55 protein-coding genes (2 of these 55 cut by a window edge) are annotated in these 55826 nt (G+C 70.9%); 34 read left to right on the top strand and 21 right to left on the bottom strand.

What is annotated here, in order from left to right:
- The 15 genes from WMF44_RS47975 to WMF44_RS47905 form a co-directional block, all read left to right on the top strand.
- Positions 1 to 614, top strand: the 3' portion of a protein-coding gene (locus tag WMF44_RS47975; protein WP_437296749.1) for a DUF4291 domain-containing protein. 31 nt of this gene lie to the left of the window's left edge; the window shows 614 of its 645 coding nt (coding positions 32–645); the start codon falls outside the window, past its left edge; the stop codon is at positions 612 to 614.
- Positions 615 to 675: 61 nt separating this feature from the next.
- Entirely contained in the window at positions 676 to 1740 is a 1065-nt protein-coding gene (locus tag WMF44_RS47970) for a DMT family transporter (protein ID WP_437296748.1), read from the top strand.
- A gap of 144 nt (positions 1741 to 1884) precedes the next feature.
- Positions 1885 to 2610: a hypothetical protein gene (locus tag WMF44_RS47965; RefSeq protein ID WP_437296747.1), complete on the top strand. Its 726-nt coding sequence runs from the start codon at positions 1885 to 1887 to the stop codon at positions 2608 to 2610.
- Between the two features lie 16 nt (positions 2611 to 2626).
- Positions 2627 to 3142, top strand: a complete 516-nt coding sequence (locus WMF44_RS47960; protein WP_437296746.1) for a hypothetical protein — start codon at positions 2627 to 2629, stop codon at positions 3140 to 3142.
- A gap of 4 nt (positions 3143 to 3146) precedes the next feature.
- A complete protein-coding gene (locus tag WMF44_RS47955; RefSeq protein ID WP_437296745.1) occupies positions 3147 to 3644 on the top strand; it encodes a hypothetical protein in 498 nt (165 codons plus the stop codon).
- A 185-nt stretch (positions 3645 to 3829) separates the two neighbouring features.
- The gene (locus WMF44_RS47950; protein WP_437296744.1) at positions 3830 to 5668 is read left to right on the top strand and encodes a DUF459 domain-containing protein; all 1839 of its coding nucleotides are present in this window, start codon (positions 3830 to 3832) and stop codon (positions 5666 to 5668) included.
- A 105-nt stretch (positions 5669 to 5773) separates the two neighbouring features.
- Complete coding sequence (locus tag WMF44_RS47945) at positions 5774 to 5965, top strand: hypothetical protein (RefSeq protein WP_437296743.1); 192 nt, start codon at positions 5774 to 5776, stop codon at positions 5963 to 5965.
- 489 nt (positions 5966 to 6454) lie between these two features.
- The gene (locus tag WMF44_RS47940) at positions 6455 to 7636 is read left to right on the top strand and encodes a hypothetical protein (protein ID WP_437296742.1); all 1182 of its coding nucleotides are present in this window, start codon (positions 6455 to 6457) and stop codon (positions 7634 to 7636) included.
- Positions 7637 to 7879: 243 nt separating this feature from the next.
- Complete coding sequence (locus WMF44_RS47935) at positions 7880 to 8683, top strand: hypothetical protein (RefSeq protein WP_437296741.1); 804 nt, start codon at positions 7880 to 7882, stop codon at positions 8681 to 8683.
- Entirely contained in the window at positions 8683 to 9390 is a 708-nt protein-coding gene (locus tag WMF44_RS47930) for a class I SAM-dependent methyltransferase (RefSeq protein WP_437296740.1), read from the top strand. Before WMF44_RS47935 ends, WMF44_RS47930 begins: the two co-directional genes overlap by 1 nt.
- A gap of 112 nt (positions 9391 to 9502) precedes the next feature.
- Positions 9503 to 10252 carry an iron-containing redox enzyme family protein gene (locus WMF44_RS47925; RefSeq protein ID WP_437296739.1) on the top strand — a complete coding sequence of 250 codons (750 nt, stop codon included), beginning with the start codon at positions 9503 to 9505 and terminating at the stop codon, positions 10250 to 10252.
- Positions 10245 to 11132, top strand: coding sequence for an NmrA/HSCARG family protein (locus WMF44_RS47920; RefSeq protein WP_437296738.1), 888 nt, complete (start codon positions 10245 to 10247; stop codon positions 11130 to 11132). The genes WMF44_RS47925 and WMF44_RS47920 overlap by 8 nt, the downstream gene beginning before the upstream one ends.
- A gap of 108 nt (positions 11133 to 11240) precedes the next feature.
- Complete coding sequence (locus WMF44_RS47915; RefSeq protein ID WP_437296737.1) at positions 11241 to 11390, top strand: hypothetical protein; 150 nt, start codon at positions 11241 to 11243, stop codon at positions 11388 to 11390.
- Between the two features lie 8 nt (positions 11391 to 11398).
- Positions 11399 to 12013: an RNA polymerase sigma factor gene (locus tag WMF44_RS47910; protein WP_437296736.1), complete on the top strand. Its 615-nt coding sequence runs from the start codon at positions 11399 to 11401 to the stop codon at positions 12011 to 12013.
- Positions 12000 to 12737: a hypothetical protein gene (locus WMF44_RS47905; protein WP_437296735.1), complete on the top strand. Its 738-nt coding sequence runs from the start codon at positions 12000 to 12002 to the stop codon at positions 12735 to 12737. Before WMF44_RS47910 ends, WMF44_RS47905 begins: the two co-directional genes overlap by 14 nt.
- Before the next feature lie 96 nt (positions 12738 to 12833).
- Here WMF44_RS47905 and WMF44_RS47900 read toward each other — a convergent pair whose 3' ends face one another.
- Positions 12834 to 13334 carry a VOC family protein gene (locus tag WMF44_RS47900; RefSeq protein ID WP_437296734.1) on the bottom strand — a complete coding sequence of 167 codons (501 nt, stop codon included), beginning with the start codon at positions 13332 to 13334 and terminating at the stop codon, positions 12834 to 12836.
- Positions 13335 to 13528: 194 nt separating this feature from the next.
- Here WMF44_RS47900 and WMF44_RS47895 point away from each other — a divergent pair, with 194 nt between their 5' ends.
- Positions 13529 to 14533: a PA4780 family RIO1-like protein kinase gene (locus WMF44_RS47895; protein WP_437296733.1), complete on the top strand. Its 1005-nt coding sequence runs from the start codon at positions 13529 to 13531 to the stop codon at positions 14531 to 14533.
- On the opposite strand, the gene WMF44_RS47890 is transcribed toward WMF44_RS47895, so the two are convergent.
- The 4 genes from WMF44_RS47890 to WMF44_RS47875 all read right to left on the bottom strand — a co-directional run bounded on the left by WMF44_RS47890 (position 14517) and on the right by WMF44_RS47875 (position 17809).
- Positions 14517 to 14867, bottom strand: a complete 351-nt coding sequence (locus tag WMF44_RS47890) for a hypothetical protein (protein WP_437296732.1) — start codon at positions 14865 to 14867, stop codon at positions 14517 to 14519. The genes WMF44_RS47895 and WMF44_RS47890 overlap by 17 nt on opposite strands.
- The gene (locus tag WMF44_RS47885) at positions 14867 to 15820 is read right to left on the bottom strand and encodes an alpha/beta fold hydrolase (RefSeq protein WP_437296731.1); all 954 of its coding nucleotides are present in this window, start codon (positions 15818 to 15820) and stop codon (positions 14867 to 14869) included. Before WMF44_RS47885 ends, WMF44_RS47890 begins: the two co-directional genes overlap by 1 nt.
- Before the next feature lie 170 nt (positions 15821 to 15990).
- On the bottom strand, positions 15991 to 16836 hold the full coding sequence (locus WMF44_RS47880) for an alpha/beta fold hydrolase (protein ID WP_437296730.1): 846 nt from the start codon (positions 16834 to 16836) through the stop codon (positions 15991 to 15993).
- 184 nt (positions 16837 to 17020) lie between these two features.
- Positions 17021 to 17809 carry an SDR family oxidoreductase gene (locus WMF44_RS47875; RefSeq protein ID WP_437296729.1) on the bottom strand — a complete coding sequence of 263 codons (789 nt, stop codon included), beginning with the start codon at positions 17807 to 17809 and terminating at the stop codon, positions 17021 to 17023.
- Positions 17810 to 17927: 118 nt separating this feature from the next.
- On the opposite strand from WMF44_RS47875, the gene WMF44_RS47870 reads away from it, so the two are divergent.
- The gene (locus tag WMF44_RS47870) at positions 17928 to 18914 is read left to right on the top strand and encodes a LysR family transcriptional regulator (RefSeq protein WP_437296728.1); all 987 of its coding nucleotides are present in this window, start codon (positions 17928 to 17930) and stop codon (positions 18912 to 18914) included.
- A gap of 276 nt (positions 18915 to 19190) precedes the next feature.
- On the opposite strand, the gene WMF44_RS47865 is transcribed toward WMF44_RS47870, so the two are convergent.
- On the bottom strand, positions 19191 to 20399 hold the full coding sequence (locus WMF44_RS47865) for a winged helix-turn-helix domain-containing protein (RefSeq protein ID WP_437296727.1): 1209 nt from the start codon (positions 20397 to 20399) through the stop codon (positions 19191 to 19193).
- A 188-nt stretch (positions 20400 to 20587) separates the two neighbouring features.
- On the opposite strand from WMF44_RS47865, the gene WMF44_RS47860 reads away from it, so the two are divergent.
- Both WMF44_RS47860 and WMF44_RS47855 read left to right on the top strand, forming a co-directional pair.
- Entirely contained in the window at positions 20588 to 20782 is a 195-nt protein-coding gene (locus tag WMF44_RS47860; protein WP_437296726.1) for a DNA-binding protein, read from the top strand.
- A gap of 2 nt (positions 20783 to 20784) precedes the next feature.
- Positions 20785 to 21180: a type II toxin-antitoxin system death-on-curing family toxin gene (locus tag WMF44_RS47855; RefSeq protein ID WP_437296725.1), complete on the top strand. Its 396-nt coding sequence runs from the start codon at positions 20785 to 20787 to the stop codon at positions 21178 to 21180.
- Between the two features lie 244 nt (positions 21181 to 21424).
- Here the strand turns inward: WMF44_RS47855 and WMF44_RS47850 are convergent, their stop codons facing one another.
- Positions 21425 to 22621 (bottom strand): glycosyltransferase, encoded by a 1197-nt coding sequence (locus tag WMF44_RS47850; RefSeq protein ID WP_437301691.1) that lies wholly within the window; start codon positions 22619 to 22621, stop codon positions 21425 to 21427.
- A gap of 350 nt (positions 22622 to 22971) precedes the next feature.
- Here WMF44_RS47850 and WMF44_RS47845 point away from each other — a divergent pair, with 350 nt between their 5' ends.
- Complete coding sequence (locus tag WMF44_RS47845; RefSeq protein ID WP_437296724.1) at positions 22972 to 24084, top strand: hypothetical protein; 1113 nt, start codon at positions 22972 to 22974, stop codon at positions 24082 to 24084.
- A gap of 27 nt (positions 24085 to 24111) precedes the next feature.
- Here the strand turns inward: WMF44_RS47845 and WMF44_RS47840 are convergent, their stop codons facing one another.
- Complete coding sequence (locus WMF44_RS47840; protein ID WP_437296723.1) at positions 24112 to 24609, bottom strand: hypothetical protein; 498 nt, start codon at positions 24607 to 24609, stop codon at positions 24112 to 24114.
- 214 nt (positions 24610 to 24823) lie between these two features.
- Between WMF44_RS47840 and WMF44_RS47835 the strand changes: the two genes are divergently transcribed.
- The 5 genes from WMF44_RS47835 (at position 24824) to WMF44_RS47815 (ending at position 31285) form a co-directional block, all read left to right on the top strand.
- Positions 24824 to 25705: an SDR family oxidoreductase gene (locus WMF44_RS47835; RefSeq protein WP_437296722.1), complete on the top strand. Its 882-nt coding sequence runs from the start codon at positions 24824 to 24826 to the stop codon at positions 25703 to 25705.
- A 33-nt stretch (positions 25706 to 25738) separates the two neighbouring features.
- The gene (locus WMF44_RS47830) at positions 25739 to 26317 is read left to right on the top strand and encodes a hypothetical protein (protein WP_437296721.1); all 579 of its coding nucleotides are present in this window, start codon (positions 25739 to 25741) and stop codon (positions 26315 to 26317) included.
- Positions 26318 to 26627: 310 nt separating this feature from the next.
- Positions 26628 to 27785, top strand: a complete 1158-nt coding sequence (locus WMF44_RS47825) for a hypothetical protein (protein ID WP_437296720.1) — start codon at positions 26628 to 26630, stop codon at positions 27783 to 27785.
- A 284-nt stretch (positions 27786 to 28069) separates the two neighbouring features.
- Entirely contained in the window at positions 28070 to 29752 is a 1683-nt protein-coding gene (locus tag WMF44_RS47820; RefSeq protein WP_437296719.1) for a DEAD/DEAH box helicase, read from the top strand.
- Between the two features lie 156 nt (positions 29753 to 29908).
- The gene (locus WMF44_RS47815; protein ID WP_437296718.1) at positions 29909 to 31285 is read left to right on the top strand and encodes an AAA family ATPase; all 1377 of its coding nucleotides are present in this window, start codon (positions 29909 to 29911) and stop codon (positions 31283 to 31285) included.
- A gap of 94 nt (positions 31286 to 31379) precedes the next feature.
- Here the strand turns inward: WMF44_RS47815 and WMF44_RS47810 are convergent, their stop codons facing one another.
- Positions 31380 to 31961, bottom strand: coding sequence for a hypothetical protein (locus WMF44_RS47810; protein ID WP_437296717.1), 582 nt, complete (start codon positions 31959 to 31961; stop codon positions 31380 to 31382).
- Positions 31962 to 32156: 195 nt separating this feature from the next.
- Between WMF44_RS47810 and WMF44_RS47805 the strand changes: the two genes are divergently transcribed.
- The gene (locus WMF44_RS47805; RefSeq protein ID WP_437296716.1) at positions 32157 to 33353 is read left to right on the top strand and encodes an FAD-dependent monooxygenase; all 1197 of its coding nucleotides are present in this window, start codon (positions 32157 to 32159) and stop codon (positions 33351 to 33353) included.
- 30 nt (positions 33354 to 33383) lie between these two features.
- On the opposite strand, the gene WMF44_RS47800 is transcribed toward WMF44_RS47805, so the two are convergent.
- On the bottom strand, positions 33384 to 35828 hold the full coding sequence (locus WMF44_RS47800; RefSeq protein ID WP_437296715.1) for a cellulose binding domain-containing protein: 2445 nt from the start codon (positions 35826 to 35828) through the stop codon (positions 33384 to 33386).
- Between the two features lie 643 nt (positions 35829 to 36471).
- On the opposite strand from WMF44_RS47800, the gene WMF44_RS47795 reads away from it, so the two are divergent.
- Positions 36472 to 36906 carry a fosfomycin resistance glutathione transferase gene (locus WMF44_RS47795; RefSeq protein WP_437296714.1) on the top strand — a complete coding sequence of 145 codons (435 nt, stop codon included), beginning with the start codon at positions 36472 to 36474 and terminating at the stop codon, positions 36904 to 36906.
- A 111-nt stretch (positions 36907 to 37017) separates the two neighbouring features.
- On the opposite strand, the gene WMF44_RS47790 is transcribed toward WMF44_RS47795, so the two are convergent.
- On the bottom strand, positions 37018 to 38265 hold the full coding sequence (locus WMF44_RS47790) for an MFS transporter (protein WP_437296713.1): 1248 nt from the start codon (positions 38263 to 38265) through the stop codon (positions 37018 to 37020).
- Here WMF44_RS47790 and WMF44_RS47785 point away from each other — a divergent pair.
- The 6 genes from WMF44_RS47785 (at position 38238) to WMF44_RS47760 (ending at position 42810) form a co-directional block, all read left to right on the top strand.
- Positions 38238 to 39290: a LysR family transcriptional regulator gene (locus WMF44_RS47785; RefSeq protein WP_437296712.1), complete on the top strand. Its 1053-nt coding sequence runs from the start codon at positions 38238 to 38240 to the stop codon at positions 39288 to 39290. The genes WMF44_RS47790 and WMF44_RS47785 overlap by 28 nt on opposite strands.
- Positions 39291 to 39440: 150 nt before the next feature.
- Positions 39441 to 39779, top strand: coding sequence for a hypothetical protein (locus WMF44_RS47780; protein ID WP_437296711.1), 339 nt, complete (start codon positions 39441 to 39443; stop codon positions 39777 to 39779).
- Positions 39780 to 39910: 131 nt separating this feature from the next.
- Entirely contained in the window at positions 39911 to 40756 is an 846-nt protein-coding gene (locus WMF44_RS47775; protein ID WP_437296710.1) for an N-acetyltransferase, read from the top strand.
- Positions 40757 to 40812: 56 nt separating this feature from the next.
- Positions 40813 to 41409, top strand: coding sequence for a DUF4291 domain-containing protein (locus WMF44_RS47770; protein ID WP_437296709.1), 597 nt, complete (start codon positions 40813 to 40815; stop codon positions 41407 to 41409).
- Positions 41410 to 41480: 71 nt separating this feature from the next.
- Positions 41481 to 42011 (top strand): SMI1/KNR4 family protein, encoded by a 531-nt coding sequence (locus WMF44_RS47765; protein WP_437296708.1) that lies wholly within the window; start codon positions 41481 to 41483, stop codon positions 42009 to 42011.
- Between the two features lie 115 nt (positions 42012 to 42126).
- The gene (locus tag WMF44_RS47760; protein ID WP_437296707.1) at positions 42127 to 42810 is read left to right on the top strand and encodes an aspartate/glutamate racemase family protein; all 684 of its coding nucleotides are present in this window, start codon (positions 42127 to 42129) and stop codon (positions 42808 to 42810) included.
- A gap of 7 nt (positions 42811 to 42817) precedes the next feature.
- On the opposite strand, the gene WMF44_RS47755 is transcribed toward WMF44_RS47760, so the two are convergent.
- From WMF44_RS47755 to WMF44_RS47725, 7 genes are all read right to left on the bottom strand, one after another.
- The gene (locus tag WMF44_RS47755; protein ID WP_437296706.1) at positions 42818 to 43549 is read right to left on the bottom strand and encodes a hypothetical protein; all 732 of its coding nucleotides are present in this window, start codon (positions 43547 to 43549) and stop codon (positions 42818 to 42820) included.
- Between the two features lie 182 nt (positions 43550 to 43731).
- Complete coding sequence (locus WMF44_RS47750) at positions 43732 to 44562, bottom strand: DUF4328 domain-containing protein (RefSeq protein ID WP_437296705.1); 831 nt, start codon at positions 44560 to 44562, stop codon at positions 43732 to 43734.
- A 126-nt stretch (positions 44563 to 44688) separates the two neighbouring features.
- A complete protein-coding gene (locus WMF44_RS47745) occupies positions 44689 to 45699 on the bottom strand; it encodes a UDP-glucuronic acid decarboxylase family protein (protein WP_437296704.1) in 1011 nt (336 codons plus the stop codon).
- A 69-nt stretch (positions 45700 to 45768) separates the two neighbouring features.
- Entirely contained in the window at positions 45769 to 46968 is a 1200-nt protein-coding gene (locus WMF44_RS47740; protein WP_437296703.1) for a CgeB family protein, read from the bottom strand.
- Positions 46959 to 48149, bottom strand: a complete 1191-nt coding sequence (locus WMF44_RS47735; RefSeq protein WP_437296702.1) for a glycosyltransferase family 4 protein — start codon at positions 48147 to 48149, stop codon at positions 46959 to 46961. The genes WMF44_RS47740 and WMF44_RS47735 overlap by 10 nt, the downstream gene beginning before the upstream one ends.
- Complete coding sequence (locus tag WMF44_RS47730; RefSeq protein ID WP_437296701.1) at positions 48136 to 49428, bottom strand: TIGR04295 family B12-binding domain-containing radical SAM protein; 1293 nt, start codon at positions 49426 to 49428, stop codon at positions 48136 to 48138. Before WMF44_RS47730 ends, WMF44_RS47735 begins: the two co-directional genes overlap by 14 nt.
- Positions 49425 to 50513, bottom strand: a complete 1089-nt coding sequence (locus WMF44_RS47725) for an SDR family NAD(P)-dependent oxidoreductase (RefSeq protein WP_437296700.1) — start codon at positions 50511 to 50513, stop codon at positions 49425 to 49427. Before WMF44_RS47725 ends, WMF44_RS47730 begins: the two co-directional genes overlap by 4 nt.
- A gap of 416 nt (positions 50514 to 50929) precedes the next feature.
- Between WMF44_RS47725 and WMF44_RS47720 the strand changes: the two genes are divergently transcribed.
- A complete protein-coding gene (locus WMF44_RS47720; RefSeq protein WP_437296699.1) occupies positions 50930 to 51079 on the top strand; it encodes a hypothetical protein in 150 nt (49 codons plus the stop codon).
- 346 nt (positions 51080 to 51425) lie between these two features.
- Here WMF44_RS47720 and WMF44_RS47715 read toward each other — a convergent pair whose 3' ends face one another.
- From WMF44_RS47715 to WMF44_RS47705, 3 genes are all read right to left on the bottom strand, one after another.
- On the bottom strand, positions 51426 to 52757 hold the full coding sequence (locus WMF44_RS47715) for a YciC family protein (protein ID WP_437296698.1): 1332 nt from the start codon (positions 52755 to 52757) through the stop codon (positions 51426 to 51428).
- A 281-nt stretch (positions 52758 to 53038) separates the two neighbouring features.
- On the bottom strand, positions 53039 to 54139 hold the full coding sequence (locus tag WMF44_RS47710) for a hypothetical protein (protein ID WP_437296697.1): 1101 nt from the start codon (positions 54137 to 54139) through the stop codon (positions 53039 to 53041).
- A 43-nt stretch (positions 54140 to 54182) separates the two neighbouring features.
- Positions 54183 to 55826, bottom strand: partial view of a substrate-binding domain-containing protein gene (locus WMF44_RS47705; RefSeq protein ID WP_437296696.1) — the 3' portion only. The gene runs 678 nt beyond the window's last position; the window shows 1644 of its 2322 coding nt (coding positions 679–2322); the start codon falls outside the window, past its right edge; the stop codon is at positions 54183 to 54185.

Here is a 55826-nt window from a genome sequence, read left to right as displayed (position 1 = left end):
CGCAGGCCGCCCGTTGGCCCTCGGCAGGACGCCACATCCTCGCGCAGTTCGACGCCGAGACCATCGTGGTCTATCAGGCGTACCGCCCGTCGATCGCGCGCCACGCGGCCCTGCACCAGCGGCTCGGAGGGCCGGAGTTCAGCTTTGGCCGCATGAGCTGGATCAAGCCGAACTTTCTCTGGATGATGTTCCGCTCGGGCTGGGGTATGAAGCCCGACCAGGAGGCGGTGCTGGCCATCCGCATCCAGCGCGCGGGGTTCGACGCGATCCTGGCGGCCGCGGTGCCGTCGGGCTTCGTGCCCGAGCTCTACCCGAGCGAGGAGGCGTGGAAGAGCGATCTCCAGCGCTCGGACGTGCGGCTCCAGTGGGATCCGGACCACCATCCGTCGGGCGCGCCGGTCGCGCGGCGGGCGATCCAGCTCGGCCTGCGGGGCGCGACGCTGCGGCGGTTCGCCGAGGAGTGGACGGTGGGCGTGGAGGACATCTCGGCGCTCGTGGCGGAGCAGAGGGAGGTGCTGCGCGGCCGGGGTGTCGGAGAGCTCGAGATCCCGCGGGAAGAGGTGTATTGGCCGACAGCGGCGGAGGCAGCGAGGCGGGTTGGGATAGAGCGCTGAGGGGCGCAGCGGGACGACGAGCCCTGGCCAGGGTAGCGGCGCTCCCCTACTGTCGGCGCCAATGGCTTCCAGCTCTCTCGGCTTTGCCGAGTCCCGCCAGCGGCGCACCGCCCAGGTCCTGCTGTTCGTCACCCCGGCGCTGTTCACCGCCAACATGCTGCTGGCCCGCGCCACGGCCGATTTCATCCCGCCGGTGGCGCTGGCGGAGCTGCGCTGGACGGGCGTCGTGCTGGTGCTGCTCCCCTTCTGCGGCCGCGAGCTGTGGCGCGCCCGCGCCGCGCTGCGGCGCGACTGGGCCCGATATGCCCTGCTCGGCCTGCTGGGCATGGGCATCTGCGGCGCCGGCGTCTATCACGGCGCCGCCACCACCACGGCCACCAACATCGGCCTGATTTACGCTGTCTCGCCGGTGATCATCATCCTGCTGTCACGGGCCATGTTCGGAGAGCGGCTCAGCCGGCGCCAGGGCCTGGGCGCCGCGCTGGCGCTGACCGGCGTGCTGGTCATCGTGCTGCGCGGCGACCCGGCGGCGCTGCTTTCGCTCAGCTTCAGCACCGGTGACCTGATGATCCTCGGCGCCGCGATCTCCTGGGCGCTTTACACGGTGCTGCTGAAGCGATGGCCCGATCCGCTGGGGGTCCAGGCGCGGCTCACCGCGATCGCGCTGGCCGGGGCGATCCTCCTTGTGCCGCTGCTCGGCTGGGAGCTGGCCAGCCGCGGCGCGCCGCATTTCGACCTGCGCACCATCGCCACCGTGCTGACGCTGGTCCTGGTGCCGGGCGTCGGCGCCTATGCCACGTACAGCTATATCACCGAGCATCTCGGCCCCAGCCGCACTGGCCTGCTGCTCTACCTCTCACCGGTCTATACCGCCTCTCACCGGTCTATACCGCCGTGCTGGCGTGGCTGCTCCTCGGCGAGGCGTTTGCCCTCTACCACTGGCTCGGCGCGGCGCTCGTCTTGCCGGGCCTCTTCTTCGCCACCCACAAGCCGAAGACGACCTGAATCCCCCGCGCTCGGCGGCCCGACCCCTGCCCGAGCGGCTGCGCTCGGCCGAGCTGCCGCCGCCCTGCGGCCCCAGGGGCCGCTCCGGCCGGCGCGCGCTGACGCGTCGCGCCCTCCATGATTTTGCCGCGCCCTCCATGATCTTGCGTATCTTGCGCGGCGCCCCCTCGTGCGCAGGTTCTCTTCCGGCGCCTGCGGGCTCCCGGTGCTGGGCTCGGCGCCTGCTTGACAGAATCCTCCAGCAGCACCAGACAGATCCCTCCAGATGATGACGAAGACCACCACCCTGCCCGTCGTGCTCCTGACAGCCCTCGCCCTCGCGACCGCCGGCTGCGATTCCAGCGGCAGCGGCGGGCGGTCCAAGGAGCGCTGGGCGACCACCGAGAATACCACCGTCGAGCTCGACTTCGACAAGGTCAACGAAGCCTTCAAGGCGGCCGAGGGGCCCGAGGACTTCGAGCGGCGCGTCAACGAGATCTACCAGGGGAGCGAGGTCATCAGCGTCGCCGTGCAGGACCTGGACGCCAAGACGCAGGTCGTCACCGGGTTCTTCGACAAGAACAGCGACGGCGGCGTGCAGGACCCCGAGAAGGTGTTCACGATCCGCCGTGACGTCTCGGGCGAAGGCGCCGCGCAGATCCAGACGTCCGGGTTCGGCCCCTACGGGTACTACCACTCGCCGGTGATGAGCCTGGCGTCGGGCATGCTCCTCGGCGCCATGGTGTCGTCGGCGCTGCGCCCGAACTACGTGCCGGTGTACACGCAGCCGTACACCACGCCGCCCGGCCGCGCGCCCGATCTGCGATCCCAGCGCGACGCCTACCGCGCCTCGAACCCGTCCAGCGTCGACAGCAGCAAGTCGTCGCAGACAGGGCGGCGCTACAACAACGCTGGCGGCAGCCGCTTCGGCAGCGGCAAGTCCGGCGCCGGCTCGCGCTTCGGCGTCCGCCGCAGCGAGCGCGGCCGCAGGCCCGAGCGCCTGGTCGCGTAGCCGCGCGCCGGCCGCGATGCAGCCCCTGCGAAGCATCTCCGAGCTCCCGTTCCGCTGCCGTCCCGCGCTGGAGCTGCTGAACCTCGAACATCACCGCGACGAGCCGGACGTGGAGTCCACGCAGTTCGGCTGGTGCCGGGTGGACGCGCTCTGGCTGGATGGCCGCGCGGGTCGCGGGCCGCTCCTGGTGACCGACGCGCTGGTCGTGGCGGTGCACTCCGCGGACGAGCCGGAGGTGCTGTCCGACGACGTGGAGCTCGAGTTCTTCGTCGAGGAGGTCGCCGAGGACTACTCGGTGACCGTGCTCCTGTCGGCGTTCCTCGAGCGCTGGCTGCCGGCCGCGCACTCGGGCGAGCGCGCCATCGTGCTCGCCATGTGCAACCCCCACGCCGCGCGCATCCGGCGGCCGGAGGCGGCGGGGCGCACACCCGTGTATTATGCCGACGGCGACGTCGACGCGTGGCTCGACACCGACGCAGACGGTCGCCGGCACATCCGCCTCGAGGCGGAGGCCTGGCGCATCGCGGAGTGAGACGATGTTCGAAGGACGCAAACAGCCGATCGTGTCGCGCGAGCAGAAGCTGGTCTATGCCGGCATCTACGTGCTGAAGAAGATGGACCTGAAGCCCGCCGATGGAGGCATGGAGATGCCCCTCGTGCTCCCGTCCGAGCTGAGCCCGCTGGAGGACGTCCTGCAGGAGCTCGTGAACGCGGACCTCGTCGAGGTCAACCGCCGCAAGGCGCGGTTCGAGCTCACCAAGAAGGGGCTGGCCTACCTCGGCGAGATCATCGACGAGGCGGAGGCGCTGGTCGACGAGTTCGACGACGAGTCGCTCGAGGACGCGGTGGCCGAGCTCCGCATGCGAAACGTGGACGTGCTGCGAGCCCGGTTTCTGTGGGGCTGGTACGACGGCGAGCTGGACGATCTGGTGCTCTTCCAGCAGCGCCGGGGCGTGACGCCGGTCGAGCAGTGGTGGGCCGACTACCTCATGAGCGACGCGTTCTACGAAGAGCTGCGGCGCGACTACGAGTGAGCGCGAGGGCGGCCGTCAGCGCGGTCGGGCGCGCTCCCCCATCGGCCGCGTGAGGAGCCGCCGGAAGAAGGGGGATCACGACTGACGGGTAACCTCGACCACGGCGCGTTCCGCGTTCCGCGCGACGCGAGCGCGCGGCATGGGAGGCGCCGCCCGGGCGTTTTGATAGTCTCGCCCCTCGCCTCGTGGACACTCCCGCCCGCCGCCCGCTCTTCCCTCACCTGCCCGCGCTCGACGGGCTGCGCGGGCTCGCCCTGCTCGGCGTCCTCTTCTTCCACGCGAACGGGATGCTGCGCGGCGGCTTCCTCGGCGTCGATCTCTTCTTCGTCCTCTCGGGCTACCTCATCACGTCGCTCCTCCTCGCGGAGCACGAGGCGCGCGGCGCGATCTCGCTCAAGGACTTCTGGATCCGCCGCGCGCGCCGGCTCCTCCCGGCGCTCCTCGCGCTCGTCCCGGTGGTCGTGCTCCACGGGCGCCTCTTCGGGCCGCCGAGCGCGCTCGCCGGCCTCCGCGCCGACGTGCTCGCGACGCTCGGCTACGTCGCGAACTGGCGCGCCATCTACGCGCACAGGAGCTACTGGGAGATCTTCACGTCGCGCTCGCCGCTCGAGCACACGTGGAGCCTGGCGATCGAGGAGCAGTTCTACGTCGTCTGGCCGCTCGTCATCGTCTTCGTGCTCTCGCGGTGGTCGCGCCGCGGCGTGCTCGTCCTGACGCTGGCACTGGCCGCGCTCTCCGCGATCGCGATGCTCGCCCTCTTCGCGCCGGAGAGCACGACGCGCGTGTACATGGGCACGGACACGCGCGCCTCCGGCATCCTGCTCGGCGCCGCGCTCGCGACGGTGCTCACGCCGCGCGCCGCGCTCTCCGCGGGCGCGGTGCGCCTCCTCGACGGCGCCGGCGTCGCCTCGGCGGTCGGCCTCGCCATCGCGTGGTCCGTGTTCGACGGCCAGTCGTGGCTCCTCTACCACGGCGGGTTCTGGCTCACGGAGCTCGGGGCCCTCGTCCTCATCGCGTGCGCCGTGCAGGGCTCGCGGAGCCTCGTCGCGCGCGCGCTCGCGTGGCGCCCGCTCGCGTGGGTCGGCACCATCAGCTACGGCGTCTATCTCTGGCACTGGCCGGTGCACGTGTTCGTGTCGAGCGATCGCCTGCACGGCCCCGCCCTCACCGCGCTCCGCTTCGCGGTAACCTTCGCGGTCGCGCTCGCCTCCTACCGCTTCCTCGAGCGGCCGATCCGCGAGCGCGGGCTGCCGAAGGGGCGCTCGTTCTGGGCGGTGCCGGCCGGCGTCACGCTCGGCCTGCTCATCGCCGTGCGCGCGACCCACGCGCAGGACGGCGAGGCGCCGAAGGGCTCCGCGATGGTCGACGCGCTCGTCACCGCCGTCGTGAAGGACGACGTCACGTTCCGCGTCGTCGTCGTCGGCGACTCGACAGCGAACACGCTCGGCTGGGCGCTCCGCGGCCTGCAGGAACGCGGGCTCGCGGTGGACCTCCACGGGCGGGACGGCTGCACCATCATGGCGGACCTCTGCGGCATGACCGAGTGGCCCGCGCTCCTCGCGCAGGCGAAGCCCGACGCCGCGGTCCTCTACCTCGGCGGCGCCTTCATGCACGGCATCACGGTGAACGACGAGTGGACGAAGGCGTGCAAGCCGGCGTGGCACGAGCGCTTCGAGACGAACCTCGTCACGAACCTCGACAAGCTCCGGAACCCGCACGGGCGCGTCTGGATGGCGACCGTCCCCTACGCGCTCGGCGACTGGGAGACGAAGGACGTCCGCGAGCAGGTGACGTGCATCAACCGCTCGATCCGGAAGGTCGTCGCGGCGCTGCCCGACGTCGCGCTCCTCGACCTCCAGGAGAACATCTGCCCCGGGGGCGAGTGCCGGCGCATGTACGAAGACGGGGCGATCCGGCCCGACGGCGTGCATTTCACGATCGAGGGGGCGCGCGGCGTGGCGCAGTGGACGCTCGCGGAGCTCCGCGCGAAGCGCGCCGCGGCGGACCCCGGGCCGCTCCGCTGAGCGGGCACGCCACCCGCCGACCACGAGCGCAGCGACCCCGCCGGGCAGCGATCCGGCCGTGACGACAGCGATCACGAGCGTGGCTGGCGCGGCTACGCGCTCCACATGAAGACCGCCCTGGAGCAGGTCAAGGCCGAGTTCACCGAGCTCAAGCACCGTGTTTACCGGCGCAAGAGCGAGAAGATGCCGGCCATGGAGCGTGAGGTTCGCCGCGGCCGAGAGAAGGGTCCGTCGGAGTCACTCCGCGAGCGGCGCGAGAACGCGCTCGCGAATAGACGCTCGTCAGCGACCAGCTGAAGGTCCGCGTACCGACGCCGAGCGCTCCTGTCCTCACTGAAGGCGGTGCGATCTGCGCCTTGTCGGCGAGGGGAAGACTTCGACGGGATGCGACCACGCAACTGGGCACTTCAGGCTTCACGTGACGGCATGTGAAACGCTCGCGTGCTTGCGCGGCGAGTACGTCGCCGTTTGCTCCTGATCCGCAATACATGGCGCGCCCGCCAACATCGGAGAATAAGACGTCCTTGACTGGATGAGCACGCTGCTTTGGGTTGTACCCCTCGCGCCGCGAGAACTTCTCGGCACTCAGCCCGCTCCGTTCTCATCGCTCGACCCGCTCCGCAGACTCCACCCTCGTCGCCATCGCTTCTCCATTGTTGCGATGGAATCAGGTAACCGGCGCCACGCGAGCGATCGCGATGCCCTTGGCTGGGGGGATAGGGCTGCGAGACAACGGCCATTGACGCGGACACGCGCTCTTGCGCCGCGCCACTCCAGGAGACCTTCGTGCCGAAGCATACCCGTCGAGGCCAGCAGCAAGCGGATGCGAGCAAACGCCACACGAGCCAAGAGACTCACCTGGCACGCGATGTAGACGATGTGCGTCCCACCGACATGGTGACCTGCGCCGCCACCTCGGATGCCTGGACAGCGGAGATGGCGGAGCGCGATCCTCGGATCGCGCTCCGCGACGCTGGCCATTCGTATACCCATGCGCATCTCCATTCGTCGATCGGGACGCCCGAGAGCGCGGACCAGAGATGTAAGCAGGCCACCTCCCGCGAGAGCCTCGCGCGAGCGCTCGACCTCACGCTGCAGGGCTGCGAGGTCGCGCTTCAGCTCGCCGATCTCTCTACCTTCGTTCAGCTCGAAGCCGAGCACCACGACCGCGAGAGCATTCGGGCGGCCGACCTGCCGGGGTGCACGGCGCTCCTCCGCGACAGCGCGTCCGACCTCGCGGGGTGGTGCCGAGGTTACATGGAGGTCGTCAGCGCGGCCACCCGCGGCCTCGTCGAAGTAGCCCAGGACCGCTTCTCCCTCGCCGAGGGGCACCTGGAGCACGCGAGGCGCCTGGCCGAGGAGCAGGCCGACGTCGTACGTTCTGGCGTGCTTGCCGAGCTGCTCGACGGCCTACTCGAGCTCACTCGCGCCCGAAAAGCCTGCGCCAGCGGGCAGGAAGTCGATGCTCGGGCGCACCATCGGGGAGCTCACCAGCGCTTTACTCGCCTCGCGCAGCTGCGCGAGGGCAAAGGCTCGCCGGCGGCCCGCCCCACCGGATCGGATGTCGAAGCCGAGGACACAGACAAGACTCCTCGCGTCAACGGACGCGCACCGGGGGCGCCGGCAGCCGAGCAGACCGCAGATCTCGAGCTGGGTCCCGACGGCATGTGGTTCCGCGCACACGGCAGGGCGAGGGTGAGCATGCGGCGGCGCCACGCCATGCGACGGGTGCTCCTTCGCCTGGTGGAGCAGCTGGACACGGCACCGGGGCAGCCCGTCGCAACGTCGGCGCTGATCGATGTCGGCTGGCCGGACGAGCGGATCCTCGCCGGCGCGGCGATGAACCGCCTCTACAACACGATCGCGGTGCTGCGCAGCCTGGGCCTCGGCGAGATGCTGCATACCGCCGAGAGAGGGTATGTGCTGGAGCCCTCGCTCTCGCTGAGCTTCCACCCACGCAAAGCCTGAGACAAACTAAGGAACTCTAAGATCCTCCCATGACGGATTGCCCATACCGTCGACTCCAGAGAGCCGAACGAGACCGGACCCGGCCGGTGGCCGTAGGTCTCGTGAGGCGCTCCAAGGAGTTTCATGTCCACCCAGTGTCAGAGACTCATCTCGGACTCGATAACACCGGACGTGAGCAGGTACATCGCTCCGCACCACACGCTCGGCGACGACCGCGGAGCCTCCCGCGTATGGCAGCAAACGATGGAAGCTCACAAGGCGATGCTCGACGAGCTGAGGGACCACGTCGATCCGGGGTATCTGACGGGGTTCGCTCGCCTCGACCTGGATCCCCGCCGAGTCCCGTCCATCCAGGAGATCAGCCGCCGCGTAGAGGAAATCGGGTGGATGGCGATCTGCGTGGACGGCTATGTCCCATCGCGCGTATACGCCACTCTCCTCGCGAGGAGAGTGTTTCCGATCGCCACCTTCATGCGCAGCGAGCACCACATCGATCACGCGCCGGCGCCCGACTTCGTGCACGACGTGCTGGGACACCTGCCGATGTTGTTCTGCGCAGCGTACCGCACCTACCTGCAACGCCTCGCGCAGATGATGATCGTGGCCGGAGGAAACGACCACGACCGCTGGCTCTACGAGGCGAACCGGCAGATGTCCACGCTGATGAGCCAGTCGGCGTCGCCGGAGGAGATCGCTTTGGCAGAGGCGTCGGCCCGCCGCGCCGGGATCGCCGCGAGCGCGAATCCCTCGGAGCAGACCGAGCTCAACCGAATCTTCTTATGGAGCGTCGAGTTCGGCCTCATCGGCACGGCCGACGAGTTCCGGCTGTTCGGCGCAGCGCTGCTCTCGTCGCACCGAGAGGGCCGCCTCGCGTGTAGGGGCGACGCGCAGATCCGCCCGTACTCGATGGATGTCATCGGATATGACATCGAGTTTTCCAGCATGCAATCCATGTATTTCGTCGCCAGCGACTACGACGTCTTCCACCATGTCCTCACCGGCTACGAGTCCCGCATGGCGTCCCGACGCTCGACGGAGCACCTGTGATGCTACCTCGAATCCTGGAACCAGAAGCGATGGACACCGAGGAGGACGCCGCCGAGTACGCGACGATCTCCAATGACGTCGTCAACGAGGCGTTCGCGCGGCGCGCCGTCGAACTCGCCCCCGCCCAGGGCCGGCTGATCGACATCGGCACCGGGCCCGGCGACATCGCGATCCGCATCGCCGAGCTGTCGAGCCTCGACGTCACGGCGATCGACCTGGCCGAGGCGATGCTCGCGATCGCGCGGCGGCGCGCTGGTGCGTCGCCTGCGCGGCACCGCATCCACGTCGCGCGCGGCGACGCGAAGGCCACGGGGTTCCCCGAGCGCGCCTTCGACGCCGTGGTGTCGAACAGCCTGGCTCATCACCTGGCGGACCCGACCATCTTGTTCGCAGAGGCGCAGCGCGTGGGCAGGCGAGGCGCGGCCATCCTGATCAAGGATCTGCTGCGACCGACCACCCTCAGGGACCTCGATGCCCTCGTCGAGCGCTATGCCGGCGGCGACACGGCCTACCAGCGCGCGCTGTTCCGGAACTCGCTTCACGCAGCGCTGACGCTGGACGAGGTCCGCGCCTGCTGCCGAAGCGCAGGGCTCGCTGAGGTCGACATCGCCCAGGTGTCCGATCGCCACTGGGTGGTCGAGCGGGCCTCCAGCCCTGAGCGGATCCAGAGCAGGGCTCGCCCGCGTCTGGTGAGGCCACCCGAATGAAATGGGCCGCCAAGAACGCCGAGAGCACCCAGGTGGCTCATCTCGGCGCACCTGGTGCGCTCGTATCACGCTCGTCTGAGCACCGCTCTGATGCAACAAGGAGAGCCTAAACGTGACCAGTGCAATTGAAATGCGTAGCGAGGATACAGCTCTTTTACCGGCGACACACATCGTCGACGAATACGAGGCGCGGGACGTCTCGGCGCACCCGCTGTTCGTGTCGCTCAGGGAGAACCCCGTCGATCTGCGGGCGATCTGGTTTTTGGTGGCGAACACCCATGCCGGCATCTCCCCTCATTTCGTCCGCTGGCTCGCCCAGACGATCGCCCGCATCGACGATCGCCGCATCGCCTCGCTCATGGCGAAGCAGTTGAACGACGAGCTGGGGAACGGCGATTGCAAGAAGATCCACAGTGATCTCCTGGATCGGTTCGTGACTGGCCTCGATGGTTGGCGTCCGAGGGACGTCCGAGGCGACGTGCTCAGGCCCGGAAAACGCCTCGGCGAGCGATCCACGGCCCTGTTCGAGGCTGCAGATCCCTACGAGGCCGTGGGCGCGCTGATCGTCGCAGAGATCTTCGCGAAGAAGATGGATCGCTGCCTGGGCGACGAGATCCGACGCCAGAATGCGATCTCGTCGGACGCGCTCGCCTGGCTGGCCATTCACGAGGTGCTCGAGGTCGATCACGCCGAGGATTCCGGCGTGCTCGCGGCGCTGGTCACGGAGCGCGGCCCATCGCTCGAAGCCACATGGCGCGGAGCGATCGCGCAATGGGCCGCGCTGTGGGAGTTCCTCGACGGCGTGGCTGCGCTGGCTCTTACCCGCAAGGCCACTCAGGCGCATGATCATGGAGGTGAATGAGGTGGCTTGGAACCGGACTGGGCTGACCGTGCTCGTCACGGGGGCGAGCGGGTGGCAGGGCGGCGCTGTCGCTCGAACCCTCCTCGCCAGAGGGCACCATGTGCGTGCGTTCACGAGGAGAGCCGATGGCCCCCAGGTCTCGCAGCTCCGCCAGCTCGGTGCGGAGCTCACGCTAGGGTCCTTCGACGATCAGGGGTCGATCGAGCGCGCTGCAGCAGGTTGTGACGCCGTGTTCGCGATGGCCCCGTCCGAGGCGGGGGCCGGCCTGGAGATCCGGCAGGCGCGCGCGGTGCTCGATGCCGCCAAGGCCGCCAGGGTCGGGCACGTCGTCTACTCGTCCGTCGCGAGCGCCGATCGTGGCACGGGCGTGCCGCTCTTCGACAGCAAGTTCCAGGTGGAGGGGCACCTGCGCTCGCTCGACGTTCCCTTCACTATCATCGGCCCGGCGTTCTTCATGGAGAACTTCTTGCGCGTCTTTCTCCTGCCCGGCCTCTGCGAGGGCAGGCTCCTCATCGCCATGTCAGGGACGCGGACGCTCCAGCAGATCGCGGTCGCCGACATCGCCGTGTTCACCGCCCTGGTGCTCGAGCAACGCGAGCCGTTCCTCGGCGCGCGAATCGACATCGCCTCGGACGAGGTCTGCGCGCTGGACGCAGCGGAGGCGATCACCCGCGCGTCCGGCAAGAAGATCCAGTACGTGGAGCTCCCGCTCGACGCCGTGCGCGCGGGCAGCGAGGCCATGGCGAGCATGTTCTCGTGGTACGAGCGCGCCGGCTTCTCGGCCGACATCGTCCGGCTCCGGCGCGATTACCCCGAAGTCGGGTGGCATTCGTTCTCGACGTGGGCGGCGGAGCAGAACTGGACGGTGCTCGACACCTGAAGCACGGCGACGCGAAAGGGCCTTATTCTCGGGCCCCCTGGATCGAGAGATCCGCTCGCCCGGGAGCTCGCGACGCCGATCTTGCCGAGCGCCGACGGGATGCTCGTCATGCCGCTCGTCGACGCGCTCGATCCCGAACGGGCGAGCCAGACCATCAAGGCCTTGCTGGCGCGCCGTCGCCGGGCGGTCGCCCAGGGCCCCCGACGAATCGACCGCTCGCCTGTCACCTTCTGGCGCCTCTGCCGTAGAGGAGGGTGAGCCCCGCGATGAGCTTCCTCTGGCCCTCCCGCGATGACCACCTCTGCGAGCTGATCGAGGCGTCCCGGCGCGGCGATCGCGGCGCGTTCCGGGCGCTCTACCAGGAGCTGTACGACCCGGTGGCGCGCTTCGTTTCGCGACGCGTGGGCCGGCGGGAGGACGCGGAGGATCTCGTCGCGCGGGTCTTCCACAGGCTGCTGGAGCGGCTGGGAGAGTTCGACCGGCGCAAGGGGACGCCGCGGATGTTCGTGCTGGCCATGGCCAGGAACCTGGTCATCGACCACGCGCGGGCGGCGCGGCACGAGGCGCCGATCGACGATCTCGCGGGCGTGCTCGCGGACGAGGCGGGGACGCCGCTCGACGCGCTCGTGCGGGGCGAGGAGCTCCGCGCGGTCAGGGACGCGCTGGAGGCGCTCGGGGCGGAGGCGAGGGAGGTGCTGGCGCTGCGGTACGGCGACGGGCTGAAACACCAGGAGATCGCGGAGCTGCTCGGGCTCCGCGCGGACGCGGTGAAGCAGCGGGCGTCGCGGGCGCTGCGCGAGCTCAAGGCGCGGCTCGAGGCGCGCGCCGAGCAGGACGCGGGCGAGTCCCGCGGAGAGGGTGTTTCCAATGCTGGGCTTTGAGGTGCGACGAAAGCTGCGCCGGCTGTTCGGGGAGCCGGCGCCGCTCAGGCCAGAACACGCGCGCGAGCTCGAAGGCGAGCTGATGGCGGCGTTCGGGCAGCTCTACCCCGAGCAGGAGGTGGTCCCGATGAAGCGGCTCTGGTTGCGCAAGGCGCTGGTGGTGGCGGCGGCGGCAGCGGTGTGCGGGGCGGCGGCGTGCGTGGCGCCCGCGGACGTGGAGGTGCCCGTGGGACGGAGCATCAGCATCCAGGTGGCGGACGGCGCGGAGCTGCCCGAGCCCGAGGCGCTCATGGCGGCCGTGCGCGGCGAGGGGAAGACGGAGCGGAGGGCGCGCGTCCTGGTGCGGGGGCGGCGCGGCGGCGGGGCGACGACGCTGACGCTCGATGTGTGGGGCGACGAGGTGCCGGAGGGCGACGTGGCCGAGCGGATCCGGGCGGCGTTCCCGGCGCTCGCCGGCGCGGAGATCCGGGAGGACGTGCTGGCGGGGACCGTGCGCGGGACGCTGGGAGCAAAGCTCGGGCACGAGCTGCTCGATCTGGACGTGCTCGACAAGGACGACGTGGAGGCGGCGCGGCGGCAGGTGATGGAGCAGCTCGCGGCGCAAGGGGTCGATGGGAAGGTCGACGTGCAGATCGAGGGAGACGGAGAGAAGCGGAAGGTGAAGGTGCAGATCAAGCTGGAGGGCCCCCCGCAGGACGAGGCGGAGACGGCACCTCCGCCGTAGCCGAACGAGGCGGAGGGGGCGTCCGCGGAGCTCCGCAGCGCGCGAGGCGATGCGCTCGTCGCCTGATGAAGGCGGAGAGGAGAAGACGGCGCCGCCTCACGCTTGCTCGGGCACGCCCCCCGGGACGCGCGCGGGCAGCGGGAGCTCGACGCCCTCGGACAGGTTGCCCTTGCCGGGGACGTGGTTGATCTCGAGCCGGATGCCGTCCGGATCCTCGAACACGATCGAGTAGTAGCCTGCCGCCCACGCACCGTCCTGCGGCGCGTGCACGAGCTTGCCGCCGAGCGCGGCCAGCGTGCTCTCGAAGAACTCGTGGAATGCGTCGATATCCTCGCGGCTGCGGGCGCGGAAGCACAGGTGGTGCAGCCCGGGCTTGTACTGGTGAAAGCGGGCGCCGGCGTGCTCCGGGTTCACGGGGCGAATCAACAGGCCGGTCTTGCCGCCGATGTAATAAAGTGTTGGTCGTTCGTCCTCGCTGCCCGGATCGTCGTACTGGCACTGCATCTCGAAGTGCTCGCACAGCGCCCGGTAGAACGCGCGGCTGCGCGGGAAGTCCGTGACCGAGAGCTGGATGTGGGCGATTCCGGCGAGGTTCATGGCGATCACGGTAGCCCAGCTCCGGCCGGCCGAGCGCTCTTCGTGGGAACGCCCTCCTCTTTCGCCGTCCCATTCCTGCTCCCTGGCGTCGTCCGGAGTGTCCGCGGGAGCGGGGAAGGCCAATCCAGTTGCGGCGCCCCAGATCGTGTGGCTAGAAGGCGGCGAACGATCCCCGGCGGAGAAGCAAGAACGAGATGCGAATTCCCAGCAGCCTGATGTCTCTGGCCGACGAAGGGCTCATCGAGGAGGTCGTGCGCCCGCTGATGAGCGGCAAGGAAGCGGAGGTCTTCCTGGTGCGCTCCGGCGGCGAGCTTCGGGTGGCCAAGGTCTACAAAGAGGCGCACGACCGGACCTTCAAGAACCGGGCGGAGTACACGGAGGGGCGCAAGGTGCGCAACAGCCGCGATCAGCGCGCGATCAACAAGCGCTCGCGCCATGGTCGTGCGCAGGACGAAGCCGCCTGGAGATCGACCGAGGTGGACATGATCTTCCGCCTGCACAGCGCGGGGGTGCGCGTCCCGATACCTCACCATTTCATCGACGGTGTGCTGATCATGGAGCTCATCACCGGCGCCGACGGCAGCCCGGCCCCGCGGCTCGCCGAGGTGCGCCTGAACCCCGACGAGGCGGTGAGGGTCTTCGACCGACTGCTGGAAGAAGCGGTCCGGATGCTGAGCGCCGGGGTCGTGCACGGCGATCTGTCCGACTTCAACGTGCTGATGGGGGCGGACGGGCCGGTCGTCATCGATTTCCCGCAGGCGGTGGACGCTTCCAGCAATCAGAACGCGCGAAAGCTGCTGCTGCGCGACGTCGACAACCTCCAGCGCTTCCTCTCTCGGTTCGCTCCCAACCGACAGCCCCGCCCTTACGCGCAGGAGATGTGGGAGCTCTACGCCTGCAGCCAGCTCACGCCCGAGACGCGGCTGAGCGGCCGTTTCCGGGCGTCTTCGAGGCGGGTCGATACCGAGGCGGTCCTGGGGCTCATCAGCGACGCCAACCGCGACGAGCGCCGCCGCCGTGAGGCGCAGGGGCGGAGCATGCGGGGCGTATCGTCCCCGCCTCGCGAGGTCGAGGTGGTGATTCTACCGAGCGGCCCACGAGACCGCGCGCGCCGGAACGCGCAGGGAGCACAGGCGGGCAGCGCGGCGATCACGCGCCCAGCGCAGGCGGGTAGCGCGGCGATCACGCGCCGGGCTTGACGTCTCCGTCCGAGCTCCCGGAGGGCGCGTCCGGCGTGGCGTCCGCGCTGCCGGCCGGCGCCTCCCCCGACCGTGCCTTCTGCTCCACGAGAAAGAGGACCACATCCACCGCGCCTCCCACGGCGCGGTTGACGAGGCGGATCGCCCCGTGGACGCCGGACAGCGTCGTATCGTGGATGAGCCGGATCCCCCTCACGGGCGCCTTGATCGGGGGGATCTGCTCCAGCAGGTCGAAGGGCAGCTTCGCCGCGTGCTTCTGGAGGCGCTCCACGCGCCGGGAGCCGTGGTCGACCGCGTCCTCTACCAGGTCCTTCAAGCCGCGCCACCGGTCCATCACACCGCCTCCTCGCACCACGCGCGGATCTGCGCGTAGACGCCCGGGTCGTGAGCCAGGCGCAGGTGCCCGAGCGACGGCATGATCCGCGCGTGCTCTTGAGGGAAGGGCGAGCACCGGTCCTCGGCGACCGCCCGCCCCGTGGCGCTCCGCAGCGAGACCATCGCGTCCCCGAACAGGAGGGAGAGCCTCGGGTCGGCCGTGAGCGCGCCGGCGATGAGATGATGGCGAATGTGGGGGAGCAGGGGCACGGGATGGCGGCGATTCTGGAGCAGGGCGTTCGCGCTGGCGCCCTCCCAGTCCTCGCGGCGGAGATTGGCATACGCCAGGTCTTTCATCCCGCCGCTGCGGAGGTCGACGATGTCGGCGATGAGCTTCGTGTACGGATTGTCGATGCTCGCGAGCGCCCACGTGACCACGTTGCCAAAGCGCTCCAGCGGGGCGCCGAGGTGCGGTGTGCCGAGATAGAAGGCCCGCTTGACGAGGGGCAGCCACCGTCGATCCTTGTCGCTCGCCGTGTGCGCGGCGCTGCGCGCGACGAGGCCGCCCATGCTGTGGCCGATGAGGGCGAGCTCCTCCACGGCAACAGGATAGGCGCAGACGAGCTGTTCGAGGAGGGCATCCAGGGCCTCGCCGTTCTCAGAGACACGGAGGCCGCTGTTGTACCGCACGTAAAACGGCGTGTAGCCGAGGTCGCGCGCAAGGAGCGATCCGTACGTCTCGCCGTCCGGCATCGTCCAGACTTCCTCGGTGCTCATCAGCCCGTGCACGAGCACGACGACGCGGGGCATGGCCTGGGCAGAGGCGGCCGCGGGAAATGCCCTGGCCATCGGCACGGGGTGCCCGTCCCGGACGAGCTGCATCGCGGTCGCGAGTCCGTTGCTGGTCCGCTTCAGGTAGTCGCCGAGGACGCCGTTGAGCACCCCGACGACCCGCTCCAGGTGGTTTCCCATGCGACGACCCGGCCGCATTCTGGCACGGATCGGCGCCGGGGGCGACGCCGGGCCCCGCAGCGCCGGACGGTGGCCCTCGGTGGCCGACATGCTGGGCGTGACGCTCCCGCCGCCGCTCGATCCCGAGCAGACCGACGGATCCGCGACGCGAACCGGCGGCGTCGCTGAGCTCAGACGCGGTCTTCCCTGAAAAACCCGCGCAGGGATCGCGCGACGAGCTCGGGGCTCCCTCCCCGATCGGCGTTCCAGGGAGCCTCGTGACCGACGCCTTCGAGCTCTGTCCGCTGGCCCCTGGGGAGGATCGTCTCCAGCGCATCGAGGGCGTTCTTCAGGTACCTTGGGCTCTTCGTGCCTCCGAGCAGGAGGATCTCGGCGTCGACGGCCTTGAACGAGGTGATGCGTCCTCCCCTGTCGACGACCATCTTGAAATCGAAGCGCATCGCCGGGAGCAGCTCGCGCACCGGCGCGTACTGCCCCGAGCCCCTCCTGTCGTCCAGGCGGAGAAATCCCCTCGTCGCCAGCGCGAGCAGCGGGCGCGGGACCGCGGCGAGGAACCCCGGGGTGAGACGCACGATGTGGCTCACCGTGACGAGCGCCGAGGCCAGCTGCCCGCGGCGGATCTCGTCGTTGAAGCGAACGATCTCATCGAGGGGCACTCCCTCGAGATAAAATGGGGGCTCGTAGACCGCCGCCTTGCGGACGGAGGGCAAAGCGCGCGCGGCCTCGAGCGTGATGATCGCTCCCGAGCTGAGCCCGAACACGAGCTCTGCGCCGCTTCGTGAGAGGAGGCCATCGAGATCTTCGACCTCTCTCTCGATGGAGTGCCCGGCGTCGTACTCCCGCGGGCTCATGCCCCGCCCCCGCCGGTCAGGGAGGTAGACCGTGAAGTCGTTGGCCAGGGCCCTCGCGAGCTGGTCGTAGTTGGCGGCGGTCCCCATCGCGCCTTGCACCAGGATGACGCCGGGACCTCGGCCGATCCGGCGGTAGCCGATCGTGGTGCCGTCCCTGGAGGTCACGGCGCCCGTCGCGTAGGGTTCTTTCGATGTCGAAGAGCGGCCCTCTCGGCCGCCTCGTGCTTCCGTCACCATCGCGCGCTCCTTCCCGGCCCTTTGTGACACGGCGGCCGATGAACCAGGCTTGCGCAGCGCCGGCGAGGACTCCTCGTCCCGCCTGCCCCGCGCAGCATCCATCCATGGGCTCCTAGCTGCTCAGCTGCTTCATCTGCGCGAGCATCTGATCGACCGGCTTGCTGAGCTGCTTGAGGATGAAGCCCGGCGCGATGCGGCTCATGAGCTTGGAGACGTTCGCGAAGCCGACGCGGATCTCCGGGCGGTCTCTCTCGAGCCCCTTCAGGGTCTCGTCGACGAGCTTCGCGACGCTCATGAGCGGCGTGCCCCGGAGCTCGTCGGCGAACGTGTGGTTCAGGGGCGTGTCCACCGCCGGAGGTGCCAGCTCGAAGACCCTGACGTTCGTCTGCTTGAGCTGGACGCGCAGCGACTGCGTGAACGAGTGGATCCCCGCCTTCGCCGCGCCGTAGATCGGGGCGATCGGGTAAGGGTTGAAGGCGAGCCCCGACGACACGTTGACGATCGCCGCGCGTGCCTGGGCCTTGAGGTGCGGGAGAAACTGCATCACCATCCGGATCGAGCCGCTCAGGTTGATCTCGATCTCCTCCGTGATGCCCTGGAGATCGGCCCCGAAGGTCTGCAGGTTGACCTTGCGCATGATCCCTGCGTTGTTGATGAGGACGTTCATCGCGGGGAAGTCCTTCATCACGCGCTCGTGGAGGGCCGCGATCGCGTGGGGGTCTCGCACGTCGCTCTGGAGGGTCCGTAGCCCAGGCAGCCTCCGCCGCGCGGCGTCGAGCGCGCCTTGGTCGCGGCCTGTCACGATGACCGTGTTGCCGCGGCGGAGGAGCTGCGACGCGAGCTCGAAGCCGATGCCGCCGCTTCCACCGGTGATGAGGATGGTGTTGCCTTGGAGTTTCATGATTGGACCTCTTCTTCGAGCTCCGAGGGAGCGTTCACGCGTTCGACGCCTCCGCCGGCGCCGCGACCCACGGAAAGGAGTACGGCGGAGCAAACAGAAATGCTAATGGATAGTCGTGATGGAGAACATAAACCATGGTTATGGTCGCGATCTCGACCTGAACCTGCTCCGCGTGTTCGTGGTGGTCGCGGAGGAAGGGAGCCTCACGCGCGCTGCGTCGCGCCTCTACGTGACGCAGCCGGCCGTGAGCGCCTCGATGCGGAGGCTCGCGACCTTCGTCGGCGCAGAGCTCATCACCCGTCAGGGTCGCGGCGTCGCGCTGACGACGCGCGGCGCCGAGCTGCTCGCGGCGGCGCGCGCGCACCTCACGCCGCTCATCGCTGCCGCGACGGCGGCGCCGCGCTTCGATCCGAAGCTCTCGACCGCCACGATCCGGTTCGGGCTCGCCGACGGGCTCGAGTCCGTGATCCTCCCGAGGTTGATAGCAGAGCTCCGCGCCGAGGCGCCGCGCATGCAGTTCATCGTGCTGCCCGTGCAATTTCGGACCGTCGAGGAGAGCCTGCTCTCGAGCAAGATCGACTTCGCCGTCACCGTGGCGGACGAGCTGCCGAAATCCATCCTCCGCCAGCCGCTCACCGCGCACCCGAGCGGGCCGAAGGCGTTCGTTTGCCTGTACGACGCGCGCTTCACCAGGCTCCCACGCCCGCTCACCGAGCGCGCTTACTTCACCCAGGAGCATATCGTCGTCTCGTATGCCGGCGACACGCGAGGCGTCGTGGAAGACGCGCTGGGCAAAGCCAGGACGGTCCGCGTCTCCGTGCACTCCTTCGGCTACATCGCGGACCTCATCGAGGGCTCTCCCCTCGTGGCCACGGTGCCGTCGTTGCTCGCTGGCCACCTCATCCGGGCGCGGCCGCATCTGCGCGCGGTCCCCGTGCCGTTCTCTCTCGAGGGCGCGCAGCTCGAGCTCTTGTGGTCGCGCGCCACCGACGACGATCCGGCGGGGCGGTTCATCCGCGACGTCGTGGCGAACGTCGTCGGATCGCTGGAGGCGAAGAGCGCAAAGCCGCTCGCCCGCTCCGGCGCGGTGAATCGCGCGCGGTGAGCATCGAGCCCGGCTGCCGCCGCCAGGAACGCCGCGCCGATCGCCTCCCCCGCCTCGTCAGCGACGACGACGACGTAGACCTGGCGCTCCCGAGGATCATACAAGGCGGGGAGGCGGGAAGCGAGAGACGGCAAGAGGGAGAAATTCATTTCTTCTTTCTCCCCGCCTCCCCGCCTCCCTGTGAAAATTCTCCGGGTTTCAACGTGATCGGTATTCTGGGAGACGTGTGAAGATCGCCCGCTGGGCGCCTGACTACACGCAGCGTGTTGTTCGTGGCTATCTGCCCGACAGGGCCTTCGCCAGCCGCTCGGCCAGGTCGCCCCTCGGCTCCACCCGCACGCGCTCCAGCCCCAGCCACGCGGCCATGGTCCGCAGCTCGCCCGCCAGTCGCTCCGGCGTCTGCGCGCCCGCCCAGGGCTCGCCGTGGCTTGCCTGCACGAGCAGCACGCCCGCCTTGCGATCGGCCTTCAGGTCCACCCGCGCGGTGATCGCGTCGCCCTCGAGGAACGGCAGCACGTAGTAGCCGTGGGTCCGCTTCGCCGCGGGGGTGTAGATCTCGAGCCGCACCCGCACGCCGAACATCCGCTCGGTGCGCTCGCGGAACCAGATCAGGTTGTCGAAGGGCGAGACGAGGGCGCAGGCCTCGATCCGCCGCGGCCGCCGGGCGGCCGGATCGAGGAAGGCCGGCTCCCGCCAGCCCTTCACGCTCACGGGGCTCAGCTCACCGGCTTCGACTAGCTCGGTGACCCGCGCCTTCGTCTCGGCGACCCCCATGCGGAAATGGTCCCGCAGGTCCCGCTCGGTCGCCACGCCGAGGGCCCGGGCGGCGATGCGGATCAGCGCGCGCTGGGCATCCTCGCGCGCGGGCGTCGGCACCTCGATCACCGCCCTGGGCAGCACCTTCTCCGGCAGGCCATACACCCTCTCGAAGGTCCCCCGCCGGGTGGCAGTCGTCAGCTCGCCGCTCCAGAACAGGCACTCTGCCGCCCGCTTGGCGTCGCTCCAGCCCCACCAGCCGCCCGGCCCCTTCTTGCCGATCTCGAGCTCGGAGGCGGCCAGCGGCCCGCGCTCGCGGATCTGCTCCAGCGCCCGGTCCGCCATCGGCCGATGCTCGCGCAGGAAGCGCGCCACGCCCTTCCAGACGCCCACCCCGTCGCGCGCGTCGGCCATCCGCCAGCGCAGCAGCGGCTGGGTGGCGAGCGGCAGCAGCGACGCCTCGTGCGCCCAGTACTCGAACAGCGGCCGCTTGCTCGCCCACGCGAGCTCCTCCAGCATCGGCCGCGGATAGGCCCCGAGCCGCGAGAAGGCCGGCAGGTAATGGGTGCGCGAGACGACGTTGACGCTGTCGATCTGCACCACGCCCAGCCGCTCGATCAGCCGGGTCAACTGCTGCTTCGTCGTCGCCGGCCCGAGGCGCTCCGCCCCGAAGCCCTGCGCCGCCAGCGCGATGCGCCGGGCCTCCGCCGCCGACAGGGTGTCCTTCATCCGCGCCTTCCGTCCGCTCGAGCCCGAACCCTAGCTGGCCGTGCTCGCTTGGCAACCGATCATCGACACCCTCCCGACATCCGATCCCGGTGCGTTCGTCCGCGTTCCGCTGGAGCTCGGTTCATCGCTCGGCGGCCCACCCGTATACCGGGTGACGAGGCAGGGTCGCCCGAGGTACACTGCGTCTCATGAAGCTCGCCATCGACCTGTCGCCCGCGCAAGCCGACCGCCTCCAGGAACGCGCAAAGAGCCTCGGCTTGCAGCCGGAAGAGCTCGCGCGAGCCGCCGTGGCGGATCTGCTGACGACGCCGGACGACGAGTTTCATGCTGCAGCCGAGGTTGTCCTCGCGAAGAACGAAGAGCTGTACAGGCGGCTCGCCTGAGCGTGCGTTACTTGACCTTGGCGGAGGTCTTCTTCCTCCACGAGCGGGTTGTTGCGGCGAGCGGTGGCGCCGCAGGCGTTCGCGACCTCCACGCCGTCGAGGCAGCTGTGGCCCAGCCGAAGGCGACCTTCGGGGGTGAGGAGCTCTATCCTACCGTGCTCGCCAAGGCAGCGACTCTCTGCTTCTCGCTCGTGCAAGGCCACCCATTCATCGACGGCAACAAGCGTGTCGGTCATGCGGCGATGGAAGTCTTCCTCGTGCTGAACGGCTACTCCCTTGATGCCCATGTCGATGATCAAGAGCGCATCATGCTCTCGCTTGCTTCCGGCGCGCTCTCACGAGACCAGCTGCTCGCCTGGCTCGAACAGCATGTCGGGCGGCGGGAACCCTCCCTCTAACAGGAGTGTACGCACGCAGGCCGTCGGATGGAGTGGCCTACAGCGCGACGCGGCCACGGCGGCCCGAGACGAGAGTCAGATCCTGTGAAGAGGCGGCCGACTGTCCCGCCGGTGACGGCCGCGGTGGTGACGGGCGACACGTCCAAGGGCACGAGCGGCTTCACTCTGCCGGTTCGTTCGAGCTGAGCATCACCCCGGGTTGACCTGCTGACACGGCCAGACGCGCGCGGCCATCACCCGCGGTTCACGCGGCGGCCCGCTCGATGAGGTCGGCGGCGATGGCCGTTCCATCCACCGCCACGGCGCCTGCGCTCGCCGCCGCGCGGGCGGCGACCCCGTGGTCGAGGGCGCCCTCCAGCGCGGCCAGAAGGGACTCCGCGCTCAGCGCTGCACGGGCCACGGACGTCCCGAGCCCGAGCGCCCGGACGCGCGAGGCCCAGTAGGGCTGATCGGCGAACATCGGGACGATCACCTGCGGGACGCCCGCACGCGCCGCCGTCGTTGTCGTGCCCGCCCCGCCGTGGTGCACCACCGCGGCGACCCTCGGGAACAGCGCCTGCTGGTTGACGTCGCCGATCGCGATGCTGTCGGGGGCGTCGTCGATGAGACCGAGCTCGGCCCACCCCTGCGACAGCACGACCCGGCGCCCCGCAGCCCGCACGGCCTCGATGACGACACGGCCCGTCTGCGGGTCGACAGGCATGCTTCCGAAGCCGACGTAGACGGGCGGCTCGCCGGCGGCGAGGAACGCTTCCAGCTCGGGGACGAGCGGCGCCTGGTCGGGAAGGAGCCAGGCTCCCGTCTGCGTGACCTGCAGGCCGGGCGTCGCCGGCAGCGGCCCAAGGACCGAGTCCGCCGCGAGCCACGGCGCCTTGCCCAGGACGTGGCTGAAGACGTCGCTCAGCGGACCCAGGCCAAGGCGCTCTCGATTGGCGTTGAGCCGATCGAGGAGGCGCTCGTTCCAGCTCCGCGATTCATCCTGCCAGCGCCGGAGGTTGGATTCCGGGTCGCCCCCGGGCTCCCCGCCGGGCGCATGGTCCGGCGACGGCAGGGCCACCGGCGCGTACACGGCGACCACGGACGGGATGCCCAGCCGCTCCGCGATGGACCGCGCGGCGTACTGGTGCGCTCCGCCGGCCACGATCACGTCGCATCCCTCGGCCGCCGACGCTGTCGCGTCGAACTGGTCTCTCGCGAGGTGCTCGACCAGCGCGCGGACCTGCTCCGGCGTCGGCGGGGCGGCCGGCGCAGCGGCACCGCTCGGTTGCCGCATCGCGATGCCGATCGGGGTCGCCGTGAAGCCCATACCGCCCACCCAATCGATGAAGTTCGGCGGAACGCACAGCCTCACATCGTGCCCCCGGCGCCGCATCTCGACGGCCAGGGCCACCACGGGCTGCACATCACCGCGAGTCCCCACTCCCGTCAGCAATACCCGCATCGTCTCTCTCCCTTCCACCACGCGGGCCGCGTGGATGACGGAGGCGACGATGGCACCGGAGACGCGTTTTTTCATCGTATCAACGCCAGAGTTCCGGTATACATGCTGAGACGGGAGGCAGGGCGAGACGCCCCTACCACGGATCATCCGTTCAGGCCCAGACGGCCGGAGCCTCCTGGAGCTGAGTCGGCTCGTCGAGCCGTGTGAGCGGAAGGTGCTCTCCTGCTTGGTGAGGGAGCAGGTGAATCCTTATGTGCCCGACAAGGCGATGGCCGATCTCGGCAGGGCTGCGAACGGGCTCGGCCTCGGCGCCCGCGGGGCGCGGAATGCATCTTGAACCGCCCTGATCCATGGGCGACGAGGCTGCGCATCCCGGTGACGCAGCGGGGGCCGCGGCGCTCCCGCTGAGCGAGGCGACGAGCGAAGCAGGCGTGGGCGGGCGCCCTGTCGATGCATGGCTCGAGGAGCTCTTGTCCCGCGCGGTGCGCCGCTACAACCGGCGGCTTCGCCCAGCGATCATCGCGGCGTCGACCGGCGTGACGGAGGCGACCGACGCGCGCGCGGTCATCCGGCGCGCCTGCATCCGCTCGGCGCTCGCGGGCGGCGCGACCGGGGCGCTCTCGACCGGCGCGGCCGTGGCCACGGCCGAGACGAACGGGCTCGGCGGGCTCGTCGCGATCCCTGCGGCCATGCTCGCGATGGGCGCAGAGACGGTGCTCCGGCTGCTCCTGCACGTGCAGATGCTCTGCGAGCTCGCGGATCTCTTCGGGCTCCGGTTCGATCCGGACGAGCCGGCCGACGTGTGGGCGCTGCTCGCCCTCGCGTTCGGCGCCGTGGAGCACCCCCAGGACACCGACGATCCAGCGGGCGCGCTCGTGCGCTCGGCGCGCGGGCGCGGCTCGGATGTGGCGAAGCAGCTCGCGGCGCGGCTCGCCGGCGAGAGCGTGGCGCGCAACCTGGTGCCCGTGCTCTCGGTCGCCTCGTCGTCGATCACGAGCTGGGTGGTCACCCGGCGCCTCGGGGATACCGCGCGTCGATACCTGCGTTACCGGCGCGCGCTCGACGAGGCGCTCTGCGACGAGACGCTGCGCCCGCACCTCGATCGGCTGTTCGACGGGCTCTGGTTCATCTTCACCGCCGACGGCCGCCTCACCCCGGAGGAGTCCGCGCTGCTCGCGGCCGTGCTGCGGCGGCTGCCGGCCCCGGCGCGCGCTGGCCTGAACGAGCGCCTCGCCGACGACATCACCTGGATCGAGCGCCTCCGCGGCGTGCCGGAGGGCGCGCGCGCCCCGCTGCTGCGCGCGCTCGAGATCGCGGCGGCCGTGGACAAGGTCGCGTCGCTGCGGGAGCGGAAGCTCCTCGTCCACGCCGCGGCGGCGCTCGGCCTCCGCGTCGACGAGGGCGGGCTCGCTCGGATGATCCGAGAGTTCGAGGAGATCGGCACCCTCGGCGTGGCCGCATAGCGCGGGCCGTGGCGCGCCGGCCAGGGATCACGAGAGGGCGGGTCGGCCCTTCAGAAAGACGCCGACGAGGACGCCGAGGTATGCGCCGGCATGGAGCCCCCAGCAGACAAGGTATCTCGTGGCGGCGCCGCGGGACCACACACCGAGGCTCGCCTCGCGCACGCCGAACGGGTCGAGCACCGCCATGACGGCCGGGCAGAGCGCGAGCGCGGCGGCGAGCGCCGCCATCATCCTGACCAGCCAGGCGCGCCACGAGAACCGGTCGCTTCGCGCGGAGCGGAGGAGGCCGACGCCCGTGACGAGGGCGCCGAGCGGCAGACCTCCCCGGAACCCCGTCCAGGCGACCGCGAGCCGGAACGGCAAGCTCGACGCGGCGAGGCCCTTGCCCTCGAGGAAATACTCCGGGGAGATCGTGGCGGTGACCTGATCGAAGAGCGCGCCACAGGCGCCCGCGGCCAGCGCGCCAGCGAGGATGGCCAGGTACTCGCGAAGACGGGAGGGCGAGGCAGGTGGGCTAGGCCGCACGACGCCCACGATACGACGAGCGGAGGCGAACGCGGCAAGCATGCCGGGCGATTGATCTCGGCCGACAGAGCGCTTCCCGCGCGGAAGCCCGCGGTGGGCAGGAACAAACGAGCAGAGATATTCCAATGCATTGGCGTGAGATCCGACATGCGGGAGGCTCCGTTGCACGCTGCTCTTCGGGCGCGGCCCGCCGGCGAGGCGAGGGCGGTGCGCCATGGAAGGTGAACGCGATGGAAGGGAGCGGCGGATGATCCTGGTGACCGGAGCGACAGGGAATGTTGGCGGCGCGGTGCTCGAGCAGCTCGTCGACGCGGGCCAGCCGGTCCGCGCGCTCGTGCGCGATCCGGCGAGGCTGGGGGCGCTCGGCGGCGATATCGCCGTCGTGAAGGGCGATCTCTCGAAGCCCGAGACGCTCGACGCCGCGTTCGCGGGCGCGGACAGGGCGTTCCTTGTCTGCGCGGGCGGCGCCCTGCCGGACCTCGCCGGCAACGCGGCCGACGCGGCGAGGAGGGCGGGCGTGAAGCACATCGTGCTGCTCTCGTCGTCGAGCGTCGCCCGCGCGCCCGACGTCCAGATCGCCCGCTGGCACCGCGAGGCCGAGGCGAGGGTCAAGGCGTCGGGCGTCGCCTGGACGATGCTCCGGCCGGGAGGGTTCGCCTCGAACACGCTCCGGTGGGCCGCGTCCATCAAGGCGCAGGGCGCGGTGTTCCAGCCCCTGGGCGACGCCAGGACGAGGCCCATCGACGAGCGCGACATCGCGGCGGTCGCGGTGAAGGCGCTGACCTCGCCGGGGCACGAAGGCAAGGAGTACGAGCTCACCGGGCCGGAGGCGCTGAGCGCGGCGGATCAGGTGGCGAAGATCGGCGCCGCGATCGGCAGGCAGCTCAGGTACGTCGACGTGAGCGAGGACGCCGCCCGCGAGGCGATGGTGAAGGCGAAGCTCCCCGAGGGCTTCATCCGCGCCTTGCTCGAGGCGTTCGCGCTGATCAGGTCCGGGAAGGGAGAGGAGCCGTCGTCCGCCGTCGAGCAGCTCCTCGGGCGCAGGGCGCGGACGTTCGACGAGTGGCTGGAACGCCACGTGAAAGCGTTCCAGTAGGGCACTGCGGTAGATCGCCAAGGAGGAGAGAGCATGACAACGAGAGCAACCAGGATCCTCGTCATCGGCAAGCGGGCAGATATCCTCGAGCGGAGTGTGGCAGCGCTGAACAAACAGGGGCACTCGGCCGTCGGCACCTTGAGCGCGTCGCCGGACACGGAGTTCCACGCCGGCGACTTCGACCTCATCACGATCGGCGGCGGCGTGGACGCCGCCACCCGGGCGCGCCTCCACGCGCGCTTCAAGGAGCAGAACAAGGACGTGATGGTGCTGGACGTGTACGCCCCGATCGCCGGCCAGCAGATCGCCTGGGCGCTCAGGAGATCTTCCGTCGAGGGCGAGCTCGGGAGCGCCTTCTCGGTGACGGAGGCCAGTGACGCCTTCGTCGCCCGCGCGACGATCGAGCGCGCCTGCGCGCTGCGCCTCGACATCTACAGCTACCCCGGCGGCGCCCTGGAGCCGGAGGCCGCGCGCATCGTCGACACCTCCGTCCCCCAGGGAGCGCACGAGTTCAGGATCGAGAAGCAGCTCGCGCGTGACGGGTTCATGGCGGTGCTGACGTTGAACGGCGAGGAGCACCACCTGCACCGCCTGCAGCAGGCCCCTGGCTGAGCCTCGGGCGATCGGAGCCGCTCCGGCACGCGTCACCGCGGGCCCCTCGCAAGGGCGCACCAGGGTCGCGCCCGGCGGCCGCACGGTGCGGGCGCTCGACCAGGTGGATCTCGAGCAATTTACGGATATCTCTTCTCCCAATGGTCGAGGTGACACAGGGCAGACGGCACAGGGTGACATCACGATCATCCGCGACGCACGCGGGTGCCCACGAGGACCTCGCGGCGGTCGAGCGAGCCGCCGTCGGCACGGTGTCTGCACATGCCCGTGCGGAGCTGACCCGCGTCGGGTCGCTCGAGGAGGAACGTCGATGCCTTATTCTCGCTTCACCGCGCTGACTCTCGCCGTCATGGGAGGCCTGGCCGCTCTCGGTATCTCTCGTCCGAGCTCTGCCTGCACGCCTGTGCCGGACGGGCGCTATTTGTCCGGGGTGCTGGGCGTCGTGCCGCTCGACGGGGTCATCGTGGCCCGCGTCAGCTGCTACTCCAACTGTCCGGAGAGCGCACCCGTGCTTCTGGTGAAGGACAAGGACACGGGCGAGGCCATCAGCGGCACCCAGGAGGAGGTCGCCGACGTCGCCGTCGCCGAGCGCGAGAGCGTGCTCGCCTTTCGCCCCACGGCCCCGCTCGTCGACGGCCACACCTACCAGGTCGAGATCGAGGGCCAGGACGTCAGCGCCGGCATCTCGGAGATCTACGCCAGCACCGCTGTCGACATGGACGTGGGCGCCATCCCTGTCCAGAGCAACGTCATCGTGCAAGAGCGCTGGCACGGCAAGATGAGCTGCTGCACCGTCGATCAGCTCCAGGGGAGCTGCGGTCCGGAAGAGCGCTGCGTGGCGGAGGAAATGGAGCGTTACGTCAGCGTCTTCGTCAATGTGAGCGGGGGAGTCGACACCGGCGAGAGGCAGTACGTGCAAGTCGTCACCTTCTCGAGCCCGGACGGGGAGGAGCTCGGCAAGAAAACGGTCTGGAATGAGTTCCCGAGCCAGACGTACGACGTCGCGGCCACGGAGTACTGCTACCAGCTCACGTACAGGAGCCTCATCGACGGCACGACCGTCGAGAAAGAGCGCACCTGCGTTCCGCACGGCGACGCGGGCGAGACGGCCGTCTTCCCGGCCGACCCGGCGCAGATCGCCGCGAACATCGCGGCGTGCTCAGCTCCTCCCCAGGGCTTCGAGGAGGCCTGGTGCAGCGCGAGGACGGCGTTCTGCGAAGAGGCCCCCCACCTCTGCGCCGACAACGACGTGAGCTCCTGCGAGACCCCCGATACGGGTGCCGGCGGCTCGGGGGGATCCGGGGCGGGTGGCAGCGGTGACTCTCCGGAGGACCCGGATGGCGATCACGTCAGCGTCGGCTGCTCGGTCGGCGCGGGCAGCGGCGCCTCGTCCGGCTGGGCGCTGCCCGCGATCGGGCTCGCGCTGTCCCTCGCGCGCCGCGCGCGGCGGCGTCGCGACCGCCGCTGAACGGACCAACCGCGCCATCACAATCGACCCGGCGCTGCGCGAGGCCGCCCGATCCGGCGGCGTTACCTGGCCAGATCCGCGCGCAACGCGTCCGGGCGCTCGCGGATGGAGATGTGATCGCCCACATGGTCGATGTCAATTCCAATCGGCCCGGCCGCGGGGCTCCTCGAGGGCGCCGCGTCGAGAGGAGGTCCCCTCGTTGCATGGCGTGCGGGTGCTGCCGATCGCCGGAGAGCACGGACAGGGGTTCCGGGCTATGGTGCGCGGCGCCCGCGCGAGAGCTCATGACCACCCCCACGACCGCCTCAGCACCGATGAGCCCCGGCGCGCCCGCCCTTCGCCCTTACCAGCGCGCTGCCGTCGACGCCGTCCTCGCGGCCCGCAGGCGCGGCGTCCGGCGCATGGTCGTGTGCCTCCCCACCGGCGCTGGCAAGACGGTCATCTTCTCCCATCTCGCCCGCCTCGCCAGGCGGCAGGTCCTCGTCCTCGCGCACCGCGAAGAGCTCCTCTTCCAGGCCAAGGACAAGATCGAGCGCGCCCTCGCCGGACAGGCCACGGTCGCCGTCGAGCAGGGCGAGCTCCGCGCCCCGGCGGACGCGCGCGTCATCGTCTGTTCCATACGCTCCCTCCACGAGAAGCGGCTGGCGCAGGTCACCGGCGGCCGCGATATCGGCCTCGTGATCTACGACGAATGCCACCACGCCCCCGCCGACGACAACCGCCGCGTCCTCCGCCAGCTCGGCGCCTTCGACCCCGCGTGGACAGGCACCCTCCTCGGGTTCACCGCCACGACGGCCCGCGGCGACGGCAAAGGCCTCGACGATGTCTTCGAGGCGATCGTCTACAGCCGCACCCTCCCCGAGATGATCGCGGACGGCTACCTCGCCCCCCTCACCGGCTACCGCGTCGCCACCGCCACCGACCTCTCCCCCCTCGACGCCGGCGGCCTCGACTTCTCCACGGACGAGCTCGAGGAGGCCGTCGACCTGGAGGAGCGCAACGCGCTCGTCGCCCGCTCCATTCAAGAGCTCGCCCGCGACCGACGCACCATCGCCTTTTGTGTCACGGTCGCGCACGCCAGGAACCTCTCGAAGGCGCTCAACCACCTCGGCGTCCGATCCGCCTATGTCCACGGCGACATGCCCTCCGACCTCCGCGGCCGGATCCTCGCCGATTTCCGGGAAGAGCGCGTCCAGGTCCTCACCAACGTCGCTGTCCTCACCGAGGGCTTCGACGACCCCGGCGTCTCCTGCATCGCCATGGCCCGCCCCACCCGCTCGGATGGGCTCTATGCCCAGTGCGTCGGGCGCGGCACGCGCCTGCATCCAGGCAAGAAGGATTGCCTCATCCTCGATTTCGTCGACCTCTCCTCGCTCCAGCTGTGCACGCTGCCCTCGCTCTTCGGCATGCCCCGCGACCTCGATCTCGAGGGCAGGGACGCTTCGGAGGCGAGCCGCTTCTTTCGGCAGGTGACCTTCGACTACCCCGGGTTCGAGGTCGAGGCGGGCCGCATCACGCTGCGCGAGATCCAGGAGCGCGCCGCGCACTTCGATCCGCTGAGCCTCCGCGTCGACCCCGAGGTGATGGCCATCTCGCGCAATGCGTGGGCCTCTCTCGGCCGCTTCGGGCTCGCGCTCCACTACGAGAGGAAGCCCGGCGCGATCAGCGAGGTCGTCGTCCTCGCCCGCGGCGCTCGCGGGAAGCGGTGGCACGTCCTGCTGGACGGCAAGCAGGTCGAGCGCTTCTCCACCCTCGAAGAGGCGGTGGCCGCGGTCGATTACGAGGTCGCGCGCCGCGGCCCCGCGGCCGGGGCCTCGGCGCGCCACGACGCGCCATGGCGCAGAGCAAAGGCCCCCGTGCCCCTGCCGGCCGAGCCCCCGAGGGGTCATCCCCCGCCGAGCACCATGGAACAGGCGATGATCCTCGCGGTGTGGGCGAGGGTCACCGCGCCGCGCGAGCAGCGCTGACCCGGAGCTACATCGCGACGCCAAGATTCCCGCTTCGCCGTCGCGCTCTCGGCCATCTTCGCAGCCGCCTTCCCGATCGCCGCTCGCTTCGCCGGCACCTCGCCCCGCTTTCGCCTCGGCCTTCCGACCCGCGACCGCATGACGTAGCATGCGGTCATGTCATTCGGCGTGAACGTCCTCCGGAAGCTCATCGAGCTCGCCCACGAGCGCGTCAGCAAGGACGAGTCCGTCATAAGAAAAAACCTTCGCGATCACTTCGCGCTGGACCCCGCGGCGCTTCCCATCGTGGAGGCGAGCTTTCCGGAGTACGACCGTCCGAACGTCCAGGTCGCGCTCGACGCGATGCTGGAAGAGGGGGGACGATCGCACGCGCTCCTCGGGCTCATCGGACGCGACTCCTACGACCGCATTCGGCTCGGGCAGCTCGCCACCGCGACGCAGGCGGGCCTGTTCGAGGGTGGCCCCACCATCGGCCCCGTCGAATACAAGACCGTCGATCTCGATGAAGGCCAGAAGGTCTCGTGCCTTCGATGCGGCCTTCTCCTCGTACACACCCCCGAACGCGTCGCCGTGCTCGTCGGCGGCAGCGAAAGACCATGGGACGGCGGCCTCACGGTGAGCGTCATGGCGCCGGAGCGCGAAGCGGGAGAGCGCTTCCTCGCAAAGCTCCGACGGACGATGCTCGAACGCAACGTCTACCGCGGCAAGGTGGTGTCGCTCGACCAGGTGGACCGCAGCGCCATCGGGGTGAGCTTCCGTCCATTGCGACAGGTCGGAGAGGGGGACCTCATCCTGCCGGGAGACCTGCTCCGGCGCATCGAGCGCTGTACGATTCGCATTTCAGAGCACGCGCGCCCCCTCCTCTCCGCGGGCCGGCACCTGAAGCGCGGCGTTCTGCTGCACGGGCCTCCGGGTACCGGGAAGACGCTCACGGCCATGTATCTCGCGAGCCGCATGGAGGGGCGGACGGTCATCTTGCTGACGGGCCGTTCCCAGGGCCTCATCCGGCAATCGTGCGCCATGGCGCGCTTCCTCCAACCCGCCACCGTGGTGCTCGAGGACGTGGATCTCGTCGCAGAAGATCGCACGCGGCCGGACCAGTCGTGCAATGGGGTGCTCTTCGAGCTCCTGAACGAGATGGATGGCCTCGGGGAAGACGCTGACGTCCTGTTCCTCCTGACCACGAACCGTCCGGATATCCTCGAGCCTGCGCTTGCATCCCGACCCGGCCGCGTCGATCTCGCCGTCGAGGTGCCGCTGCCGGATGGCGAAGGACGCCGCAGGATGTTCGAGCTCTACGGGCGCGGGCTGACGCTCAAGGGGGTCGATCTGCCCCGGTGGATCGCGCGCACCGAGGGGGCGAGCGGCGCCTTCATCCGCGAGCTGCTTCGCAAGGCGGCGGTCTTCGCCGCCGAAGAGGGGCAGGAGATCGTGGTGGACGATCGGCACCTCGACGACGCGATCCGGGAGCTCGTGCTGTGCGGAGGCGGCCTCACGAAGAGCCTGCTCGCGGCGCAGAAGATGATCGAATGAGGGTGATTGGCCGGCCATCGCAATCGGCACGGCCCCTCGCGGCGCGCGATGATGACCGACAGCTACCTAACGAAGGAACTCGGGCCGCGGGCGCTCAAGCTCCCCTCTTTGCGGTCGCCTTCCCGCCCCGCTTCACAGCCGCCCTCTTCGCTGGCGCCTTCTTCGCCGGCGCCTTCTTCGCAGCCGCCTTCTTCGCCGGCGTCTTCTTCGCCGGCGCCTTCTTCACCGCCCGCTTCGCCGGCGCCTCGCCCCGCTTCCGCCGCTCTCCCGGCACCTTCCCGATGCGCGGATCGCCCGCCTCGATGAGCGCGCAGGCCCGCAGCGCGGCTTCCTCGAAATCGGGCGCCTCCGCCGGGAGCACCTGCCAGCCCGTCACCCCGCTCCCGAGCACCGCGATGTTTCGCATGCTCGGAAACTCGGGGCGCAGGGCCGCGTGGTGCTCCGCCGTCGTGGCGAGCCAGACGCCGTTGTCCTGCGCGGGCGCGGGCTTGTCGCGCAGGACGAGGACGATCTTGTCCTCCACATAGACCGCCAGGCAGCCGAACATCGGCCGCGTCTCGGGCCCGAGCGGGGCGAGCGCGTCGAGCACGAACTCGTGCGGTACCGGCTTGCGCTTCCTCGCAGCGAACACGTCGTCCGCCGGCGCGACTCGGCTGCTCCCGCTGCGCTTGATCATGGCGACCAGGATAGACGAAGCGGCGGCCGAACGCACCGCCAGGCCAGCGCCCGCGCGACGCCCCGCGGATACCCGAGGGCCCGAGACCCGCCGAGCGGACCGCGACGCCCCAGCCCGGCGATGCTCCTGCCGCGGTGAGGATCCGGTCGGACCGGACCGGGTTGACACCTGCCCGCGCCCGGTGACACTCCACCGGTGGAACATCGGACGGTCTTGATCGCGGGGGCGAGCATCGCCGGTCCCGCGCTCGCCTTCTGGCTTGCGCGCCACGGATTCCGCCCCGTCGTCGTGGAACGCGCCGACGCGCTCCGGCTCGGCGGGCAGAACATCGATGTCCAGGGCGCGGCGCGGAAGGTCGTGCGCCGCATGGGGATCGAAGGCGACATCCGGGCCGCCACGACGGGGGAGCTGGGACTCCGCTTCGTGGACGAGCACGACGTGACCAGGGCCGAGTTCCCCGCGGAGACCCCGGACACCGGTGGGTTTACGAAGGAGCTCGAGATCCTCCGCGGTGACCTCGCCAGGATCCTCTACGACCGCACCCGAGACACGACGGAGTATGTTTTTGGCGACCAGATCACAGGCCTCCGGGAGCACGGCGACCGGGTGACTGTCTCCTTCGAGCATGGCGCGGCGCGCGAGTTCGACCTCGTGGTCGCTGCCGACGGCATCCGCTCGCGAACCCGTGCGCTCATCGTCGGGGATGAGCCCAGGATTCGCCCGCTCGACCTCTATGCCAGCTACTTCACGATTCCCCGCGGAGCATCCGACAGCGCCTGGGCTCGCTGGTACCATGCCCCCGGCGGGCGATCGATCCTCCTGCGTCCAGACAATACGGGCACCACCCGGGCGTCGCTCTGGTTCCTGTCGCCCCCGCGCGGCTATGAAAGGTTGAGCGTCGCCGAGCAGAAGGCGGTCATCGCGCGCGTCTATGCCGACGCCGGCTGGGAATCGCCGCGGGTGCTCGCGGCGCTGGCAGACTCCGAGGACGTCTATTTCGACGCGGTCAGCCAGGTCATGGCGCCACGCTGGTCACACGGTCGCGCCGCGCTCGTGGGTGACGCCGCGTACTGCCCGTCGCCGGTCAGCGGGATGGGCGCGAGCCTCTCTCTCGTCGGCGCTTACGTGCTCGCGGGAGAGCTGTCGCGGCACGCCGGCCATCGAGACGCCTTCGCGGCCTATGAGAAGCTCATGCGCCCCCATGTCGACCTGGCCCAGAAGCTCCCGCCAGGCGTCCCCTGGATCGCGCACCCGACGTCGAGGCTCGGGGTTTCGCTCCTCCACCGGGTGCTCTGGCTCGCTTCCACTCCCCTGTTGCAGCGCCGCGAGGGGTGGTTCGGCTCCTCCGCGGCCGACAAGATCGAGCTCCCCGATTACTCGAACGGAGGCTGACTGCCGCATGGCAGCAGAACTCGCCGCGACTCACGGAGCGAGCGCCGTCTTGTCGAGGTGCCCGAAGTGCCAGGCCACGGAGGAGCCCGGACCGTAGTCGACCCTCACCGGCTCCTGCGCGGCGAGGCGGTCGAAGGCGGCGCGCGGGAGCAGGAATTGAACGGTGTGGAGATCGCCGTTCGGATGGCGAGCCGCGGTGCTTCGCTCGGCGCCGACGGTGAGCACCAGGTTGGTGGCGCGGAGATCGAAGAACTCGGCGCTGGTGAGCGTGAGCTCGACAGCGTCGGACCCGCTGCGCCTCACGCTCTGGATGGCATTGCCCGCCGTGATCCGCCGCTGCTCGGGGAGGGTCGCACCGGCGGCGCGCGCACGGGCGCTGGGCGGCGCCGCGCTCGACGCGATGGAGGCGAGCTGCCCCGAAGCCGCCAGGGCCTCGGTGGTGGCGCGGGTCGCGCGGATGTTCGCCAGGTACAGGCTGCTTCCGTCGAGCGGGGTGGTGAAGGTCAGACGAACCCCGCGCACCGACGCGAGCGTGGCGCCGCTGAACGAGGACAGCGGAATGCGCGCGGTCGGCAGCGTGGTGCCGGCGCGCGGCGGTGGACCGAGCTCCAGGAACTCATCGATGGCGATGGCGCTCGACCGGGTATCGTCGGCGTTCACGAGCTCCACGAGGAACGACGCCTCGGTCGGGTCGGAGCCCCAGCCGCGGTCGGCGCGAAGATCGAGGAAGTCGTACCCCGTGAGATCGAAGCCCGTGCCGGCGGAGGACCAGTTCGACTGGAAGAACGTCGCGCTGCCCGCGGCCACGTCGTGGATCCAGGCGCCCGAGAGCGACGGATCGTGCCCGCTCAGGGCCGTGTGCTCCACCGAAAGGGTGCCGCCGGTGGTGTTCGGCAGCCCGTAGGAGCTCGTGCCTGTCGGATTGATGAAGTCTTCGAGCATCAGGCTGTCGGCGGAGCCGCCGCCCGGGTGGTAGCCGCGGCGAACGCGGTACGGGACGTCCGGAAAGGGGAAGGCGGGGTCGAACAGGGCGTTCGCGGCCTCGTCGCGCTCCGCGCCCACGTTGGCGGTGAAGAACTGAACGGCCGCCAGGCGACCCGTCTCACGCTGCGCCGGCGAGCCATACTCCAGCGGCTCGAAGAGCTCCTCATGGTCGATGCAGCCCGTGATCCCGCCGCTGTTCCCGTCCGCGAGCTGCCACTCGCTGTTGTAGTAATTGTGATTGGCGCCCCACACATGATAGAAGGACTTGGAGAGGGGCTCCGGCTCGGCGATGCTCATCATGCGATCGAACGGACGCATCCCGGGCAGATCGCTCAGGTCCCAGTCGCAGGCCGGCAGGATCACGTTCCAGGCCGTCTGGTCGGCGTTCAGGCGCTGGCCGTCCTGGCCCTGATCGGTCGGACCGATCTCGAAGATCCCGCGGATGCTCACCGGGCTGTCTATCAGCGCCGGCCAGGGGCTGCCGCTCCGGCGGTACTCGTTGTAGGCGAACCGCACGGCCTCGCCGCCGCGCGAGTGCCCCAGCAAGCCCACCTGGTCGAAATCGATGCGATCGAGCAGGTCCACGCCGAGCTCCGGGGGCGTCGGCTCGGCGCCGCTGTCCCAGCGGCTCAGCCGCTCCAGGTGGCGGAGCAGCAGGCGTCCGCGCGGCCCGATGACGAACTCGTCGCTGGGCGAGCCCGACGCGGCATGGATACCCCGGTTCGTGTTGATCGACACCACGAAATAGCCGCGCGCGGCGAGGTCCTCGGCCATGTAGTCGTAGCCGCGATGGTTGGGGACGACGACGTAGTTCGCCGGGCACGTCCCCGTCGTGGCATACTGGTTGTTGTTGTCCGTACGAGGATTCACGCCCGTGCCGCACGTCGGGTGGTTCCCGTGCATGAACACGAGCAGCGGATACTGCCGGCCGGCCTCCAGGTTCGTCGGGCGGTAGAAGGACGCCCAGAGCTCGGTCGCGTAGTCAGGGCTGACCATCGCGTCGATCGCGGCCGGGAACTTGTACTCCGCGATCGCCACGCCGCCGCCCATCGGCGGCAGGTCGCTGCTCACCGACAGCACGACCGGCTCGATCCCCTGGCTCGGGATGCTGGCGCAGAACCCGAACTGGCGGCTCTCCGACGGGGGGATCGCCGCATTGCTGCCTTGAGGTGTGACCGTGATCTGACCCGTGGTCCCGCTGAACGTGCCATCCCAGGACGAGAAGATGGCGCCCGGGCCGACGTCGAGCGCGACGCTCCACGTCCCCGTCGTGGCGCTCGGGTGCTGGTTGCTCACGACGATATGCGCGCAGTACCCCTGAGCCCACTGCGAATCGATCACGCGATCCGCGCTGATCCCGTTCGCGCCCTGCAGCGCGGCCTGCGATGTGCCGATCGACTCCGTCGAGCCGTCGCTGCATGCCGGCAGCAGCGCCAGCGCCGCAGCCGCCACCCACGTGTCCCATCTGCTCTGAAAGCTGAAGTTGTGCATGGTTCTTACCCAAGTTGGTGATGAAGCGTTTGATCGTCGCGCCTCGTTCGGCAGGGCGGCGAACCACCCCATGCGTCACGACGATCTGCTGACACTTGAACCGATCTAGCGTCCGGATTCATGGCCTGGCAAGCGCCGGGGATGACCCGATGCGCATGCGCGATGCCGTGATTCAGCCGTGATACCGGGGCTCACACCTGACGACGCACGCCGCGCGCTCGTGCCGGCGCGGAGGGCGGTCGCTCTCGGTGTGACGAACGCTATTGGCAAACAAAGGAGCCCTGTCAAGCTCAGCAGTGCGGAATCATTTCTCCCATCGCCGGACGGCCAATGACGGCGCATTGCATAGTCGCCCTTCGACGCCTGCGCCAGTCGGGTTCTTCCGGACTTCAGCACGGATCGTCATGCGCTTGGCGCTCCCTCGGCGACTCGTGGTTTAATTTCGAAAACTATCGTGTGAAATAATGTAAAGAAGCATGAAGCTCATTGCATCCGGGCGTCCGCCGGCGGCGCGACGCGCCGTGAAGAGGCGAGGCCGCGCCGGGGCTCGACGCTCGCCCTCCCCGCACCGGTCCGTCAACCGGGTGGTTCGACAGATCCAGCACACCCGCACGGGCCCGCTGTCGCCTATGCTGCCGGAGCCATGGCGATCGGCGGCATCAACCACGTGACCCTCGCGGTTCGAGATCTCGACCGCGCCGTGCAGTTCTACGTCCAGGTGCTCGGGGGAACGCGGCGAGCGCAGTGGGCCAGGGGCGCGTACCTCGAGCTGGGAACGCTCTGGCTCTGTCTGGAGCTCGACGCGCACGCCGCGCGGCAGGCCGACGACTCGCACCTCGCGTTCTCGGTCGATGCAGAGGGCTTCGCCTCCCTGGGCGAGGCCATTCACCTGAGCGGGGCCCGGATCTGGAAAGAGAACCGCTCCGAAGGGGCATCGCTCTACTTCGAGGACCCCGACGGCCACAAGCTCGAGATCCGCGTCGGCGACCTCCGGACGCGCCTTACGTCCTGCCGCGAAACCCCCTATGAAGGGATGGAGTTCTTCGACGACGGAGAGAGCGAGGCGCCGGCGCGCTGAGCGATCACCACGCGGCGCTCGACATCGTCGAGGTACAGAAGGGGACGTCGCGCGGATGTCGCTGGCCAAAGCAGGGCTGAAGGACAGGAGCACGTCGGCTGTCGTGAGCCGTCACGCGCTCGAAGACGGGCGCGTCGCCGGCCAGAGTCGGACGAGGAGCGCGCTGGCCGCCGCCGACGAGGCGAGGGCCGTCACCGCCAGCCAGCCCCACCGGGCGAAGAGCACGCTGCCCAGCGCGGCGCCGGAGGCCATCCCGACGAACATGCCGACGACGAGCACGGCGTTGACACGGCTGCGCGCGCCGGGCTCGAGGCCATAAACGATGGTCTGATGCGCCACCAGCGCGGCCTGGATACCGAGGTCGAAGGCGACGGCGCTGGCGCCGAGCAGCCACAGCCGTCCATGCACCGACAGCATGGGCGACAGCGCCATGGCAGCGAAGGCCACGAACGAGAGGGCGGCGCCCATGCGCGTCACCCGTTCGGGCCCGCTGCGGTCGGCGATGCGGCCGGCCAGGGGCGCCGCCACCGCGCCGGCCGCCCCGGCCAGGCCGAAGGCGCCCGCCACCGCGCTGCCGAGATGAAACGGCGCGCCGTGCAACATCACGGCGAGCGTGGACCAGAACGCGCTGAACCCCACCGACAGCAGCCCCTGGGCCAGCGTCGCGCGGCGCAGGGCGCCGTGGCGCTTCCACAGGTCGGCCAGGGAGCCGAGCAGCGCGGCGTAGCTCAGCCGCGTTGTCGGCTCGAAGCGCGGCAGGCTGCGCCACATCGCCGCGCCGAGCAGGGCGATGCTGGCCGCGGCGGCCACGAACACCGCGCGCCAGCCGAAATTCTCCGCCACGAAGCCGCTGATCACGCGCGACAGCAGGATGCCCAGCAAGAGGCCGGTCATCACGGTGCCGACCACCTTGCCCCGGTGCGCCTCCGGGGCCAGCGTCGCGGCGGCGGGCACGATGTCCTGCGCCAACGTCGCGGCCAGGCCGGTGATCAGGCTGGCGACCAGCAGCGTGCCGATCGCGTGCGCGGCGCCGCCGAGCAGCAGCGCGCCCGCCAGCAAGGCAGCCTTGGCCAGGATGATGCGCCGCCGGTCGTAGCGGTCACCGAGCGGCGCGAGCAGCAGGATGCCGAGCGCATAGCCGAGCTGCGTGAGCGTGGGCACGAGGCCGAGCGCGCGGTCCGAGGCGCCGATCTCGGCCCCCAGCACGCCGAGCATGGGCTGGCTGTAGTAGATCGAGGCCACGGCCAGGCCCGCGCCGGTGGCCAGCAGCAGCACCAGGGCGGCGGGCAGCGGTGGCGCGGACGCGGCGGGCAGCGGCTGGGTGGCGGGGGGTGTATGCGTCAACGGAATGGCGTGCATGGTACAGCAAGGTTAGGAAGCGTCGCTCCTGCGCTGTAGTGGCATGGATCGCACGATGGTTATACCGTCGGCGTATGACCAGGCCGGCACCTCCCTCGCCCTCGTCGCTGGACGACATCGGCTTGCTGCAGACCTTCGTGAGGATCGTCGAGGCCGGCAGCCTGTCGGCCGCGGCCACCCTGCTGGGGACGACGCAGCCCACCGTGAGCCGGCGCTTGCAGGCGCTGGAGCGCTCGCTGGGCCTGCCGTTGCTGCAGCGCTCCACGCACACGATGAAGCTGACCGAGGACGGCGAGCGGTGCTTCGAGCGCGCCAAGGCGCTGCTGGCCAGCCTGGAGGCGTTCACGTCGGACATGCGAGGCGACCGCGACCAGCCCGACGGGACGCTTCGGGTGGTCGTGCCGCACGCGTTCGGCCAGCGCCAGCTGGTCAAGCCGCTGGCCGACTACCTGCGCCGCTACCCGCGCGTCTCGGTCGAGTGGCTGCTGCACGACGGGCAGCCGAGCTTCATCGCCGACGGCATCGACTGCGCGATCCTTGTCGGCGCGGTGGCCGATCCGGCCGTGGTGGCGATCCGCCTGACCGAGGTGCCGCGCATCGTGGCCGCCGCGCCCTCGGTGCTGGGCCGGGCCGCGCGGCCGGCTCATCCATCGGACCTGGCCGACATGCCCTGGCTGGCGTTGCGCACCTACTACCGCGACACGATCACGCTGACCCACGCGTCGGGCGGAGAGCGGGTCGAGCTCGCGATCCGCCCGCGCATGAGCACCGACAGCCTGTATGCCCTGCGCAGCGCCGCGCTGATGGGGCTGGGCGTCTGCGTGGCGTCGTCCTGGCTGTTGACCGACGACCTGGCGCAGAAGCGGCTGCTGCACCTCGCGCCGTCGTGGCAAGCGGATCCGCTGCCGGTCCACCTGGTCTATCCCCATGCCCGCTTCTATCCGGCCCGGCTGCGTCGCTTCATCGAGGTGATGCGGGAGTCCGTGCCGGCGGTGGTCGACGGCGCGGCGGCGCGGCGCGGCTGAGCAATGAGCCGCCAAGCGCGCCAAGGACGCCAAGAACAAACACAATCCTGGCGTCCTTGGCGCGCTTGGCGGCTCAAATTCCTGCTCTTTTCAGGGGTTTCAACCCGTTTGTCGCTCTAGGATGTTCGGCGGCTCCGAGAGGTTCGCTCCATGTCCAAGCTTCGCCTGGTCGCGCATGTTGGTCCCCTGCGGGGTGAACCTGGCACTCGCCCCACCGCTGGCACGCTCGGGGGTGCAGGTCAGCGGATGCCGCCGGCCGAAGTCGTCTTGATGGAGGTCCTCGACGGCGGACCAGCGCTCCTCTACCGCTTCACACGGGACGGCGTCTTCGCTGGCGACACATGGCACGAATGCCGCGAGAACGCTGAAGACCAGCTGGAGTTCGAGGTCGGCGCTGCCATCGGCGCCTGGACTGCCGTGCCTTTGGAGGTGGAGGATGCCCAGGCCTACGCGGTCGACTGGGCACAGCGCACGCTTCCAGAACGCTGACCGTACACCTCTGATGCGGAGCGCTCGATCGATGCCGTCGAGGTCCTGTTCGGGCGAGGCAGCACGATGCCGCCGAACCGCCGGGCCGCGGTGAGCGTCCGCGCCGCAGTCTCCGGCGCTATCCTTCCCGCATGACGCCCCGACCCGTCTTCGTCGATCAGGCCCTGTCCGCCCGGCTCGAGGCCACCGAGGCCGCGAAAATCGAGGCGCTCGCGCGCGAGGTCGCCGCGCGGGTCCCGGCCCGGCGCGCCGCCTTCGCCGCCATCGCCGGCGGTCGCGCCGCGTTCGTGGCGCCCCACGCCCGGCTCTCGCGCGCGGTCGGCCTCGGGTTGAACGGCCCGGTCGAGGCGCGCGACGTCGAGGCGCTCGAGGACTTCTTCGCCTCGCGCGGCACCGCGGCGCGCATCCTTGTCTCGCCCTTTGCCCACCCTTCGCTGCTCGCGCGGCTCGGGGAGCGCGGCTTCCGCCTGGACTCGCTCGACACCGTGCTCGTGCGCCACCTCGCCCCCGCCGTCGAGGCCCACGCTCCTGAGCCGGCCACGCACGGCGGCCTCGTCGTGCGGCGCGCCGCGCGCGAGGACGCCTCGGCGTGGGTCGCGGCCTCGCTCTCCGCCTTCGCCACCCCGGGTGAGCCTCCGTCCGATCGGGCCGACATCTTCGAGGCGGGCTTCCACGTGCCCGGGGCGGCGTACTTCCTGGCATCGTCAGCCACAGGCGCCGGCCCCGTCGCCGGCGTCGGCGCGGTCTACGTGCACGAGCGAGTCGCCCTCTTGTTTGCCGGAGGCACACTCGCGGCCCACCGCGGCCGGGGCGTGCAGCGCGCCCTCATCGACGCCCGCCTCCCCTACGCCCGCGACGCGGGGTGCGACCTCGCCTACTCGGTGGCCGAGGCGGGGAGCACCTCGCAGCGCAACCTGGAGCGCGCGGGCCTCGTGGCCGTCTATTCGCAAGCGATGCTCATCAAGTCGTTCGCCTGAGCCGTCTTCGGGGGTAACCTCCCGTCAGACCATAGCGATCGCGAAGAGTGGATTGCATGCCGAAGCTTCACGAGATCCGAGCGGACTACGACGCGGAGACCATCGTCATGTACCAGGCCTACGCGCCGGCCATCGCCGAGCCTGCGCTCGCTGCCCAGCGCTTCGTCGCCCCGTTCTCGTTCGGTCGCATGACATGGATCAAGCCGTCGTTTCTCTGGCTCATGCACCGCAGCAACTGGGGGCGCAAGGCCGGGCAGGAGCGGATCCTCGCCGTCCGCATCCGGCGGACGGGCTGGGAGCAGGCGCTCTCCCTCGCCGTCCTCACCTCGCCGGAAGCGACGGTGTTTCGCTCGCCGGACGAGTGGAGCAAGGCGTTTGCCGGAGCCAAGGTCCACATTCAATGGGATACCGAGCGCAACCTGCGAGGCGGCCCGCTGCCTTGCTACAGCATCCAGGTCGGCGTCGGCCGCGATCTCATTCGCGAGTATGCAGAGAGCTGGGTCGTCGCCATCGAGGATCGAACTCCACTGGTCAGGAAGATGTACCAGCAGATTCAGGCCGGTCACGCGGACAGCGCGGCGAAGTCGCTGCCGCGCGAGAGGCCCTACGCCGTTGACGAGAGGATCGCCAGGCGGCTGCTCATCGACCCATGACGCGCCATCGACGAACTGGCTCATCGAGCAGACGGGAGAGGCGGATGGACTGGCGAGCGGAGCTCCAGATCTTGATCGACGCGGGTATCACGATTGCCCCCGGTCTGACGCAATCCGAGTTCGACCGGGCCGAGTCTGTCATTGGCGCCAGGTTTCCGCCTGATCTACGCTCCTTTCTCTCGGAGGGGCTCCCGGCGGGCGAGCGCTTTCCCGACTGGCGGGAGCCACACTCGACGGAGATTCGCCGGCGGCTCGACTGGCCCTTCGAAGGCATCGCGTTCGACATCGAGCACAACGGGTTCTGGTTGGACGCGTGGGGCGCTCGTCCTCCGGAGCTGCCAGAAGCGTCGCAGATCGCTCGGGCCACGGTCGCAGAGGCGCCCCGCCTGATTCCCGTCGCGGGCCACCGCTACATTCCGGCGGAGCCGGTGCTCGCCGGAAACCCCGTCTTCTCGGTCTACCAGACCGACATCATTTGCTACGGCAGCGATCTCGCGACGTACCTGCGCCGCGAATTTCGCCGACCGTCTCCCGTCGACGCCGCCAGCGGAGGCATTCGCAGGATCCGCTTCTGGAGCGACCTCGTGGATGCCAACGGATAGGGAGCCCCCAACGCCGCACAGCGTGATGTTCCGGCAGCGGGATGGTATGGCTCTGCATCCACGAACATGGGTCCCTCACACCGGCGAGCCCTGAACCTTCCGGACACCGAGAAACATGCTCGCATTTCTTCATACTTCCCGCGTTCACGTCGAGACGTTCAGCCGTCTGGTTCGGGACGCAGACGACGCGATCCCGGTCCGGCATGAGGTCCAGCAGAGCCTCCTTGCGGATGCGCTTGCGGCCGGCGCGATCACGGACGGCATCCGCTCGGCCACCGCCACGGTCGTGCAGGCGCTCGCGAACGAGGGCGCGAGGGTCATCGTGTGCACCTGCTCGACCCTCGGCGGCGTCGCGGAGGCCGTCGCCGTCTCGGACTGCCTCGTGATGCGGATCGATCGCCCGATGGCCGAGCAAGCCGTCGCGAGCGGCCGCCGGATCCTCGTCGTGGCCGCGCTCCAGAGCACCTTTCAGCCCACCGGGGCGCTGCTGCGTCAGATAGCCTCCGGCGCGGGTCGCTCGATCGACGTCGTCGAAGTCCTGTGCGGGCGCGCATGGCGGCTCTTCGAGAGGGGTGACTCTCCCGGCTATGCCGGCGAGATCGCCAGGACGATCGAGGCGACGGCGCTCCCGGGCGATCTCGTGCTCCTGGCTCAGGCCTCGATGGCCCCCGCGGCCGAGCTGGTCCGGCACCTCGGAATTCCCGTTCTGAGCAGCTCGAGATCAGGCGTGGAGGCTGCCGTGTCGAGGTATCGTTCGAGAGCGCGACACGATGCGGCCCAGCGCCGCGAAGAGCCATGAGCGACATCTACCGCGCCAGCGGGCGGCCACGGCGCCGCGTGGGCGCGTCGTGCTCTCTCGAACGGGCAAATCGGATGGATATATGGTCGCCGACGGCCAGCGCCGGACGGCCCCAGTCCAGGCGTTCGTCCGTGCGGGCGTCCCGCCCGTAGACCGAGAACCAGAAATGGCTGGGGACGTCGCTTCGCGTAGGTGCGGCCCAGGTGATCAAGGACATCACGTGACCACGGCGCGGCACCCCCGCGACACAGATTCGCCGCGAGTTCAGCTCGACGAGGACGGCGCGCTCTGCGCGCGCGCCAGGCGGACGAAGGGCGCGGCGCGCCATCGCGGTCGCGGTCCTCGAGAGAAGGTCCCGGGCGCTCCGGGAGAGGGTCGCGAGTTGCCCTCGTGGATCGCGCAGCATCGGCCCGGCGACCGCGCCCAGCGCGGTGCGGACCTGGCGGAGCAGCGTGGCGCGATACGACTCGCCGCACGGCGTGCGTTTCAAGGGGGGGTCGACGGTGTCGGCGTCGAGGACCTCGATCCCGATCTCGTCCCCGACCCTGAGCGCGCGGGAAGGCCACACAAAAAACTCTCGCCGGTCGGAGGCCAACCCGTAGACCCTCACGTCGTCGTCCCGGAGCAGCGCCTCCGGAAAGCCGGCGTGCCGCGTGACGATGATCGTCAGAACGCCGACCGCGCCGACGCCCGCGGTGCAGACCTTCGCTCCATTGACCGAGACACGGAATGCGATCATTGCTCCCCCACGCGCACGCTTTGTCAACTGTATAACCCAGCGCGCCAGCGAGCGCCGCAGCCTCGCTCCCGGTGGCCTCCTGGCGCTTGCGACTGGACCCCGGTACGCTGGTGAAGACCGATGGACAAGGTCGGCGTCGCCCGGTTTGCGCCGAGCGAGATCTCGGCCAGGAGGCGCGGGCCCTACTCGGGATCGTCGAAGTCGGCGATCTTCGCCATGTCCCGCCGCAGCTGGAGATCGCGCTCCACGAGGAGCTGGTCGAGCTCCTCTTCGGAAGCGTACGCCAGCCGTCGATGGCGCTCCGCGACCCGGCTGTCGATCGCCCGGATCATCCGCACCCCGAGCCACGCAGCGGCGATCGACGCCGCGTCGGACGCAATGAACGCATAACGGGACCGGATGAACTCCGCCACCGTCAGATCCGGCATGGTAGAGGCCAGCCACCCGAGGCCGCGGCTCGCGACATAACACCCCCACCACGCGCCGAGCGCGGCATGGTGCACCGCGCCCGCCCGCGGGGCGTGCGCCATCTCGACGCGCCGGTAACCACCCCCGCCGTCCAGGAGAGGACGCGGCGCAGGCTCGGGCACGGCGTCCGGGGCGAGGCCGTCGTGGAGATCGCGCAGCACCCTGTACGGCTGCACCAGGTTCACGACGGGAATGAAGAATCCCAGGACCGCCTCGGACGGCGTCCAGGAAAACCCCCGCACGGGATCCAGCTCGCCCGCCAGCGCGACAGCCCGGGCGAGCCAGCGCAGGAACACCACGCCAGCAACGAGCCCGAGCCCCAGCTCGAGCAAACCCCCGACCTCACGGAGCGTGTTGGCAAGCCGCCACGTCGATGCCGAGACGTCCGTCGAGCCCAGCAAGACAATGTGCCAGGCGCCGGTCAGCGCCGTGAACGCCGCCACCGCCCCCATCGCGATCAGCCCCGCCATCGCGACACGAGCGCGCCGGCGCACGACGCGGACATCGCGGCTCCACCCCTCCCGAGCTTCTGCCCAGCCGCTCACGATGAGCGAGGCTACCAGCCTGACGCGCCGCATCGCAAGCGACGTGGCCGAGGAACACACGTGGTGATCGTGCGCTTCGAGGCGCCCGCGCCGCCCCCGACACCGCCATCGCAGGGCGGCGATCCGTCAGCTCGCCATCGCCGGCTCCCCGCGCCGCGCGCATTCGTCGAGCCCCGCCAGCGCGCGCCGGAAGCTCTGGATCGTCGCATAGAGCCCCTGCCGGAGCGGCACCCGCGGCTCGAACCCCAGCGCCCGCCGCGCCAGGTCGATCGCCGGGCGCCGCCGCATCGGATCACCCTCCGGCAGCGGGCGGTACGCGATCCGGCTCGCGCTCCCCGTGAGCCGCACGATCTCCTGCGCCAGCTCGAGCACCGTCACCTCCACCGGATTGCCCAGGTTGACGGGCCCCACCTCCGACGGGTGCTCCATCAGCCGCAAACACCCCTCCACCAGGTCGTCGACGTGACAGAAGCTCCGCGCCTGCGACCCATTGCCGTGGACGGTCAGCTCCTCTCCCCGGAGCGCCTGGGCGATGAAATTGCTCACCGCGCGCCCGTCGTCGATCGCCATCCGCGGCCCGTACGTGTCGAAGATCCGCGCGATCCGCCCCGACGCCCGCCCCTGGCGGTGAAAGGCCATCACCAGCGACTCCGCGCAGCGCTTGCCCTCGTCGTAACAGGCGCGCACCCCGACCGGGTCCACCCGCCCGAGGTAGCTCTCCGGCTGCGGGTCGACCTCGGGATCGCCGTACACGTCGCTCGACGACGCCAGCAAGAGCCGCGCGCCGTGCCGCTCGGCGCACAGGAGCGCGTGCAGCGTGCCCATCACGTTCGTGATCGTGGAGCGCACCGGATCGCCCCGCCAGCGCGCAGGGCTCGCCGGCGACGCCAGGTGGTAGACCCTGTCGACCTCGTAATCGAACGGCAGGGCCACGTCGTGCTCGACGAGCCAGAAGCGGCTGTTGCGCATCAAGTGAGCCACGTTGGCCGGCGATCCCGTCGAGAAATCGTCGAGCGCGATGACCTCGTGGCCGTCCGCGAGGAGCCGCTCGCACAGGTGCGAGCCGATGAAGCCGGCGCCCCCCGCCACCAGGACGCGCATGCCGCTCCCCACCGTCCTCCCGTTCGCGTCACCCATAGGAACACCTCCGTCGTCGCAACACCGCCCCTCGTGAACCGCCGAGATCCCCCCGCGCCGCGCAGCACCTCACGCGAGCGGGCTCCTGTAGCGGCCCGGGTCGCGGCGGCGAACGCCGGACGCAGGGCCGCTCCGCTCCACGTCGTCCTCGGCCGCCTCGCCGAGCCGGTAGCACGGCCGCAAGAGCAGCTCGTCGATCAGGTCGAGGAGCGTGTCCACGCGATGCGCGCACGTGTGGCGCGCGAGCACCGTCCGGCGCCCGTGCTCGGCGACGCCGCGGGCGAACTCCGGGTCCGCGAGCAGCGCGCGGAGGTGCTCCGTCATCTCCGCGCCCGTGCGCGCGACGAGGTAGTCCCGGCCAGGCGAGAAGAGGCGCTCGGCGTCGGTCCACGGCGCGCTCACGAGCGGGATCCCGCACGCGAGCGCCTCGAACGGCCGGATCGTGGGGATGCCGGGGAGCCACGCGGCGTACGGCCGCCGCGGGACGTGCACCGTGATCCTGGCGCGCGCGTAGGCGTCCGGGACGCGGTGGTTGGGGAGCCAGCCGGCGTACTCGATGCCGGCGTCCGCGAGCGCCGAGAGCGCGCGATCGGGGTAACGCACGCCGTGGACCCGCGCGCGGAGCCCGAGCGCCCTCACGGGCTCGACCAGGAACTCGTGGAGCTCCGCCGTCCGCTCGCCGTCCCCCCAGTTGCCGATCCACACGAGATCGCGCTCCTTCTCGACCTCGGGCAGCGGCCGGAACAGGCGCGCGTCCGCGGCCTCGTGCCACACCACCGCGCGCCGCGCGACGCCGCGGCTCAGGTAGAGATCGCAAACGCTCTTTCCAAAGCCGAGCACGCAGTCGTACCCCGAGAGATCGCGCCGCACGATCGCGGCCGGATCGGTGATGAGCCCGTGGTGCGTGTCGTGAAAGAAGAGGCGGTAACGATCCGTGCGCGCGCGGTGCTCGCCGAGCCGCCGCACGAGCTCCGGGTCGCTCCGCTCGTGGACGAGCACGACGTCGACCCCCGCGAGCGCGGCGTCGAGGTCCAGCGTGGAGAGCGCGTAGCGGCGCGGGCGGAGGCGCGGATAGACGGCGGCGGCCTCGCGCAGCGCGTCCGGGCCGTACGCGGCGACGAGGCCCAGGGCGCTCCAGGCGTCCTCGGGCTCGAAGGCGAGCACGTCGTGGCCGCGCGCGTCGAGCTCGGCCGCGATACCGCGGAGGAAATGCGCGTCCGCGTGGTCCCAGTCGGAGAGCAAGGAGTGGCAGAAGAGGGCTATTCGCATGGTGTCCCGCAGGGTGAAGGCGACGAAGGAGGGCAGACCCGCCGGGGGGCCGGCGGGCGGGCGGCGAGGGCGAGGGCGTAGACGTCGAGGTAGCGGCGGGCCATGGCGCGCGGGCTGAAGCGCACCGCGCGCCGGCGGGCGAGCGCGCCGAGCGCCTCGCGGCGCGCGACGTCCCGGATGAGGTGGTCGAGCGCGGCGTGGAGCGCGCGCGGATCGTCCGCGGGGACGTAGAGGGCGGCGTCGCGCCAGACCTCGCGCAGGCTCGGCAGATCGCCGAGCACGAGCGCGCAGCCGGAGAGGGCGGCCTCCAGGGTGGCCACGCCGAACGGCGCGTACCGCGCCGGGGAGGCGTAGATCGCGGCGCGCGACATCCACCACGTGAGCTCCGGCTCGTCCACCCACCCGAGGGAGCAGAGGCTCTCCCCGGCGCGGCGGCCGACGCCGCCCGCCGCGACGTCGCTCCCGGCCACGAGCACGGGCCACGCGAGGTGGGGCGCGACCTTCTCGAGGGCCGCGAGGTTCTTGGCCTCGTCCCAGAGCCGGCCGGCCGCGAAGACGAACGGCTCCTTCGGCGCCGGCGCGAACCGCCTGCGGTCGCGCGCGTGCGGGATGACATGGCCGCGGCCCAGGCCGAGCGCGCCATACTCGCCCGCGAGCGCGCTCAGCATCGCCGCGCTCGGCGCGACCACCGCGTCCGCGGCCCGGAGCCCCTCGGCGACCCGCGCGCGGTAGCGCTCGTAGCGGACCGGCGCCGGCCGGCGGTGCACCGCGCGCCACCACGACAGCACGCAGGAGTGCGCCACGACGACGCGGGGCGCCCGGAACGGCAGGGCCGCGTGGCAGTAGCCGTTCAGGTGGACGAGGTCCGGCCGCACCCGCTCCTCGAGGTCGAGCAGCCAGTCGCCGGCGGCCGCGACGTCGTCCCACGGGTCATCCATCCATTCGAGCCGGTAGGCGCTCTCGACGAGCTCGAGGCCCGGTACCGCGGCGGCCGCCGCGCGCGCCGCGGGCGACAGGGGCCCGCCCATGATCGCGAGCACCGTGGCCACGCCGGCGCCGGAGAGCGCGCCCGCGAGCTCGAGCGCGACCGTCCACACGCCGCCCTGCGTGTCGGCCGTCATCAGCACCCGGCCGGGCCGCGGCGCCGCGGGGCCCGGGGAGCCGCGGTCAACGCGCGCCATGCTCGAGCTCCGTGAGCGGCAGCGGGCAGCCGTCGGGCAGATCGCCGAACGCCCGGTGCTCGGCGATATAATGGGCGTGCGCGCGCTCCCAGGCGCCGTCGTCCGGCGCGCCCCACCGCCGGGTGTACGCGGGCGAGCCAGGGTACGGGAACGCCGGGACAGGCTCGTTGGCCCACACGCCGAGCCCGAGGAGCCGCTGCCGCCACGACGCCGCCTCGGCCGGATCGACGGGGCCCGCGTCGCTCAGGTTGGCCTGCACGAAGGGCACGCTGCGCCGGGCGTGGACGAGCAGCGCGGTGAGCTCCTCGGTCGACGCGCTGCACCGCCTGGCGAGCGCGTCCATCCCCTCGATCGAGGGGCGCTCGACGCTGGCCTCGATCGAGACGCAGCCGGCGCGGCCGAGGAGATCGAGCATCTCGCGCGACCAGCTGTCGATCCTGAGCTGGACGCCGAACACGATGTCCCGCGCCCAGAGCTCCTCGAGCAGGACCCGGTCGGGCAGGAAGCGCTCGTCGATGAAATAGACGTGGCGCACGCCCTCGGCGAGGAGCGCGTCGAGCTCCTCGAGCACCGTCGCGAGCGGGCGCCTCCGGAGCCTGTCGCGCGCGCCGTCCCTGGCGCAGGAGGCGCAGCGGCAGGGGCTGCCGCGCGAGGTCTCCATCTCGGCGCTCGGCCCCTCGGGCACGGCGTCGAAGCGGTGGTGGTGGTGGACGTGGCGCGCGATCGTCGCGCCGTCCCACCGCAGGGCCGGCAGCGTCCTCAGGCAGGCGGCGTAGGGGCCTCCCTGCACGTGGTCGATGCCGTTCCTGCGGTAGGCGATCGAGGGGATCTGCCAGAAGCGCGACTCGGTCGCGCCGGCGAGCATGACGAGGATCTCCTCGCACTCGCCGAGGACGACGACGTCCACGCCGAGCTTGCGGAGCGCCGCGCGCGGGGTCGCGGAGCCGTGAGGCCCGACGGCGACGAGGAGGCCGCCGTGGCCCCGCAGCGCGGCGGCCGTCGCCATGGGCACGCGCAGCTCGGGCGGGGGGCTGCGCCAGGAGAGGTAGCTCGGCGCCGTGGCGATCACCGTCATGGCCGGGCGGAGCGCCGCGACCTCGGCGCGCAGCGCGACGAGGTCGATCCCGCGGGCCTGGGCGTCGATGAGGGCGGCCTCGTGGCCCGCGCGCTCGAGCAGCGCCCTGGCGTACCCGAGCTCGATCGGCAGGTGCGGCTCGCGGCAGCCGAGGTAGACGCTGCCGTGGAAGGTCCAGGGCGGGTTGACCAGCGCGACCTTCACGAGGCGGCCTCCAGCCGGTCCATCCGGACAGACGAGGGGATGTCGGCGTAGACGGCCCCGAGGCGCGCCTCGACGCCGAGGCGCCATTGATAGAGCGCGCGCAGCCCGTCGCGCAGGGCGACCCGCGGCGCCCAGCCGGTGAGCGACTGGAAGGCGCGGCAGTCGGAGACGTAGTACCGCGGATCGCCCCGCCTCCACGCGGCGAGCGAGACGACCGGGCGGCGCCCGTCGAGCTCCTCGAGCAGATCGAGCAGCTCGACGAGGCTCACCGCCGTGCCCGGGCCGCCGCCGATGTTGAAGGCGCGGCCCGAGGCCGGCCTGAGCGCGCGCCGCGCGCGCAGGAGGGCGTCGACGAGGTCCTCGATGAACAGCGCGTCGCGGACCTGCAGCCCGTCGCCGTAGAGGGTGATCGGGTCGCGGCGGATGGCGCGCGCGACGAAGTGGGCGATCCACCCCTGGTCCTCGTTGCCGAACTGCGGGGGGCCGTAGACGCAGCTCACCCGGAGCACCACGGCGTGGAGGCCGAAGGTGCGGGCGTAATCGAGGACGTACTGGTCGGCGGCGCCCCGCGAGCACCCGTAGGGGCTCCGGAGATCGAGCGGCTGGCTCTCGGAGATGCCGTGCTCGCGCGCGCTCTCGCACAGGGGTCGATACCGCTCCTCGCCGCGCTCGATCGGCAGATCGGGCAGCGCGCCATAGACCTTGCTGGTGGAGGCGAAGAGGAGCGGCGGAGGGCGGTCGAGCCGCCGGAGCGCCTCGAGCACGTTCAGCGTGCCGCGCGCGTTCACCTCGAAGTCGTGCGCCGGGTCGGCGACGCTCCTCGCGATGGCGACCTGCGCGGCGAGGTGGAAGACGAACGAGGCGCGCCGCACGGCGTCGCTCACGGCCTGCTCGTCCCGGACGTCGCACACCCGGACCTCCACGCCAGCGCCGTGACGCCCCTTGAGGCGCTCGACGTTGCGCTCGACGAACCCGCGCGAGAGGTTGTCGAGGACGAGGACCGGCTCCCCCTTTCGGAGCAGCTCGTCGGCCAGGTGAGAGCCGATGAACCCGGCTCCCCCCGTGATCAGGACATGGTCAGGCATAGGATGCTCCGTTCCGGTCTGGACGAGCGGCGGGCGAGCGGGCGATGAGGAGAGAGCGCCTCGCGAACGGACGGCGCACGACGGCGCAGCGCGGCAGGCAGGCCGAACGCCCGCCGCCGTGCGAGGTCCCCCCGGCCCCGCGCCTCGCTGCGCGGGGGTCACTGAGGAGACAGCGATTAACATGCGAGCTGGAGAGCCGCAATCGATCGAAGGAGCTTTGTTTGACGATCGGTATCGCGACTTCCGCGCATCCTGGAGAGGGTACGGCGGCGCCGGATGGCAGCGGAGACTCGATGTGTCGCAAAGGGGGTTTCGGGCGAGGAGCGCCGATCGGACAGGCGATGAGCGCGGACGGGGACGGGGGGGAGAAGGGAGGAGCGCGCTCGGCGCGGGGCGGAAACCCAGGGAGGACCTCGGTGTTGACCGAGCCCGTTCAGTCGCGCTCAGCGCCCGAAGCGAGAACCTCCCTCGCGGTCGTGCGCGTGCACGTGCGCGTGCACGTGCGCGTGGTCGTGGTCGTGGTCGTGGTCGTGGTCGTGCGCGTGGTCGTGGTCGTCAACGGCTAGGTCGTGAACGTGAACGGCACCCGGAAGTCGCGGTTCTCATTCGTTGACCAAGGTTTCGGCAGAGCGTTTACGTCCACGCTGTGTCGTCGACGACCACGACCACGACCACGACCACGTGTACGCGCACGCGCACGCGCACGTGCACGTGCACGCGCACGCGCACGTGCACGCGCACGTTCACGTTCACGTTGGTGAGCGTTGGTGAGCAAGGGAGGGTCAGGCTTCGGGCCCTGAGCGCGACCGAACGAGCTTGGCCAAGCTCGAGGAGGGGAAGGTGATGCGGCGACAGCGCGGGGGCTCGGCCCGCAGGGAGGAGGGCGGCGCGGGGAGCGCGCCCTCATGAGGCTCAGCTCGCGGTCGGCTGGCCCGTCAGGCGCAGGTAGATGTACGTGAGCCCGATGGTGATGACCGGCGCGGCCACGAACACGCCGAGGCAGCAGGCGAGCGCGCCCGCCAGCGCGAGCGCGCAGGCGAGCAGCACATAGACGAAGATGCCGCCCTTGTGCCCGGTCGTGATTCGCCAGCTCTCCTTCATGGCGTCGATGGCGCCCAGGTTCCTATCGACGATGCACAGGTACGTCATGCTCAGGCCGAGCGAGACGATGACGCCGGGGACGATCAAGAGAAACATGCCGATATACGTGGCGATGGTAGTCAGGAACCCGGCGCCCAGGATGGACAGGAACCACTGCCCGCCGCCAAGGAGATCGCTGAACGAGTACGGCTGGCCACGCGCGACCTTCAGCGAGAGGCTGGTCATGCCTCCAAGGAAGTAGCTGAAGATGACGAAGCCGACGATCTGCAGGAAAAGCCGGACGGCCAACCCCGCCATGGGCGCATCTCCCGCGAGCATGGCCTCGATGCCTCCGCCGATGAAGGCGGGGACGAGCATAGCGAACCAGACGACGAACGCGGCGCCGATGAGGACCGCCGGGTCGCGCTTCAGGCGTTCCCAGCCGAAGGACGCCGCGTCTCCCGCTCCCCACGGCGCCGCCACGCCCGTGCCCGGGGGTGAGCCGTAGCCCGCGCTGCCGCCCGGGGGCTGGTAGGGGTTGGCCCCACCCCAGTCAGCGCCGCCACCCGGAGGCGGGCCGTAGCCGCCGCCACCACCCGGAGGCGGACCGTAGCCGCCGCCGCCCGGAGGCTGGCCCCAGCCGCCACCGCCTCCCGGGGGCGGGCCGTAGCCGCCGCCGCCCGGAGGCTGGCCCCAGCCACCACCGCCCGGAGGCTGCCCAGGCGGCTGACCGTAGCTACCGCCCGGAGGCTGCCCCGGCGGCTGGCCGTAGCTGCCGCCCGGAGGCTGCCCGTAGCTGCCGCCCGGAGGCTGCCCCGGCGGCTGGCCGTAACCACCGCCCGGCGGCTGGCCGTAGCTGCCGCCCGGAGGCTGGCCGTAACCGCCGCCCGGAGGCTGCCCCGGCGGCTGGCCGTAACCACCGCCCGGCGGCTGACCGTAGCTGCCGCCCGGAGGCTGCCCCGGCGGCTGGCCGTAACCACCGCCCGGAGGCTGTCCCGGAGGCTGGCCGTAACCACCGCCCGGCGGCTGACCGGGGCCAGCGCCCCCGGGTGGCTGTCCGTAGCCGCCGCCCGGCGGCGGGCCGTAGCCACCCCCCGGCGGTTGCCCGTAACCACCACCACCCTGACCGCCCCCTGATCCCCCGCCCCAGCCACCTTGGCTCATCTTGTCTCCACTGGGTGTGAATACCGACTACGCCCAACCAACTACCCCCACTATACGTGGAGGGCGCCGCCACGGAACAACTAACTTCCGGCGCGCGGCGCCCCCGTGCGCGCCCGCACCGAGCCGCCGCGCAGAGGAGCAACGGCCGAATGCCGCGCGGGCTCCGCCATTGTGGACAGCGCAGCAATCGCGGAGCCCGCGCGGAATGCGGCGATCAACAGCGATTGAGCGCTCGACGTCTCGACGTCCATTTCCGGACGCGGGCGCGAAATACGCGCAGATCACCTCGGCTGCGGGCCGCTCAGGCACAGGCCGGCGATGCTGCTCGTGAACGACGTCCCCTCCTCGCGCCGGACCTCGACGGAGTTGCCCGTGAGCGGCGACGAGAACACCCCCTGAACGACGCCCGCCCCCTGCTTCGCCGTCACGGAGCGGCCGACGAGCGACCCGGGCGACACGGCCTCGATCGGCGCGCCCGGCGCGATCGCCTGCTCCTCGGGCAGCTCCGCGCGCCGGAACCCGCCGAACCGCACCGCCGTGCCGCCGCCCTTGCCCGGCATGATCTTTCCGATGCACGGCCCGAGCGGCGTGCCGACGACCGCGTACGTCACGGCCGCGTCCACCGGCGACCGCCTCGATTCACCCACCAGGGTGACGGCGACGGCGAGGACGAACGAGGCGACCGGGACCGCGAGCGCGGTCGCCACGACGACCGCGGCGGCGCCGGACGTCGCCCGGCCGAACGAGGCGAGCTCGGCGCTCACGGCCTGCTCGAACGACCGCAGGATCACGACCTGGCGCGCGCGCACCCGCTCGAGGACGGCCGCGGCGACCAGGTTGTCGGCGGCGCAGAAGCCGCACCGCGCGATCGCGCCGTCACCCGCGCCGAGCGGCGCGCCGCACACGTGGCACGCCGCCGGCTCGCCTGGGGCCGCCGGGGGGCGCGCGGCGCACGCCTCCTCGAGCCGCCGCTGCCTGCTGCGCATGACCGCGAGCACGGCCGCGCCGGTCCCGACGGTGCCGAGCCACGCCGCCACCACCATGCCGCCGGTGATGACGTTCCCCTCGGTGTCGGGGCTGACCCAGACCCCCAGCACGATGAGCGCGCCGAGCAGGGTGATCGGCACCGACGCGAGCGCGAACACGACGAGCAGCCGCGCGTGCCGCTGGGACGCCGTGACCAGCCTCCGCCTCAGCGCCTCCGAGAGCTGGCGGCGGCGCACGTCGGTCTGGAAGACCACGTGCGCCGCGGCGCGCAGGCCCTGCGCCGCCTCCCCGGGCAGCGGGCCGCTGTAGTGGCACGCCGCGCAGGCCATGAGATCCGGGCTGGCGAGGGACACAGGCGCGGGTCGCCCGCAGCGCGGGCAATGCACGGCGAGCATGGACCGATTCTACGCCAGCCGCGTCTCGGCAGGTCAAGGCGGCTCACCGCGCCCCCCGCCTCGCCTTGCGCGCGCGCCGCCCCGCCGGCGCGAGCTCGCGGAGCGCCGCCGACAGCGAGGAGAACGCGCTCACGACGCCGAGGTCGACGCCGACGAGGCTCATCGCGATCTCGGGGCGCACGCCGACCAGATAGACCCGCGCCCCGAGCAGCGCGGACGCGCGGCTTGTCATGCCCACCGTGTCGGCGACCCGCGCGTCCACGAACGGCACGCCCGTGAGATCGAGCAGCACCGAAGACGCCCTGTGCCGGCTCACCCCCTCGGACACCTTCTCGAGCACCTGCCTGGCACGGCCGCCGTCGATCATCCCGATGAGCGGCACGAGCAGCACGCCGGGCAGGAGCGGGATGAGCGGACAGCCCAGCTCGCGCACCGTCTCCGAGAGCGCGCGCTCGATCTCGTACGCCCTCTGCAGGTCGGCGTGCTGCGACGACAGCGACTCCACCAGCGCGTCGCGCTCCAGGGCCGCGCCGAGCAGCGTCCCCCAGATCGCGACCGTCCCCTCGTCTCCGGCCATGGCGACGAGGGTCGGGCCGACGAGCACCAGGATCCCCCAGTCGCGCCGGGCAGAGCGTATCGGCAAGAGCAGCACCATGTGCGTGCCGTCCTCGGCCGACGGCGGCAGCGTCGCCGCCGGCAGAAACGCCTCGGGCCGACAGCGGCGGCCGATCGGCGGGGTCGGGCTGCCGTCGCGGCTGTAGGCGCCGGCGACGACGAGGCGGGAGCGCGCCTGCGGGTCGTCCCACAGCGCGAGGCAGCCCCAGATCACCGTGGTCGTCTCGAGCCACGAGAGCGACCGCGTCGCCTGCTGGGTGCCGCCGAGCAGGGCAAAGCTCACATCGTAATTCGTCCTCGCGAGCACCCCGAGCTGGCGGACATACTGGCTCTCGGCCTCGAGCCGGGCCCGCGCGATCGCGAGGCGCACGAGCTCCAGGAACGCGTCCACCCGCCGCCTGGCCGTGTCGTCCAGGGACGCGCCGCGCCGCTCGTGAAGCTGGCCCAGCAGGCGGACCGCCGCCAGCAACGTCCCCACATCCATCGTGATGTCGACCGCCTGCCGGCAGGCGCCCCCGAGCTCGGCCGCCGAAGGCAGCGCGGCGCCCCGGAGCGCCGCGAAATAACCGTCGATCAACGACGTGACCGCCGGCCATACCTCGGTCGGCGGGAGGTCGGGCGGCAGCGGCTGGGGCAGGAGCAGGAGCTCGACCATCTGCCGGGCCAGGACGCCGCCGGCGTCCTCCTCGGGCGCCGCGTCCTCCCTGTCGAGGAACTCCTGGATCGTGTTGCACCCGCACGAGCTCCGCACGGCGAGCGCGTTGGCCGTGCGCACGCCCTCGGCCGGGAAGGCCTCGCCGGCGATCATCGACGCGAGGAGATCGCACGCCGCGCTCCCCATCATCTCGAACCGCTGGCGCACCGTGGTCAGCGGCGGATCGGCGCTCTCCGCGTCCGCGATGTCGTCGAAGCCGATGATGGCGAGATCCTCGGGGATGCGGACGCCCGCCGCCTTCAGCTGGGGCATCATCCCGAGCGCGTTCTTGTCGGTCGCGAAGACGGCCGCCGTGCACCCGGGCAGCCGCGCGAGGAGCGCCGGCGCGGCGCCCTGGCCGCCGCTGTACCAGTTGTT

The sequence above is a fragment of the Sorangium sp. So ce426 genome, from assembly GCF_051475585.1.
GTDB lineage: Bacteria > Myxococcota_A > Polyangia > Polyangiales > Polyangiaceae > Sorangium > Sorangium cellulosum_B.
This window is presented reverse-complemented; position numbering and strand designations above follow the sequence as displayed.

Excerpts from the sequence above, each read along its gene's own strand:
- WMF44_RS47965 (WP_437296747.1), top strand. The coding sequence starts at position 1,885 with ATGATGACGAAGACCACCACCCTGCCCGTCGTGCTCCTGACAGCCCTC.
- WMF44_RS47755 (WP_437296706.1), bottom strand. The coding sequence starts at position 43,549 with ATGATCGCATTCCGTGTCTCGGTCAATGGAGCGAAGGTCTGCACCGCG.
- WMF44_RS47910 (WP_437296736.1), top strand. The coding sequence starts at position 11,399 with ATGAGCTTCCTCTGGCCCTCCCGCGATGACCACCTCTGCGAGCTGATC.
- WMF44_RS47780 (WP_437296711.1), top strand. The coding sequence starts at position 39,441 with ATGTCCAAGCTTCGCCTGGTCGCGCATGTTGGTCCCCTGCGGGGTGAA.
- WMF44_RS47790 (WP_437296713.1), bottom strand. The coding sequence starts at position 38,265 with ATGCACGCCATTCCGTTGACGCATACACCCCCCGCCACCCAGCCGCTG.
- WMF44_RS47960 (WP_437296746.1), top strand. The coding sequence starts at position 2,627 with ATGCAGCCCCTGCGAAGCATCTCCGAGCTCCCGTTCCGCTGCCGTCCC.
- WMF44_RS47905 (WP_437296735.1), top strand. The coding sequence starts at position 12,000 with ATGCTGGGCTTTGAGGTGCGACGAAAGCTGCGCCGGCTGTTCGGGGAG.
- WMF44_RS47945 (WP_437296743.1), top strand. The coding sequence starts at position 5,774 with ATGAAGACCGCCCTGGAGCAGGTCAAGGCCGAGTTCACCGAGCTCAAG.
- WMF44_RS47850 (WP_437301691.1), bottom strand. The coding sequence starts at position 22,621 with ATGCGGGTATTGCTGACGGGAGTGGGGACTCGCGGTGATGTGCAGCCC.
- WMF44_RS47815 (WP_437296718.1), top strand. The coding sequence starts at position 29,909 with ATGTCATTCGGCGTGAACGTCCTCCGGAAGCTCATCGAGCTCGCCCAC.
- WMF44_RS47900 (WP_437296734.1), bottom strand. The coding sequence starts at position 13,334 with ATGAACCTCGCCGGAATCGCCCACATCCAGCTCTCGGTCACGGACTTC.
- WMF44_RS47735 (WP_437296702.1), bottom strand. The coding sequence starts at position 48,149 with ATGGCGCGCGTTGACCGCGGCTCCCCGGGCCCCGCGGCGCCGCGGCCC.
- WMF44_RS47955 (WP_437296745.1), top strand. The coding sequence starts at position 3,147 with ATGTTCGAAGGACGCAAACAGCCGATCGTGTCGCGCGAGCAGAAGCTG.
- WMF44_RS47915 (WP_437296737.1), top strand. The coding sequence starts at position 11,241 with ATGCCGCTCGTCGACGCGCTCGATCCCGAACGGGCGAGCCAGACCATC.
- WMF44_RS47885 (WP_437296731.1), bottom strand. The coding sequence starts at position 15,820 with ATGGGAAACCACCTGGAGCGGGTCGTCGGGGTGCTCAACGGCGTCCTC.
- WMF44_RS47935 (WP_437296741.1), top strand. The coding sequence starts at position 7,880 with ATGGAAGCTCACAAGGCGATGCTCGACGAGCTGAGGGACCACGTCGAT.
- WMF44_RS47890 (WP_437296732.1), bottom strand. The coding sequence starts at position 14,867 with ATGGACCGGTGGCGCGGCTTGAAGGACCTGGTAGAGGACGCGGTCGAC.
- WMF44_RS47800 (WP_437296715.1), bottom strand. The coding sequence starts at position 35,828 with ATGCACAACTTCAGCTTTCAGAGCAGATGGGACACGTGGGTGGCGGCT.
- WMF44_RS47895 (WP_437296733.1), top strand. The coding sequence starts at position 13,529 with ATGCGAATTCCCAGCAGCCTGATGTCTCTGGCCGACGAAGGGCTCATC.
- WMF44_RS47775 (WP_437296710.1), top strand. The coding sequence starts at position 39,911 with ATGACGCCCCGACCCGTCTTCGTCGATCAGGCCCTGTCCGCCCGGCTC.
- WMF44_RS47810 (WP_437296717.1), bottom strand. The coding sequence starts at position 31,961 with ATGATCAAGCGCAGCGGGAGCAGCCGAGTCGCGCCGGCGGACGACGTG.
- WMF44_RS47865 (WP_437296727.1), bottom strand. The coding sequence starts at position 20,399 with ATGAAGGACACCCTGTCGGCGGCGGAGGCCCGGCGCATCGCGCTGGCG.
- WMF44_RS47835 (WP_437296722.1), top strand. The coding sequence starts at position 24,824 with ATGGAAGGTGAACGCGATGGAAGGGAGCGGCGGATGATCCTGGTGACC.
- WMF44_RS47715 (WP_437296698.1), bottom strand. The coding sequence starts at position 52,757 with ATGAGCCAAGGTGGCTGGGGCGGGGGATCAGGGGGCGGTCAGGGTGGT.
- WMF44_RS47745 (WP_437296704.1), bottom strand. The coding sequence starts at position 45,699 with ATGGGTGACGCGAACGGGAGGACGGTGGGGAGCGGCATGCGCGTCCTG.
- WMF44_RS47870 (WP_437296728.1), top strand. The coding sequence starts at position 17,928 with ATGGAGAACATAAACCATGGTTATGGTCGCGATCTCGACCTGAACCTG.
- WMF44_RS47770 (WP_437296709.1), top strand. The coding sequence starts at position 40,813 with ATGCCGAAGCTTCACGAGATCCGAGCGGACTACGACGCGGAGACCATC.
- WMF44_RS47820 (WP_437296719.1), top strand. The coding sequence starts at position 28,070 with ATGACCACCCCCACGACCGCCTCAGCACCGATGAGCCCCGGCGCGCCC.
- WMF44_RS47710 (WP_437296697.1), bottom strand. The coding sequence starts at position 54,139 with ATGCTCGCCGTGCATTGCCCGCGCTGCGGGCGACCCGCGCCTGTGTCC.
- WMF44_RS47970 (WP_437296748.1), top strand. The coding sequence starts at position 676 with ATGGCTTCCAGCTCTCTCGGCTTTGCCGAGTCCCGCCAGCGGCGCACC.
- WMF44_RS47875 (WP_437296729.1), bottom strand. The coding sequence starts at position 17,809 with ATGAAACTCCAAGGCAACACCATCCTCATCACCGGTGGAAGCGGCGGC.
- WMF44_RS47860 (WP_437296726.1), top strand. The coding sequence starts at position 20,588 with ATGAAGCTCGCCATCGACCTGTCGCCCGCGCAAGCCGACCGCCTCCAG.
- WMF44_RS47830 (WP_437296721.1), top strand. The coding sequence starts at position 25,739 with ATGACAACGAGAGCAACCAGGATCCTCGTCATCGGCAAGCGGGCAGAT.
- WMF44_RS47740 (WP_437296703.1), bottom strand. The coding sequence starts at position 46,968 with ATGCGAATAGCCCTCTTCTGCCACTCCTTGCTCTCCGACTGGGACCAC.
- WMF44_RS47825 (WP_437296720.1), top strand. The coding sequence starts at position 26,628 with ATGCCTTATTCTCGCTTCACCGCGCTGACTCTCGCCGTCATGGGAGGC.
- WMF44_RS47725 (WP_437296700.1), bottom strand. The coding sequence starts at position 50,513 with ATGCCTGACCATGTCCTGATCACGGGGGGAGCCGGGTTCATCGGCTCT.
- WMF44_RS47760 (WP_437296707.1), top strand. The coding sequence starts at position 42,127 with ATGCTCGCATTTCTTCATACTTCCCGCGTTCACGTCGAGACGTTCAGC.
- WMF44_RS47795 (WP_437296714.1), top strand. The coding sequence starts at position 36,472 with ATGGCGATCGGCGGCATCAACCACGTGACCCTCGCGGTTCGAGATCTC.
- WMF44_RS47845 (WP_437296724.1), top strand. The coding sequence starts at position 22,972 with ATGGGCGACGAGGCTGCGCATCCCGGTGACGCAGCGGGGGCCGCGGCG.
- WMF44_RS47930 (WP_437296740.1), top strand. The coding sequence starts at position 8,683 with ATGCTACCTCGAATCCTGGAACCAGAAGCGATGGACACCGAGGAGGAC.